Here is a 56,434-nt window from a genome sequence, read left to right on the forward strand (position 1 = left end):
GCGGCGGCCTCGACGGCCTCGGCGTACCGGGAGCGGGGGAGCAGGACTCTGGTGTGGGCGCCGCAGACCTGGCCTGACAGGTGCATGGCTCCGGCCACGAGGGCCGGGACGACCACGGCGATGTCGGCGTCGTCGAGGACGACGGCCGCGGACTTTCCGCCGAGTTCCAGCGAGACCCGTTTGACCTGCTCGCCGCAGAGGCTCATGATCCGCTTGCCCGCCGCCGTCGAGCCGGTGAAGGCGATCTTGTCGGTGCCGGGGTGGCGCACCAGGTGCTCGCCCGCCTCGCGGCCGCCCGGGAGCAGGTTGACCACGCCGTCCGGGACGCCCGCCTCGGCGAGGGCCTCGGCCAGGAGGTATCCGCTGAGGGGGGCCTCCGGCGGCGGCTTGACGACCACGCTGCATCCTGCGGCCAGCGCCGGGGCGGTCTTCCACGCGGCGAGGGTGACCGGGGCGTTCCACGGGACGATCACCGCGACCACCCCGACGGGTTCGCCGGTCACCAGTCCGGCGCGGTCGCCCGTGGCCACCTCGCGTTCGAACGGGTGGGTGCGGATCAGTCCGGCGTAGTAGTCGAAGAGGGGCGCGACCATCCCGGTCTGGGCGCGGGGCGCCTGGCTGATGGCGCAGCCCATCTCGTCGACGGTGATTCCGGCGATCTCGGCTTCGCGCTTGCGCAGGACGACCGCCGCCCGTGCCAGGACGTCGGCGCGCTCGTCCGGCGTCATGCGGGGCCAGGGGCCCTCGTCGAACGCCGTGCGCGCCGCGTCGACCGCGCGGTCGACGTCGGCCTCGAGGGCGACGGGGACCTCGCCGACGACCTCCTCGGTGGAGGGGGAGACCACCTCGAGGCGGTCTCTGCCCGAGGGCGCGGCCCAGGAGCCTCCGATGAAGAACTCCCGCCGGTACATGAGCCGGTCGTCCACATGCCCTCCCGCGATCAGGATCCGGAGCCTAGCTTGGTGAGTGAACGCCCGCTATTCTAAGACGAAAGTATGTGAGTATTCACTTGCTATCGGAGTGCTGATGGATCTGCTGCTGCGCGGGGCTTCACTGGTCGACGGCACGGGAGCTCCCGCCCGCCCCGCCGACGTCGCCGTCGAAGGAGACCGCATCACCGCGGTTCGCGATCCGGGAGAACTCGTCCCAGGGCTCGGCACCGAGGTCGTCGACCTGGACGGGCTCACCCTGGCGCCCGGCTTCATCGACGTCCACACGCACTACGACGCGCAGATCCTCTGGGACGCCGACCTCACCCCCTCCAGCTGGCACGGCGTGACCAGCGTCGTCATGGGCAACTGCGGTTTCGGCGTCGCCCCGACCCGTCCGGAGCACCGCGAGATCGTCGTCCGCACGCTGGAGAACGTCGAAGGCATGTCGATGGAGGCCCTCGACGCCGGCATCGACTGGTGCTTCGAGGACTTCCCCGAATACCTGGACGCCGTCGACCGGCGGCGCAAACGCCTCAACGTCGGCGCGTTCATCGGGCACACCCCGCTGCGGCTCTTCGTGACCGGAGGAGAGGAGCGCCCCGCCACCGCCGACGAGGTGGACGCCATGCGGCGCGTGGTGCGCGAGGCGCTGGAGGCCGGGGCCATCGGGTTCTCGACCTCGCGGCAGCCCGCCCACCAGGGGGCCTTCGGGCGTCCGGTGCCGAGCCGGTTCGCCGAGACCGACGAGGTGTACGCGATCGCGTCGGTGCTCGGCGAGCTCGGCAAGGGCGTCCTACAGGTGTCGATCGGGCCGGGGATGTTCGTCGAGCAGTTCTCCGAGATCGCCACCCGTTACGGCATCCCCGTCACCTGGACGGCGCTGATGGCGCGTGCGGACAAGCCCGGCGCGGCGCTGCGCACGGTCGAGCGCGGCGGCGCGCTCCCCGGCGAGGTCTACCCGCAGATCGCCTGCCGCCCGATCGTCATGCAGATCGGCATGGCCGACCCCGTCCCGCTCGCCGAGATCGACGAGTGGAAGGAGGCCCTGGCCCTGCCCCGCGCCGAGCGGGCCGGCCTCTACCGGGACGCGGAGTGGCGGGACCGCGCCCGCGAGACGACGCTCAAGGCCTGGAGCCACCGCTGGCCGAAGACCGCCGTGGAGGAAACTGACGTCCATCACGACGCCGTCGGCATCCCCCTCGACCGGCTGGCCGAGGAGCGAGGCACCACGCCCTTCGACCTGATGCTCGACCTGGCCCTCAGCGACGGCATGGCCACCCGCTTCCGGATCGTCCTGGACAACGACGGCGACGGCGAGATCGGCGGACTGCTCGCCGACCGGCGCACGCTGCTCGGCCTGTCGGACGCGGGCGCGCACGCCACCCAGCTGTGCGACGCCTGCTACTCCACCCACCTGCTCGGGCACTGGGTGCGCGAACGCGGGGCGATCACGTTGGAGGAGGCCGTCTGGCGGCTGACCGGCCACCCCCACCAGGCGTTCCGCATCAAGGAACGCGGCCTGGTGAAGGAGGGCTTCCACGCCGACCTCGTCGCCTTCGACCCGTGGACGGTCGGCACCACCCCCGTCGAACGCGTCCACGACCAGCCCGGCGGCGCCGACCGCCTCGTCGTGCGCAGCACCGGAGTCGAGCACATGTGGGTCAACGGCACCGCCACCCGCGCCGGCGGCGAGGAGATCGCCGGCGCCGCGCCCGGACGCCTCATCCGCAGCTGAGGCCCACGGCAGTCACCCCCGTTCTGAAGAGGAGCCCCTGATGGCGGACAGCACCGAGGCCTACTACGACCCGTACGACGTCGAGATAGACGCCGACCCCTACCCGGTGTTCCGGCGGCTGCGGGAGGAGTCGCCGCTCTACTACAACGAGCAGTACGACTTCTACGCGGTCAGCCGTTTCGACGACGTCGAGGCGGGCCTGGGCGACCACCGGACCTTCATCTCGGGCCGGGGCGCGATCCTCGAGCTGATCAAGGCGAACCTCGAGTACCCGCCCGGTGTTGTCATCTTCGAGGACCCGCCGCTGCACACCGTCCACCGCAAGCTGCTCTCGGGGATCTTCACCCCGCGCAAGGTGCTCGCCCTCGAACCGAAGATCAGGGACTTCTGCGCCCGCAGCCTCGACACGCTGCCCGATCCCGGGCGGTTCGACTTCGTCGCCGACCTCGGCGCGCAGGTGCCGATGCGCACGATCGGCATGCTGCTGGGCATCCCGGAGGCCGACCAGGAGGCGATCCGCGACCGGGTCGACGACAGCCTCCGCACCGAGGACGGCCGCCCCATGGAGCTGAATATGGAGTTCCTCGCCGGGGAGGCGTTCGGCGCCTACATCGACTGGCGCGCCGAGAACCCGTCCGACGACATCATGACCGACCTGCTCCAGGCCGAGTTCGAGGACGAGACCGGCACCCGCCGGAAGCTGACCCGCGAGGAGATCCTCACCTACGTGACCGTGGTCGCCGGAGCGGGCAACGAGACCACCAACCGCCTGATCGGCTGGGCGGGAAAGGTCCTGGGCGACCACCACGACCAGCGCCGCGAACTGGCGGAGAACCCCTCCCTCATCCCCGCCGCGATCGAGGAACTGCTGCGCTTCGAACCACCCGCCCACCACATGGCCCGATACGTGACGCGTGACGTGGAACTGCACGGCCGCACAGTGCCCGAGGGCAGCTCGATGCTCTTCCTGGTCGCCTCCGCCAACCGCGACGACCGCCGCTTCCCCGACGGCGACACCTTCGACATCCACCGCAAGCCCACCCAGTCGCTCACCTTCGGCAAGGGCGCCCACTTCTGCCTCGGCGCCGCCCTGGCCCGCCTGGAGGGCCGCATCGCCCTGGAGGAGATCCTGAAGCGCTTCCCCGAATGGGAGGTCGACGTCAGCGCCGCCAAACTGGCCCCGACCTCGACCGTCCGCGGCTGGGAGTCGCTGCCCGCCCGCGTCTCCTGAACCCCGGGCAGGAGGGGCGGGCCTTCGCGTAGGAGGCCCGCCCTCTTCGCGATCCGTCCTCGTCTCGTCCACGGAATCGCCTGATGTTCCTGCGATTCGTTCTCCAAGGACGGACATGTCAGGTAGTCGAGAGCTTCGGTGGAGACGCATGCCGCGACGCTTGCAGTCACGCGGTAGGTGGGTCAGGACTCGGTCGGGACGGGGTTCACGCGCCGTGAGCCCGTCCGCTTCCCGTTCAGCGTGACTTCAGGATGAGGAGGTCGGTCTTGGCGTTGGGCACGTCCTCCTGGCCGGCTCCCACCGCCCAGTACTGCCCGGTGCCGGGGATCTGGGTGAACGCGGTGAGGTAGTAGCCGGCGGGCGGGGTCGGCCGCAGCTCTTCGGGCGGTTCGGTCGGCTCGGGGTCGTAGGGGACCGGGGTGTGGCAGCAGTTCTCCGGTGGGGCCTGCGCCGGATCGTAGGTGAAGGTCGTGCCGTCCCAGTGGCCGAAGTGCCGGGACCCGGGCATGCCGGAACCCTTGATGACGTTGATCTGGACCCAGATGTCGTTCTCGGTGTCGACCCTGAGTTCGAGGAACATGTCGGTCGCGGCCGGGTCGATCTCCTTCACGTCGATGGCGAAGATCTCCTCCCAGGCGTTGTCCATGAACTTCGCGACGTAGCCCTGGGTGTCGTGCATGCCGGATCCGTTTGGGTCGTCCCTGCGGTGGAGGCCGAAGACGCCCTCGGGGAGGAACGCCGTCCGCCAGAGGTCCGGGACCACGGTCCAGGACGTGCCATTCCACGCGCAGTTGGCAGACTGGCCGTTCAGCACCCAGAAGGTGCCGTGCACGACTTCGTGGTGCCGAAACGGCACCTGTCTGGGAATGCCGGGAGCCTGGTGAGGGCGGTGCCGTTCCAGTGCGCGAAGACCGGAGTGCCGTCGACGCCGGTTCCCTGGAGGTAGACGTTGCCGGGACCCTTGGCGTGGATCTTGTGGACGCTGCCCATGCCGCCGAAGAAGTTCCACGGGTCGTAGCTGGTCCAGCGGGTGCCGTCCCAGCGTTGGGTGACCGGCTTGGGCGGGACCGGGCAGATGCGGTGGCGGACCTCGTACGGCGGGCCCGTGTCGGGGGTGTGGGTGGCGGTCTCGAAGTAGCAGAACTCGCCCTGGGTCCCGACGATCCAGACGTCGTTCGGCCCGGTGGCCTCGACGTCCAGCAGGGCGCCGCGCGGCCAGGTGAAGTTGGCGGTCGCCCGGTCCCAGGTGAGATCGGCGTGAGCGGGTGAGGCCAGGGTCAGGACGGACACCAGGGCGGCCGCCCCGGCGGCGGCCGAGCGGAGAAGGTTCATCGCGCTCCTCGGGGAAAAGTTTCCCGAAGGGCGGCACGTCGGTAATTCATCCGAGCTTGTCCATCCGGGAGAAAGCCCGCCCGTTTTTGGTGGGTTCCGACGGACCCGCGCTGGGCCGCACTCCCGTGGGCCGCCGCGAGCAGGGTCGAGGCGGCCCGTTCGGTAGGGGAACGCTGCTCTGTCAGCCTCGGACCGGGGGCTCCAGGTTGTAGAGCGCGGTCGCGGTGTGCTGGAGGACCTTGCCGATGGTCTCCTCGGGGAGGCCGCCGAGGGCGAGTTCCATGACGTCGCGGGGGCTGGGGGACTCCGAGGCGGGGCCGGGGGAGAGGCTGGTGGCGTGGGGGAAGTCGGTCTCGAACATGAGGTTGTCGCCGAGCTGGTCGATGACCGAGCGGACGGACTGGCGTTCGAACCAGAACATGCCGTAGATCTGGCGCTTCATGTACTCGCTGGGGAGGAGGCGGTCGGGGTAGTCCTTGTGGGCTCCGACGTTCAGCCACTGCCAGTCCATGGTCTCGCTGAAGAACGGGAGCCAGCCGGCGCCGTTCTCCACCGAGACGAACTTCAGGTCGGGGTAGCGGTGGCAGACGCCGCTCAGCACGACCTCGGCGATGTTCTGGGCGTTGCCTAGCAGGACGAGGGAGCTCTCGCGGGTGAAGTCCATCTTCTTGGACTGGTCGACGGCGCCCTTGAGGTCCTCGTCGGTGGCGAGGAAGCCGACGTGGAAGTTCATGCTGAGGCCCATCTCCTGGGCCAGGCCCAGCAGCGGCTCCCAGTAGTCGTCGATGAGGCGGGGGAGGCCGACCTTGTCGTAGCGGGCGGCGAATAGGACGCCCTTGTGGCCCATCGCGTGTGCGCGCTTCATCTCCGCGACGGACTCGTCGATGTCCCAGAACGGGAGCATCATCATGGGGATGAGGCGCTTGGGGTCGGCCGAGCAGAACTCGGTGACCCAGTCGTTGTAGGCCTTGACGCACAGGGTCGCCAGCTCGCGCGGCATCTGGTTGAGGAACCGGTGGCTGTGGAAGCCGACGATGTTCGGATACATCACCTGGTAGTAGACGCCCACCTGGTCGTTGTAGGCCAGGCGCTCCTTGGGGTCGATCGCGGCGGGCAGCGCCTCCGACAGGCGCTTGGGGTGCGACGGGGGGAACTCCGCCCAGCCCGCCTGGGCGAAGGCGCCCACGCCGTACAGCTTGCGGTCGCCGATGTACCAGACGTCCTCCTGCCGCCGCTCGTGGAACCTGACGTGCGGCACGAGGTCGCCCCATTTCGCCGTCGGGATGCGGGAGGTCCACAGGTCGGCGGGCTCGATGATGTGGGAGTCGACGTCGGCGACCGCGTAACGCTCGCACAGCGCGGTCTCGGGCGTTTCCTGGTCGGCCATGCGCGTGGGCTCCTTCTGCGTCGAGTAAGAGAGTGTGTACTCACTTACATTAGGCTCGGGGTCCCGGGCGCGCAACGGTTCAGGACTCCGGTTCGGGGACGCCGCGCAGACGCGGGGCCATCATCAGCGGGGTCACGCTGAGCACGCCGGAGTCCACCGGCAGGACGGCGCCCGTGATCCACCGGGCCTCGTCGCTCACCAGGAACGCCGCCGCCCAGCCGACGTCCCAGCCGTCGCCGGGTGTCCCCAGCAGGCCCGCCTCGCTGCGCATCGTGTTCATGAACTCCGCGCGCGGCCCCGGCGCGGAGACCGACATGACCATCGGCGTGGTGATGTGCCCGGGCGCGACGGCGTTGACCCGGATGCCCTGACGGCCGTGCGCGTACGCCATGTCGACGGTCATCGCGATCAGCCCGCCCTTGGCCGCCGAATAGGCGACCGTGCCGTCGCCGCGCAGGGCCGAGATGGACGAGATGTTCACGATCGAGCCGCCGCCCTGGGCGGCCATCACGGGGACCGCGTACTTCGACGCCAGGAACGCGGTGCGCAGGTTGATGTCGAAGGCCCTGTCCCAGTCCTCCTCCGTGGTGTCGACGACCGTCCCGAGGGCGGCGCGGCCGATGTTGTTGACCAGGATGTCGACCGTCCCGAACGCCTCGACGGCCGCGGCGACCATCTCCTCGCAGTCGGCCGCCAGAGAGACGTCGCCGGAGAAGACCTCGGCGCGGCCGCCCTCCTCCTCGATCAGCTTGCGTGTCTCCTCGGCCCGCTCGGCGTGCAGGTCGACGAGCAGGACACTCGCGCCCTCCCGCGCCAGCACGATCGCGGTCGCTTTCCCCGTGCCGATGCCGGGACCGGGCGTCGAGCCCGCTCCCGTGACGATCGCGGCCCTGCCTTCGACCCGGCCCCTGCGCTCCACCATGGGATCTCCTTCTCCGTCGTGCGAATGGTCGTGCTACCAGCGGGTCAGCAGCGCCGCGCCCGCCTCGATGCCCCCGACGTTGGTCACCGCGGCGACCTCGGCGCCCTCGACCTGACGGGCGCCCGCCTCGCCGCGCAGCTGCCGCACCGCCTCCGCGGTATGGCCGAAAGCGGCGTGCAGCCGGCCGCCGGACAGCTGGCCGCCCCAGGTGTTCAGCGGAAGTTCGCCGCCGAGGGCGATGCGCTTGCCGCCCTCCACGAACGCCCCGGCCTCCCCGGTCCCGCAGAAGCCCATGGCCTCCAGCCACCAGACGGCCTCGATGGTGAAACCGTCGTAGAGCTGGGCGGTGTCGACGTCGGCGGGACGCAGATCCGTCCGCGCCCACATCGCCCGTGCGGCGCCGTGCCCGACACGTCCCATGTCCTCCCACTGCTCCCAGGATGGACGACCTTCGACGACCCCGGCCATCGCCTCGATACCGACGGGCGCCCGCAGGTCGGGCGCGGTCTCGGCGGCGGAGACGACGATCGCTGTGGCCCCGTCGGCCGGGACGTCGCAGTCGTACAGGCACATCGGCGTCGAGATCATCCGCGAGTCCAGGTAGTCCTCGACGGTCAGCGGTGACCGGTAGACCGCGTCCGGGTTGAGGGCGGCGTGCGCCCGCTGTGTCACCGGGATCCACGCCAGCTGTTCGCGGGTGACGCCATACTCGTGCATGTAGCGGGTGGCGTAGGGGGCCACCTGGCAGACGGGCGACAACATGCCGACGGGCAGCAGCCAGGCCAGTGGCCCTTCGGCGACGGGTTTGGTCGACCCGTACGCCGGACGCCCTCCGGCTCCCCGGGCGGCGCTGCCCTCCTTCACGGTCCGCCAGATGACGACGTGGCGGGCCTGCCCGGTGGCCACCGCCTGGGCCGGCCCGTAGAAAGGCAGGGCCATGCCCTCGTTGATCCCCTGCCGCCAGGTGGTGGTGATCCGCAGTGCGTCCTGGACCTCGTAGAGGTTGCCGTTGGCGTAGCCGGGCAGGTTGGCCGCGCCGCCGCCGGGGAACATGGCCAGGCCGTCGATGTCGTCGACGGTCAGGCCCGCGTCCTCGACCGCGGCGAGGACGGCGTCGAGCGTGAGCTGGAATCCGGACCGGCCGACCTGGCGGCCGATCTCGGACTGGCCGACGCCGGAGATCACGGCCCGGCGTTCGAAGAGGTCGGTGCCCAAGAAGTCCTCCGTTCAGCGCACGGCCGTGAAGCTGGGGATGGCGAACCCGCCCGGGCCCGGTTCGAAGCCGACCTCGACGGCCATGCCGACGGACACCTCCTCGGGCGGACAGCCCCGCAGCCGCCCCGCGACCCGCACGCCGGGCCGCCCGGGAAACTCCACGAGGACGACGGCGTACGGCACTTCGAGGCCGGGAAGCCAGCGCTGATGGTTGACGGTGAGGCTGTAGACCTCGCCGCGTCCGGTGACCTCAGCGAACCCGGTCGGCCTGGCCCGGCACGAGCGGCAGATCCCGCGTGGAGGGAAGGACTCGGCGCCGCAGGCCGGGCAGTGCTCGACGAGCAGGCGGCCCTCCTTCGCGGCGGTCCAGAACGGCTCGGTCTCCTCGGTGACGGCGGGCGGTATCCCGGTCGTCGCGTCCATGGGCATTCGACCTCCGATGGGGGAGAATGTCATTCTCTTACTACTACATAAAAAAGTGAGCGTTTGCTATCTTCGCGGCAGTGCGGTCCGGGACAGACCGGACGCCGGGACGTGGAGGAGACGCGGTGCCAGGCGATCGCATCACCCTGGGAGCGGCGGCGATCCCCGAACCCGAACGGGACTGGCTGGCCGCGGTCGAACGGCTTCCGGTCGAGTCGGTCTGGCAGGGCGGCCACGTCCTGCCGCCGGGCGCCACCGGAGAGGCCGTCACCCGGCTCGCGCTGATGTCGGCCTGGACCGAGCGGGTGCGCGTGGGCAGCGCCGTCCTGGTGCTGCCCCTGTACCAGCCCGTGGTCGTGGCCAAGCAGCTGGCCGACCTCGACTCCCGCTCGGGCGGCAGGCTCACCGTCGGCGTGGGCGCGGGAGGGGAGTTCCGCCACGAGTTCGACGCCGTCGGAGTGCCGGTCGGCGAGCGCGGTCCCCGCACCGACGAGGCGATGGAGATCCTCCGCAAGCTCTGGAGCGGCGGCCCCGCCACCCACCGGGGCAGGTTCTTCGCGTTCGAGGACGTGGAGCTGCACCCGGTGAGGCCGCCGGGAGCCGCCGGCCCGGCGGGGCGGAAGGGCGGCCCGCCGCTCGTCGTCTCCGGCCGCAAGGCCCCCGCCATGCGCCGGGCCGCCCGCCTCGGCGACGGCTGGATGCCCTACCTGATGTCCCCCGGCGCCTACGCCCGCTCCGTGCAGACCGTCCAGGAGGAGGCCCGCACGATCGGCCGGGACCTGGCGGGCTTCGAATGGGCGATGTACCTCTACTGCTCGATCCGCCGCGACGGCGACCGCGCCCGCGACGACGTCGCGACCTTCCTCGGCTCCGCCTACGGCGACAAACCCGCCGCCATGCTCGACCGGATCGCACCCGCCGGCACCCCCGAAGAGGTCGCCGAGCGCTTCCAGGCGTACATCGACGCGGGAGTTCGGCATCTCATCATCTCCCCGGCGGCCCACGACGACACCCTCGAAGTCGTCAGGCTCGCCGCCGAGGAAGTGCTCCCGCGCCTGTCCCTCCCGGCGGAGGTGAGGTGACGCGATGAGCGGTTCCCTCTCCGCAGGGCCCTGCGCGGGGCTGTCCGTGGTCGAGGTCGTGGTCGGCACCAGTGAACTCGGCCTCGGGCTCGCCGGAGGAGTGCCGGGGATGCTGCTCGCCGGGCTCGGCGCCGAGGTGACCCGGGTGACGGGTACCGAGAGCGCGCCCATCGACGCGGACGTGCCGTGGGGGCGGGTCTGGCATCGGGACAAGCGGGTCGTCGCCATCGATGACCGGGACGAGGTCTTCGCGCTGCTCCGTGACGCGGACGTCGCGCTGGTCTACGGGCCGGAGGAGCTCGTGGAGCGGCGCGGGCTGGGGTACCGGGAGCCGGCGGCGGCGAACCCGTCGCTGGTCTACGCCCGGTGCCGTCCCAGCCGTACGGCCAAAGGTGCCGTCGCGGACCACGGACTGCTGGTGGAGGCCGCCGCCGGGTTCTGCACCCAGCTCGCCGGGCACCGGCCGGGGCCGATCTTCGCCGATGTGCGGGCGCCCGGCATCGGGACGGCGTCCCTGCTGACGGTGTCCGTGCTGGGGCTGCTGCGGCGCAGGGCGCTCACGGGGGAGGGCGGGTGGGCCGAGACCTCCCTGTACGACGGGATGCTCGCCACGCTCGGATGCATGATCGGCCGGTCGGAGCGCGCGGCGCCCGAGATCGAGGGGTACTGGGAGAAGGGGTCGACGTTCCCGAACTTCCTCTACCGGTGCGCCGACGGCGAGCTGATCCAGGTGTGGTTCGGCGGCAAGGGCATGTACGCCTCGCTGATCGGTGTGCTCGGGGACGAGCCGAGCGAGGAGGGCTACTACGCCGACCAGATGACCGGGCGGCTCGGAGTACGGGCCGAGCGGTGGGTGTCGCTGTTCGCGAAACGGCCGCGGGACGTCTGGATCCGGGAGTTGCGCGAGGCCGGGGTGGCCTGCGAGCCGGTGCTCGGTCCCGGCGAGGCGCTCGCCGACCCGCACTCGGCCGAGGTCGGGCTGGCCGTCACGCGGACCGAAGGCGGCCACCGCGACGTCGTCTTCGGCGCGCCGATCTCGGTGAGCCCGCTCGCGGCCGGCCTGATTTCGGATGCTCCGCTCGCGGACGCCCCGGCCGTGAACCGGCCGCCCGGCGGTGGGCGGGGGCTGCTCTCAGGGCTGCGGGTCGCGGACTTCTCGGCGTTCGTGGCGGGGCCGCTGGCCGCCGAGGTCCTCGCCGACCTGGGGGCGGACGTCGTCAAGGTGGAGCCGCCCGGGGGGGAGGCGATGCGGGCCGCCGCGTACGCCGTCGCGGCGTGCCAGCGGGGGAAGCGGAGCGTGGCGCTGGACATCGGCGCCCCGGAGGCGCGGGACGCCGTGGAGAGGCTGCTGGGCTGGGCCGACGTCGTGGTGCACAACTTCCGGGTCGGGGTCGCCGAGCGGCTGGGCATCGGGGCGGAGACCGTCGCCCGGCTGAACCCGGGCGCGGTGTACTGCCATGCCAGCGCCTTCGGCGACACCGGCCCCCGGGCGCGCTTCCCCGGCAACGATGCACTCATGCAGGCGGTCACCGGGTTCGAACGGGCCATCGGCGGCGAGGGCAACGAACCGATCGCCGCCACGTGGATCCCGATCGACATGGCCGGCGGGTGGGTGGCCGCGGCGGGCATCCTCGCAGGACTGTACGCGAGGGCGGTGGACGGCGGCGGCCGTCGTGTGGTGACGAGCCTGCTCGGAGCGGGGATGCTGGCGCACAGCGGCGTCTTCGAACGCGACGGCGAGCTCGTGCGCGGCCCCGGACTCGACGCGCGGCAGACGGGCTACGGGCCGGGCTACCGCATCTACGAGGGCGGTGACGGCGCCTGGTTCGCGCTGGTCGTCCCGGACGGCGAGGCGTGGCGGCGGCTGGCCTCGGAGGTCGCGTCGCTCTCCGAGACGTACGCGCCGTTGCGCGGGGGAGCCGCCGACGCCTCGGCCCGTGAGGCGGAGGGCGTCCTGGAGGCGGCCTTCGCGACCGAGCCCGCGTCCGTGTGGGTGGACCGGCTGCGCGGCCTGGACCTGCTCGTCGAGCCGATCGAGCCGCTGGACCGTGACGGTTTCCGCAGTGCCCTCCTCGACGACCCGGTGAACCGCCGGACGGGCCGGGTCGTGACGTACGAGACCGCCGACTGGGGCCGTTTCGAGCAGATCGGCCCGCTGCTGCGGTACGGGCAGGGGCCCGCCGACGGCCCTCCGCTGATGATCCCGCGCGTCGGTGAGCACACCACGGAGGTCCTCACCGAACTGGGCCTCTCTCCGGAGGAAGTGGACGGGCTCCTGGCGGCGAAGGTCGCCCGGCAACTGGACGAGGAGCGGGCATGAGCACGGAGGACACCGGAGCGACGGACGCGGCCGGGCTCGTACGCGAGATGGGGCGCCGCTTCACGGCGGGTGACTTCGACGGGGCGTTCGCGCTCCTTCATCCGGAGTTCCGCATCCAGCAGCCCGCGTCGTTCCCGCACGGCGGCTGGCATCACGGCCGCGACGGCATGGTCGGGATGGGCGCGGTCTTCGCCCGGTACTGGGATCGCGTGATCGGCGAACCGCACATCCTCGGCTGCGGTGGAGAGCGGGCCGTGCAGATCACCACCCAGACCTGGACGGCCAAGGCGACGGGCCGCTCCGCGACGGTCGACGTCGTCGAGCTGTTCACGGTCGCCGACGGCCTCATCAGGGAGATCAGGGTCTTCCAGCAGGACACGCACGCGCTGCTGGCCACCACGGACGGAGTGATTCCTTGACAGGCCGAAAGGGCGGGGGGAACATAGTAAATGGTTACTCACTTACTTAATTGGATCTTGGCGACCGACCGTCCGGAGGGTGCGCGGCGATGGAGTACCAGCTGATCGATGCCGACGGGCACTACTACGAGCCCGACGACTGCTTCACCCGGCACATCGAGTCGCGCTTCAAGGACGAGACGGTGCGCGTCAGGCGGGGCGCGGACGGCCTCGGCCGGGTCTTCCTCCGCGAGGGGCGCACGTTCATGAGCGTGATGCCGGGCGACTACGCCTCGGCGCCCGGAGCCCTGGAAGGACTGTTCGCGGGCGGCGTCTCCGACGGGTTCACGCACCGCGAGGTCATCAACGCCAGGGACTACCCGGAGTTCATCGAGCGGACCGCCCGGCTCGCCCTGATGGACGAGCAGGGGCTCGAGGCGACCATCATGCTCCCCACCATGGGCGTCGCCGTCGAGAACGACATGCGGGACGACGTCGAGCTGACGTACGCGAGCCTTCGCGCGTTCAACCGCTGGCTGGAGGAGGACTGGGGCTACGGGGACGACGGCCGGATCTTCGCCGTGCCGATGCTCTCGCTCCTGGACCTCGGCCATGCCATGACCGAGCTGCGCCGGGTGATGGACGCGGGCGCCCGGCTCGTCCACCTGTGCCCCGGGCCGACCGGGGGGAGGTCGCCCGCCGATCCGGTCTTCGACCCGTTCTGGGCGACCGTGGCCGAAGCCGGGATCCCGGTGGTGTTCCACGTCTCCAACAGCGGATACCAGCACTTCTACGGCAACCGGTGGTCCGAGGACCCCGCCAACCCCTCGCACCGACAGTCCCCGCTGCAGTGGGCGCTGTGCAACACCGAGCGGCCGCTCGTCGACACGCTCACCGCGCTGACGCTGCACAACCTCTTCGGCCGCCACCCCCAGGTGAGGATCCTCTCGATCGAGAACGGGTCGAGCTGGCTGAAGTCCCTGATGAAGACGGTCGACAAGGCGGCGGCGCTGGGCCGCCGCGGCCCCATGATCGGCGGAAGGCTCCCGGACCGCCCCAGCCTGGCGCTGGCCGAGCACCTGTGGGTCTGCCCGTTCCCGGAGGACGACGTGAACGAGCTCATCGGGGCCATCGGGGCCGACCACGTCCTGTTCGGCTCGGACTACCCGCACCCCGAAGGGCTCAGGGAACCCCGCGACTACATCCCCAGGCTCGCCGGATGCGACGCGGAGGTCACCCGCAAGGTGCTGCGCGGCAACACCGCCGGGCTGCTCGGCCTGCGCGACCACACCCCGGTGATGGGCTGACGCGGCCGTGAAAGTGGCCATCGCCTACGAGGCGGGCGCGGCGCCGGTCGTGGAGGACCTCCCCGTGCCGGCCGTCGGGCCCCGTGATGTCCTGGTGCGGATCGCCGCGAGCGGCATCTGCCACACCGACCTCAACGTGCTCGAAGGGCTGTCGGCGCTCCCGCTCCCGATCGCGCTCGGCCACGAGGGGTGCGGGACCGTCGAGGAGGTCGGCGCGGAGGCGCGCCGCGTCAGGCCGGGGGACCGCGTCCTGGCGTCGGTGGCGCCCGCGTGCGGGATCTGCTGGCAGTGCGTCAACGGGATGTCCAACCAGTGCGAGCTGAACCCGCTGGTGAAGGCGGCTCAGCGCTTCGAGCTCCCGGACGGAAGGCGGGTCGCCGCCGTCTGCGGCTGCGGGACGTTCGCGGAGGCCATGGTCGTCCACGAGGCGTCGGTCGTCCCCGTGCGGACCGACCTGGCCGACGAGGAGCTCGCCCTGCTCGGCTGCGGCGTCACCACCGGCCTCGGCGCCGTCCTCAACACGGCCGCCGTCACCCCCGGCTCCAGCGTCGCGGTGATCGGCTGCGGCGGCGTCGGCCAGTCGGTGGTCCAGGGCGCCCGCATCGCCGGGGCCGCGGTCATCATCGCCGTCGACCCGGTGCCCGGACGGCGGGAGGCGAGCGTCCGCGCCGGTGCCACCCACGCCGTCGACCCTGCGGCGGGCGACCCGGTCGCGCAGGTCAGGGAGCTGACCGGCGGAAGGGGAGCGGACTACGCCTTCGAGGCGGTCGGCCGCCCCGAGCTCATGGTCCAGGCCTTCGACATGGCGCGCGGCCACGGCACGGTGACCCTGGTCGGCATGCCGCCGGTCGGCTCCACCCTGACGCTCCCCGCCGTCCAGGCTGTGTTCTCGGGCAAGCGCCTGGCCGGCTCGGTCCTCGGCGGCGCCCAGATCCTGCGCGACTTCCCGAAGTTCATCCGCCTCGCCGAGTCGGGCAGGCTGGACCTCGGCTCGATGGTCTCCCAGCGGATCAAGCTCGACGAGATCGCCCACGGCATCGAACTCGTGGCCCGCGCCGAGGGCGTCCGCACCGTCATCGTCTGAGTCCGCCGGGTCTGAGCCGGGAGAACGCCGGTCCGGTCGCTCGGGGTCAGTAGGCGATCAGGCGGGGGCCCAGGAGATGGTGGAAGCCCTGGCCCAGAGCAGGGGCGGCGGGGCCGGTGGCGGTGTAGCGGACCTGGGTGCCGTCGGCGTGCCGGACGGTGATGGCGAGGGCGCCGGGGGACTGGTGGACCCACGCCTGATGGATGGTGTGCGCCGGGTGGTGCTTGTAGTCGGCCTGTCGGAGGGTCTGGGCGGCGCTGGTCAGGACGACGATCCTGGAGGCGACGAGCCAGAGCAGGGCGTAAGCGATGCCGACGATGCCGGGGGCGAAGATCAGGGTCTGGGCGGTGCTGGAGGCTCCCTGATCGCCGGCGAGGATGGCCAGGAAGCCGAACACGGCCGAGCCGATGAGCGCCGAGAAGACGTAGCGGGAACGGAAGACCCGTTCGTACCAGTTCTCCATTCGGGTTTCCATGTGGATTCCCTGCACCTCGTAGCCGTGGGGCACGAAGGTGATCGTGACGTCTCCGCCGGGTTCCGCCTGCACTCCGCTGATCCGCATGTTCACGCCTGCTTCGCCTTGGACCGGGGCTTCAGCCCCGTAAATGCGGTTTATTAGATCATGGGAAGAGCGGTTCGACGGGGCGCGGGCTCGGGGTCGCAGGTCGCGGGGCCGCATGGCGTGGTGCTGACGGCCATTGATGTTCGATGGGTGACAGGTATCGGTTCGTCGGCGCGGCGGCCCTGGTCAGCGGGCGGTCCAGCCGCCGTCGACGACGATGGTCTGCCCTGTGACGTAGCGTCCGGCGTCGGAGGCCAGCCAGAGGACGGCGCCGACGATGTCCTCGGCGGAGCCCTCCATCGGCAGGGGGGTGTTGCGGCGCAGGTACTCGGCGGCGCGCTCGCTCTCGTAGAGCACGCCGGTGATCTCGCTGCGGAAGAAGCCGGGAGCCACCGTGTTCACCCGGATGGAGTGCCGCGCCCACTGCACCGCGAGCTCGGCCGCCAGACCGGACAGGCCGGCCTTGCTCGCCGCGTAGGACGCCTGCGGGATGCCGGGGATGCCGACCCGGCCGCTGATGGACGAGATGTTGACGATCGAGCCCCGGCCGGCGGCGCGCATGTGGGGGAAGACGGCCTGCGCGAGCAGGAGCGGCGCCATCAGGTTGAGGCTCATGGTCTGCCGGACGGCGTCGAGCGGCTCGGACTCGGCGCGCTCGGTCGTGAACATGCTCCCCGCGGCGTTGACGAGGATCTCCGGCGGCCCGAGTTCCGCGGCGACGGCCGGCACGACGGAGCCGACCCCGTCCAGCTCGGACAGGTCGCAGGCGACGGCCATGCCGTCGATCTCCCCGGCGAGTCCCTCCAGCCGGTCGCGGCGGCGGGCCACCACGGCGACCCGCGCCCCGGCCGAGGCGAGCGTCCGCGCCACCGAGGCCCCGAGCCCCGACGAGGCGCCCGTCACGATCGCCACCCGTCCCTTGAGCTCGAACATCCGCGTGATGTCACCGTGGTCCGTAGGCACGGGCGTCTCCCTTCGGTCGCGGGACGCGTCGCGTGCGAAGCCTCGGCGGCCCGTCCGCATGGGCGCGTGCCCTGGAGCGCGCGACGGTGCTCGGGACCGCCGCAGGGCAACCCTACGCGTTCTCAATAAGGATGTTAATACTTATAAGGAAAGCGGGCCTGTGTCGGAACCACGGACTCGGGACGGTCGCTCAGCCGCGGCGGAAGCGCTTGCGGCTGCGGGGGGAGGCGGCGTCGATGACCCTGTCCTTGAGGGTGCGGTACACCCAGTCCTGGGTCGCGTTGAGGTGGGCGCGGGCGAGGCGCTCGGCCTCCTCGGCGTCGCCCTTGGCGATGCTCTCCACCAGGCGTTCGTGGGCGCGCTGCGCGGCGGCGCAGTCCTCGCGCGAGGGGTAGGCGCCGCGCGAGATCTGGGCGTCCGCCCAGGCCTCCTCCTGGACCGACCAGAGGGAGGTGAGGCTCTTGACGACGACCCGCAGCGTCGCGTTGGGGTCGAAGCCGACGAGGGCGTCGTGGAACTCGCGCGAGGCGCGGGTGAACGCCGCGCCGTCGTCGAGGCGGCCCTCGCTCACGGTGAGGAGCTCCCGCAGCCGCGGCACCACGGTCTCCAGGCGGTCGGGCCGCCGGGCGCAGTCGGCCGCGCAGATCGGCTCGAGGGTGGCGAGCGCGGCGCCGAGGTCGGGGACCTCGACCTGCATCGCCTGGAGTGTCAGGCCGAGGGCGTAGCCGGCGGTCCCGATGTTCGGGGCGTGCACCGTGGCGCCGCCGCGGTTGCCGCGCCGTACGGTGACGAAGCCCTCGGTCTCCAGGATCCGCAGCGCCTCGCGCACCGAGGGGTAGCTGACGCCGAACTGCGCGACGAGCTCGTCCTGCTTGGGGAGTGTCGACCCGTCGGCGAAGCCGCCCGCGAGGATCCGCTCGCGCAGCTCGGCGGCGATCAGCTCCGCCATGCGCAGCTGCCCGATCTTCTGGTGCTCGGCGTGCCCGGCCCCTGCGGCTTCCATGATTGCAAGGTTAGCAGTGATGGAGCCTGGTCCTCATGCCGTTCCGGACCGCCCCGGCGGCCCGAGGAGCTCGGCCAGCCGGGTGCGCTGCACCTTGCCCATGGCGTTCAGCGGCAGGGCGTCGACCTGGGACCAGATCTCCGGGACCTTGTACGCCGCGAGCTCCCGGCGGCAGTGCTCGGCGAGCGCGTCGAAGTCGAGCCGGGGGCCCGCGCTCTGGACCACGGCGGCCACCCGCTGGCCGAGCCGGTCGTCGGGCACGGGGCACACGGCCACCGCGGCGACGCCGGGGTACGCCGAGATCACCCGTTCCACCTCGAGCGGATAGACGTTCGCGCCGCCGCGGATGATGACCAGCTTCTTGCGGTCCAGCACTGTCAGCCATCCGTCGCCGTCGACGGTGCCGACGTCGCCGGTGGGGACCGGCCCGGGCTCCGGCGGCCGGACGCCGCCCTTCTCCCAGTAGCCGAGCATCGGCGTCCACGCGCCCGCCCACGGCCCGGCGGAGGCTCCGCTCAACCGCAGCTCACCGAGCTCACCGGCCGGGAGCCGGTTGCCGTCGTCGTCGTACGCCGCGACGTCGTAGTGGGGGAGCACCCGCCCGCTCGTGCCCGGCCGCCACTCCTCGCCGGCGGGGTCGATCGAGACGACGGTCGGCGCCTCGGTCAGGCCGTAGGTGACCCGGGGGAGGAGTCTGTGCGTCTCGGCGAATGCCCGGCGCAGGGCGTCCGGGGTGTCGCCGCCGCCGCTCCACACCTCTTGGAGCGGGCCGAGGTCGAGGTCCGGGCGCCGGGCGAGGTCGTGGAGCTGCGCGGGGGCGCCGTTCCACACCGTGACGCGCCGCGAGGAGATCCAGCCGGCGACGCCTTCGACGTCCCGCCGGTCCATCACGACGGAGCACCCGCCCGCCTGCGCGGTGAGCAGGGTGGACAGGACCATGAGGTTGAGGATCGTCAGCGGGAAGCTGTCGCCCTTGCGCAGGTCGGGCCCCCAGCCGCGGGTCGCGACGAGGACCGCGCCCGGCAGGAGCAGGTTGCGCTGGCTGTGCACGACCGCCTTGGGGTGCCCGGACGTGCCGCTGGTGAAGGAGATCCCGGCGGGCGCGTCGGGGTCCGTCTCGATCGGGGGCGCCGCCTCGCCGCGGGCCGTCAGCTCCGCCCACCGGCCGGGGTCGACGCGGCCCGGCGAATCCGGCAGGTAGCGTGCTCCGGCCAGTACGACCGCCGGTTCGCAGAGGTCGTGCAGCCCCTGCTGCTCGTTCGCCGAGAGCGCTTCGCCGATCCCCGCCCAGATCGCCCCGATCCGCTGCGCGCCGTGGAAGACCGCGACGATGTCCAGGTCGTTGGGCAGGCAGGCCGCGACGCGGTCGCCGGGGCGGACGCCCAGCGACCACAGCGCGCCGGCCGCCCGCCGCGCGCGGTCGTCGAGTTCGGCGTAGGACCACGCCCCGGACGCGGCCTCGATCGCGGTGGCGTGCGGGCGCGAGGCGAGCGTGGCGTCCAGGACCCGGGCGATCGTGCCGGGCCGGCCGCTGCCGTCGATGTCGCTCATGACAATCTTGCTATCACTATCCTTATAAGTATTCAATGTATGGCGACGGAACATCGGGCGGAAGGCGGGGCCACATGCCAGGCGGACGAGCACACCAGACCTTCCCCGAGCGCACGGGTCCTCTGGCCGGAGTCCGGGTCCTCGACCTGACGACGATGGTCATGGGCCCCTACAGCACGCAGATCATGGCCGACATGGGGGCCGACGTGATCAAGGTCGAGTCCCCGGCGGGAGACGACACGCGCTACATCTCGGTCGGCCCGGAGCCCGGCATGGGCGGCGTCTTCGTCAACGTGAACCGAGGCAAGCGCAGCGTGGTGCTGGATCTGCGCTCAGAGCACGGCAAGGACGCCCTGCGCGAGCTCATCGAACGCAGCGACGTGCTCATCCACTCGATGCGCGCGAAGGCGATCGCCAGGCTCGGATTCGGCTACGAGGAGGTGGCCGCGATCAACCCGTCGATCGTCTACACCAACTGCTACGGCTACGGACGCCGGGGCCCGGACGCCGACCTCACCGCCTACGACGACACCATCCAGGCGGAGTGCGGGCTGCCCTCCGTGCAGGAGCGGCTGACCGGCGAGGTCGGCTACGTCGGCACGATCCTGGCGGACAAGGTGGCCGGGCTGACCGCGCTGTACGCCACCGTGATGGCGCTGTTCCACCGCGAGCGGACCGGCGAGGGCCAGGAGGTCGAGGTCGCGATGTTCGAGACCATGGCCGCGTTCATGCTGGTCGAGCACGCCAACGGCGCGATGTTCAGCCCTCCGCTGGGCCCCGCCGCCTATCCCCGCGCCGTGACGCCCGACCGGCGGCCCTACCGGACCAAGGACGGCTACATCTCCGCGCTGGTCTACAACGACAAGCAGTGGGCGGCGTTCGTCGACGCGGTGAGACCGGCGTGGGCAGGTGAACACCTGGCCACGCTCGAGCAGAGGGCGCGCCGGATCGGCGAGGTCTACGCCCTGCTGGGGGAGACCTTCCTGGAGCGCACGACGCGGGACTGGCTCGACCTGCTCCGCTCCCGCGACATCCCGTCGGCCCCCGTCCGCACGCTCGACGAGCTCTTCGACAACCCGCACCTGAACGAGGCCGGGTTCTTCGAGACGGTCGACACCCCCAACGGGCCGGTGCGCTTCCCCGGCGTGCCGGCCTGGTTCTCGCGGACGCCGGGCCGCGTCGCGGGCCCCGCCCCCAGGCTCGGCGCCGACACCGAGGACGTCCTGGACGGACTCGGCCCGGCCTGACTCCCCGGACACCACCGCCCCCACCGGATGAAAAGGATCAGGATCGTGGACTTCTCCCTCACGGAGGACCAGCAGAGCATCCGCGACGCGGTTCTCGAGTACTGCACCCGGTTCCCCGACCAGTACTGGCTCGAACGCGACGACGACGGCGTCTTCCCGCACGACTTCCACAAGGCGATGGCCGAGGCGGGCTGGCTCGGCGTCGCCATGCCGGAGGACGTCGGCGGGGAGGGCCTCGGCATCACCGAGGCGGCCGTCATGATGCAGGCCGTCGCCGAGTCGGGCGGCGGGATGGCGGCCGCCTCCAGCATCCACGGCCCGGTCTTCAGCATGCAGCCCGTGGCCCTCTTCGGCACCGCCGAGCAGCGGCGGCGCATGATCCCGCCGGTGCTCGGCGGCGACAGCATGATCTGCTTCGCGGTGACCGAGCCGAACACCGGCCTCGACACCACGAAGCTCCGGACCCGCGCCGAGCGCCGGGACGGCGGCTACCTGGTCAACGGGGAGAAGATCTGGATCTCCGTCGCCCAGGAGGCGGACAAGATGATGCTGCTCGCCCGCACCACGCCCCTGGAGGAGGTGAAGCGCAAGACCGAGGGGTTGTCGCTGTTCTTCACCGACCTCGACCGCTCCCGGATCGAGATCCGCAAGATCCGGAAGATGGGCAGGCACGCCGTCGACTCCAACCTGCTCTTCATCTCCGACCTGTGGATCCCCGAGGAGGACCGCATCGGGGACGAGGGGGAGGGCTTCAAGATCATCCTTCACGGCCTGAACCCCGAGCGCATCCTGCTCGCCGCCGAGGCGGTCGGGCTGGGCCGCGCGGCGCTCAGGCACGCCGCCCGCTACGCCAGGGAGCGCGTCGTCTTCGACCGGCCCATCGGAATGAACCAGGGCATCCAGCACCCGCTGGCCAAGTGCTGGGCGCAACTGGAGGCCGCCAACCTGATGGTCATGAAGGCCGCCACGATGTTCGACCAGGGCCTGGAGTGCGGCGTCGAGGCGAACGCCGGGAAGTACCTGGCGGCCGAGGCCGGGTTCGAGGCGTGCCACACCGCGATGCTGACCCTGGGCGGCATGGGCTACGCGCAGGAGTACCACGTCGAGCGCTACCTGCGGGAGATCCTCATCCCGCGCACCGCGCCGGTGAGCCCCCACATGATCCTGAACTTCCTCGCCGAGAAGGTCCTCGGCCTGCCCAAGTCCTACTGAGACCGGAGAGACGATGATCGGCACCGGAGAGATCCTCAGCGCGCGTTCCTGGCTGTTCGCCCCGGGCGACAGCGAAAGGAAGATGGAGAAGGCCGCGGCCGGCGCGGCGGACATCGCGATCTTCGACCTGGAGGACGCGGTGGCCGAAGAGGGCAAGCCCCGGGCCCGGACGATGGTCTCGGACTTCCTCCGCTCCCGGCCCGAGGACGCCCGGGCGCGGTTGTGGGTGAGGATCAACCCCCTGGACGGCCCCCACGCGCTGGCCGACCTCGCGGCGGTGGTCCCCGCCCGGCCCGGAGGCGTCATGCTCCCCAAGGCTCGCAGCCGCCAGGACGTGGAGGTGCTGGACCACTATCTCTCGGCACTGGAGGTCTCCGCAGGCGTCGAGCAGGGCACGACGAAGGTCATCGTCCTCGTGACGGAGACGGCCGAGGGCATGTTCACCACCGGCACCTACAAGGGCGCTCCGAGGCTGGCCGCGATGACGTGGGGCGCCGAGGACCTCGCCGACGCTGTGGGCGCCAGCGAGAACCGCGACGCCGATGGAAGCTACGGGTTCACCTACGAGCTGGCCAGGAGCCTGTGCCTGCTGGGGGCGTCCGCCGCCGGTGTGGCGGCCGTCGACACCATCCAGGGTGACTTCCGCGACCTGAAGGGGCTGCGCGACCGGGCCGAGAAGGTACGCCGTGACGGCTTCCGCGGCATGCTCGCCATCCACCCCGCCCAGGTCGACGTCATCAATGAGGCCTTCACCCCCACCGAGGAGGAGCTGGCCGCCGCCCAGGAGATCGTCGACCTGTTCGCCGCCCATCCCGGCGCCGGCACGATCGCCCACCGGGGAGCCATGCTCGACCGCCCCCACCTCGCCCGGGCGCGGGCGCTGCTGGCGTCGGGAGGACGCGCGTGAAGACCGTCTCCGACGCGCGGAACCTGGACCTCGGCCTGTTTCTGCGTCCCGGCGACCGCATCGTCCTCGGCCAGGCCTGCGGTGAACCGACCACGCTCGTCGAAGCGCTGATCGAGCAGGGCCCCGGCATCGGAGGGCTCTCGGTCTTCATCGCGACCAGCTTCTCCGGCCTCCTCGGCCCGGAGACGGCGGGCTCCTTCTCCACCTCCAGCATGGGGGCGATCGGCGCGCTGCGCACGCTGGCGAAGGCGCACCGGCTCAGCGTGATCCCCTGCCACGTCAGCCAGGTCGGCCCGATGATCGAGGCCGGGATTCTCGGCTGCGACGCCGCCCTCGTCCAGGTCAGCCCGGCGGACGAGGACGGGAACCACAGCTTCGGCCTCATCAGCGACTACGTGCGGGCCGCCGTCGCGAAGGCGCGCGTCGTCATCGCGGAGGTGAACGACCAGGTCCCCTACACTCACGGCGAACTGCTGCCCGCCGCCGAGATCGACTGCGCCGTGCACATCTCACGGCCCCCGGTCGAGGTGCCGCCGGCGAGGATCGGCGAGACAGACCAGGCCATCGCGGAGTACGCCGCCGCCTACATCGAGGACGGCTCGGTCCTGCAGACCGGCGTCGGCGCGGTGCCGGACGCCATCCTCCGGCTGCTGCACGACCGCAGGGACCTCGGCGTGCACTCCGGCATGCTCGGCGACGGCCTGGTGGAACTCGTCGAGGCGGGCGTCGTCACCAACGCGCGCAAGAACATCGACAGGGGGATCTCGATCAACGGCGCCCTGATCGGCACCAGGCGCCTCTACGAGTTCGCCGACCGCAATCCGCAGGTCCGCATGTGCGCCACTTCCTACACCCACGACCCGGCCGTGCTCGCGCGGCTGGACAGGCTGGTGACCGTCAACTCGGCGATGGAGGTCGACCTGACCGGCCAGGTGAACGCCGAGCAGAGCGGCCCGTCCTACCTCGGCGGCACCGGCGGCCAGGTGGACTTCGTCCGTGCCGGCGCGCGCTCGCGGGGAGGCCACGCCATCATCGCCCTGCCCGCCACCGCCAAGGGCGGCACCATCAGCAGGATCACCGCGAGCCTGTCGGGCCCGGTCACCACCGCGCGCAGCGACGTGGACGTCATCGTCACCGAGTTCGGCGCCGCCGAACTCAAGGGCCGGACCCTCGCCGAACGCAGCCGCCGCCTGATCGCCGTCGCCCACCCCGACTTCCGGGAGGACCTGGAGCGGGAAGCCCACACCATCCAGCGGCGGGGGTTTTGAGGACGTCCACGTCGTCTTGACCACCCCGACCGTCCCCGACTTTCCGGAGTACCGATCTTCGCCACCCGCTGGACGCGGGACATGGCGTCGAAAAGGTCGGACAGCGGGCTTTGCGCGACGTGGCACATCGGTGACACTTGTTGGCTGTGACGGACCCTGATGGACGACCGGGTGCTCGCCCGGCGCGGTTTCTCCCAGCTGCGCTCGGGGACGGGCGAGGCCGGGACGCGACCTTGGCCGGGACAAGGTCTGGTGCCGCATGGCGATCCTGATTCGCGGAACCATCCTGTACCGCGTGAGGGATCTCGTCGCTGATCTCGGCGGGGACGGTGAGGCCGTGCTCCGGCGGTACGGCATCGATCCGGTCGCGACCGATGATTTCGCGCGCTACGTCTCCTATGTCGACGCTGCGGCGGTTCTGGGGCATGCCGCTCGTCAGCTCGACTGTCCCGAGTTCGGCTTGCGCCTCGGTCTGTTGCAGGGCGTGGAATCCCTGGGGCCGTTGGGCGTCAGCCTGCGCAATGCCGAGACGGTCGGTGCCGCGGTCGGCAACGTGTGCCGTTTCCTCGGCAACATCGCACCGGCTGACACCGCGGAGCTCATCGAAGCCCAGGGTCCGGCGATCTACTCGTACTCCACGATGCTGCACGATGAGTTCGACCGTCGGCAGATGGTCGAGAAGAATCTGACGCTGGCGCTGCTGGCTTTCCGGCTCGTGGCCGGCGAGGACTTCACGCCGATCAAGGTCACGTTTCAGCACGAGCGGTCGGCGCCGCGGGATCGATACCGTGACGTCTTCGGCTGCCAGGTCGCGTTCGGTCAGGAGCACAACGGCATTCACTTCCCGAAGGCCTACCTCGGGCGCGGCGTCCGTGCTCGCGACCAGGCGGCGCTCGAGCTCGCCGAGGAGTACCTCGGCCGTCTGCGCCCGAGTGTCGCGTTGGCCGAGCATGTACGTGAGGTCACGCGGCGGTTGCTTCTGGGGCACGAGGTGGGGCTGAGGCAGGTGGCGCAGGCGCTGTCCGTCCATGAGCGGACCCTCCAACGCGAGCTGGCGGCTTCTGGGACGACCTTCGAGAGGATCCTCGACGAGGTGCGAAAGGCGATGGCCTGGGAGCTCGCCGCGACCGGCGTGCAGGCCGCTCAGATCGCCAGAGCACTGGGGTACGCCGAGCAGAGCGGCTTCACGCGGGCGTGTCGCCGCTGGTTCGGTGAATCGCCCCGGACGCTCATCCGGCAGCGCGCAGGCGAGCCCCCGGAGCAACCGGTGGGACACGTCCGTCCTGCCGGCTGAATCGGCGCCCAAGCCAGTGGAAAGCGACTTCCGGGAATGGCCCACGCGCCACATGGTGTCGCGCAAAGGTAAGTATTTGTCGCCTAAGGGTAAGTCTGTGGCGGCGCTGCGCTGTGATGATCGTTGACGAGGTCGCACGGAATCACTCGCAGGGAGCTGACATGAACACCGACCCCGCATCCGGCGCCGATGAGGTGACGCGTTTCGCCGTCGCGACCGACGGGGTGAAGCTCGCCGTCCAGGAGCGGGGCGACGTCGCCCGGCAGACGGTCGTCCTCGTCCACGGGTTTCCCGACAACCGGTCCGTGTGGGCGCCGGTGGCCGAGCGGCTCGCCCGGGACTTCCACGTCGTCACCTACGACGTCCGTGGGACGGGCGATTCGGGTGCGCCGCGGAAACGCCGGGGGTACCGGATGGCGCAGCTCAGCGAGGATCTGGCGACGGTGATCGGACTGACGAGCCCGAACGCGCCGGTGCACCTCATGGCCCACGACTGGGGCTCGATCCAGACCTGGCACTCGGTGACGTCCCCGGCGTTCGCGGATCGAGTCCTGTCGTTCACCTCCGTCTCGGGACCGAGCCTGGACATGGCCGGTGTGTGGCTCAGGAAGGGGAGACGGTATCCGTCCGACTTCCTGCGGCAATGCGCCGACTCCTGGTACATCTTCGCCTTTCAGGTGCCGTTCCTTCCGGAGTTCCTCGTCCGGCGAGGCGTGGTCGACGCGCTCGTGGCGCGCTCCGAGCGCATCGGCGCCCCGGCGACGCGGCACATGCCCGCCGGGCGTCGACCACGCCGAGACCTGATCAACGGAATCAACCTCTATCGCGCGAACATCGGCTCCTTGATGTTCCCCAGGCCCCGGCGGGCGGTGTGCCCAGTGCAGATTCTCGCGCCGCTGGACGACGCGCACGTCACGGTGCCTCTCGCCCTCGGGGCACCACGGCCGTACGTCGACGACTTGCGGGTCGAGACGATCCCGGGCAACCACTGGGTCGTCGAGCAGGACCCGGCCCTGATCGCGGGTCGTTTCACGCAGTTCATCACCACCTCATGAAGCACGAGAACGGAGATCGCACGATGGCCACCGGTCACCTTCGCTCGAAGGAACCGAGCAAAGTCGCGCTCCACGCGCGCAACGTCAAGTTCGAATGGAGTGGTCTGCCGTTCGAATGGATCCCCGGCGAGCGGTTCGCCTCCCACTACATCAACGTCGTCCACCTCCTGCTCCCTGAGGGCGAGCGCTGGTTCGTGAAGGTCTTCAGCGAGATCCTGCCGCTCATCCACGACGATCAGCTGCACGAGGACGTCGTCGGCTTCATCGGCCAGGAAGGCGTCCACGCGGCCTCGCACCAGGGCGTCCAGGATTACTTCGCGGCCAACGGCCTCGACGTCAGGCCGTTCGTGTCCGAACTCGAGGCCACGTTCCGCAAGATCCTCGGAGACCGCGGTCTGGAGGGGCGCGCCAAGGAAGAGTGGTTGATCGAGCGTGTCGCCACGATCGCCGGCATCGAGCACTTGACGGCGGTGTTCGGGCACTGGGCCCTCAACTCCCCGAAGCTCGACCGGCTGGGGTCGAACGAGACGATGCTGGACCTGCTGCGCTGGCACGGCGCCGAAGAAGTCGAGCATCGCTGCGTCGCCTACGACGTTTTCACGCATGTCGACGGCCGCTACTGGCGCCGCGTCCGCACCTACGCCGTGGGAGCGACGCTCCTCTTCACGCTGTGGTGGCGCGGCACGAAGTACATGATGGCGAACGACCCGAGCATCACGATCAGCAGGCGTCCGCGGGCCGGTATGCTGCGGCTCCTTTCGGCGGAGGCGCGCCACCTGGTCCCCGGGCTGTTCACGCTGGGCTGGGCTTCGTGGAAGTACCTCCTTCCCAACTACCACCCGTCCAAAGAAGGGTCGACGTCCCAGGCGGTGGCCTTCCTCGCGAAGTCGCCCGCCGCCATGCGGGCCGACGCGCTCGCCGAGGCCGGATCCGCTGTGGAAAGCGCCAGATCGTGAACCGCTCGACCTCGTTCCCCGGTGAGGCCGAGGCGTCCAGCCGCCCTGCCCGCTTCAAACCCGGCACCGACATTCCCAGTGCGTTCGTCTACCGCTTCTTCGAGACGGTGGTCGACCGCTGGTGGATCAAGGCCGCGGACCGGGCCGCGCGCGACCGCGTCCCCGTGGCGCCTGTCGAGCGAGACCTGCGGGTCAGGGTCGAGCGCGTCGAACAGCTGACCGATGACGTCCGCGCACTGTCGTTCGTGCGGACCGACGGCGCCCCGCTGTCCGCGTGGGACCCGGGAGCGCACGTCGACCTGCTCCTCCCGAGCGGTCGCATGCGTCAGTACAGCCTCAACGGCGATCCCGACGACCTGGGCTCCTACCGCATCGCCGTACGCCGCATCGACGAGGGCCAGGGCGGTGGCGGGGGATCGGTCGAAGTCCACTCGCTTCAGGCCGGCCGGGAACTGACGCTCAAGGGGCCGCGCAACGCGTTCCCGTTCATCGCCTCGCCCAGCGGATACGTCTTCGTGGCCGGAGGAATCGGGATCACGCCGATCCTGCCGATGCTGCGCGACGCGGTGCGTCGTCGCGATCCGTACGTCCTCGTCTACACGGGCAGGACTCGCGAGTCGATGCCGTTCCTCGACGAGCTGCGATCGCTCACCGGCGGTCACGAGGTCCATGTGTGGCCGGACGACGAGCACGGCGTTCCGGACGCCGCGTCCATCATCGATCTCGCGCCACGGGGAGCGGCGCTCTACGCCTGCGGCCCGGCACCGATGATCGACGCGATCCGTGCCGCGATCCCGGATCCGCGGATCGACACGCTGCACTATGAGCGCTTCAGCCCGCCGCCGGTCGTCGGCGGCAAGCCGTTCACCGTTCGGCTGGCCAACAGGGACACCGAGGTCCGGGTGGAGTCGGACGAGTCCGCGCTGAGCGCCGTGCGGCGCGTCCTCCCAGGCCAGGCCTACTCGTGCCGGCAGGGATTCTGCGGTACCTGCAGGGTCCGGGTGCTCGCAGGCAGGGTCGAGCACCGCGATCACGTCCTGACCGAGTCAGAACGTGAGGAGCACATGATTCTGTGCGTCTCCCGCGCCGAGGGCACGGTCTCCGTCGAGGCATGATCGGATGCCGCGTTCGCGGTCAGTCTCGTGGAGGACGCCAGTCGGGGTTGAGGCGGACGCCCAGCTCCTCCAGCTCCACGCGGTGGCCGGAGTCGCTGCGCAGTTCGACGGTGACCGCCTCGCCGGTTTCGTGTTCGACATAGAGGAGCGGCGGGGTGTCGTCCTGGAAGTACTTGTCGCCCCATTGCATCAGGCCGAGAACGGCGGGGAGCAGGTCGCGGCCCATCTCGGTGATGCCGTACTCGTCACGGGTCCGGCCGCCCTCGTCGCGGTAGGGGCGCTTGGCGAGCAGGCCCGCCTCGGTGAGATGGCGCAGCTGCTGGGCGGCGATCCGTTCGGTGACGCCGATGCGGCGGGCGAAGGCGCTGAAGCGGGTGGTGCCGTAGTAGGCCTCGCGCAGGATCAGCAGAGCCGAGCGGGTGCCGACGATCTCGAGCGCCTTCACCAGCGAGCAGTGGTCCGGCTTCCAGGAGCCGAGATCGGCCAGCGGGCCTTCCATCACAGCGGACATGCCCCGACTCTACCGGCGATGACTTCACCCATGTATAGTCAGCGCTTCCTGACTATACAAAAGTATAGTCAGCCTGGAGGGGAGTGCCCGTGTCCTCGGAATCATCGGTGCCGACGAGGGAACGCGACCGGTCGGCCGCGATCGTGCTCGTGCTCTGCGCCGCGGCGTTCATGGCGATGCTCGACGTCTTCGTGGTCAACGTCGCCTTCACCGACCTCGCCGCGGACTTCTGCGGATCGTCGCTCGCCGATCTCAGCTGGGTGCTCAACGGCTACACCATCGTCTATGCCGCGCTGCTGATCCCGGCCGGACGCCTGGCCGACCGGCATGGCCGCAAGGCCGGATTCCTGGTCGGGCTCGCGGTGTTCACCCTGGCCAGCGCCGCCTGCGCCGCCGCGCCCTCGCTCTGGTGGCTGGTCGCGTTCCGGGTGCTCCAGGCCGCAGGAGCCGCGGCCCTCACCCCGACCAGCCTGGGACTGCTGCTCACCGCGCTGCCCGCCGAACGGCGCGCGGGGGCGGTGAAGGTCTGGGCGACCACGAGCTCCTTCGCCGGGGCGGTCGGTCCCGTGGTCGGCGGCGCGCTGGTCGGGCTGTCCTGGCGGTGGGTCTTCCTGATCAATCTGCCGGTCGGGATCGCGGCCTTCGTCTGGGCGCGGCGGCTGGTCCCCGACTCGCGGGACGCCTCCTCGCCGATGCCCGACCTGCTCGGCGCGGCGGTGCTCGCCCTCGCGATCGGCGGCGCCGCGCTCGGACTCGTGAAGGGCGGGGAGCGGGGCTGGGACGACGCCGCGACGCTGGGCGCCTTCGCCGTCGCGGCGGCCGGGACCGGCGTCTTCGTCCGGCGGAGCCTGCGGCATCCCGCTCCCGTCGTCGATCCCGCGCTGTTCCGGGTGCCGAGCTTCGTCTGGGCCAACACCACGGCACTGGTGTTCTGCACGGCGTTCGGCGCGTCCTTCCCCTGCGTCGTGCTGTGGCTCGAGAACGCGGGCGGGTTCAGCGCGATCGAGACCGGTCTGGCGATCGTGCCCGGACCTCTCATGGTCATGATCTTCGCGGCCGTCGGACAGCGGCCGGCGCGACGCGTCCCGACGGGCGTCCTGGTCGCCGCCGGGAACCTGCTGTTCTTCGCGGGCGCGGCGCTGCTGGCGCTCAGCACCTCCGCGGACGTGCGCTACGCGACGCAGATCCTGCCCGGCTGGATGATCATCGGCGTCGGGATCGGCCTGGCGCTGCCCAGCCTGCTCGCCGCGGCGACCACGGGGCTTCCTCCCGCACAGGCCGCGACCGGCAGCGCCGTGGTCAACACCAGCCGCCAGCTCGGCTATGTGCTGGGCGTCGCGATCCTCGTCGCGATTCTCGGCTCCCTCGACGCCGACGACGCGCACTCGGCCTTCCAGCACGGCTGGTGGTTCATCGCGGGGGCGGCCGCGCTCAGCGCCGTCACCGCCCTCGGCATCACCCCCCGGAAGGCCGGAGCATGAAGGAGTCCGATCTCGTGATCCGCCCCTACCGGGCAGACGACCTCGAAGGCGTCCGCGCCATGTCGGACCGGCTGTCGTCCGCCAGCCTCTACCAGCGCTTCTTCGTCGGCACGCCGCGGCTCCCCGACTCCTACCTGCGCTCGCTGTCCACCGTCGACCACCGCGGTCGAGTGGTGCTCCTCGCCGTGTCCGCGGCGGGCGTCCACGCGATCGCCGAGTACATCCGCGACGCCGCCGATCCGGCGACGTCCGAACTGGCCTTCCTCGTCACCGACCCATGGCAGCGGCGCGGCCTCTCCCGCCCCCTGCTCATGAGGCTCGCGACCATCGCGGCGTCGGCGGGCGTCACCCGGTTCAGGGCCGACGTCCTCCCGGAGAACAGCGCGGCCCGGGCCGCGATCCGGCGCTACCACCCCGGTTCCACGTTCACCCGCCTCCCCGACAGCCTCTACCGCTACGAGTTCCCTCCCCTTGACCATCGAGACCACGAAGACCCGCGCGGACGTGAGGCGGCACCGCAGGGTCGGACCCCAGGCCCTCGGCCATTCTGGCCAAAGACCACCGATCCCTTGACCTCAGGCCGCTGGTCTCGGGGAGGTCAGCTGTTCTTGAAGGGGTTGAAGGTGCGTCCTGCGAGGTAGCCCAGGCGGATGGGCAGGGGTTTCATGGCGGCGGCGGAGATCTTGTTGACGAGGCCGGGGATGCACACGGGTTTGCCGTTCTGGACGGCTTGCCAGCCTTCGGTCACGACGGCTTCGGGTTGCTGCCACAGGATGCGGGGGAGGCGGTTGGCTTTGTCGCGGGTGCCCATGACGTCGTGGAATTCGGTGTGGGTGAAGCCGGGGCACAGGGCGGTGACGTGGATGCCGTGCGGTTTGAGCTCCATGTCGAGGGCCTGGGAGGTGTTGAGAACGTAGGACTTGATGCCGGTGTAGAGGAGGCTCGCGGCGGGTGGTGCGAATGCGGCGACGGAGGACAGGTTGACGATGCGGCCCCAGCGGCGTTTCTTCATGCCGGGAATGACCAGATGGGCGAGTTCGGTCTGGGCGGTCACCATCAGCTGGATCTCCCCGGCCAGGGCGTCCCAGGGGGTGTCGGCGAACGCGGTCTTGCCCGACAGTCCGGCGTTGTTGATGAGGACGTCGATGTCCAAGCCCTGGGCGTTCGCGTAGTCCATGATCGCCTTGGGGGCGGCGGGGTCGGTGAGGTCGGCGGCGAACACCTCGTAGCGCCGCCCGCCGTGCCGCCGGGTCAGCTCCGCGGCCAGCTCCTGGAGGCGGTCGGTGCGGCGGGCGACCAGCAGGAGCTGGTAGCCGCGGGCGGCCAGGTGGCGGGCGAAGGTCGCGCCGATGCCTGCGGAGGCGCCGGTGATGAGCGCGGTGCGGGGGGTGGTGGTCATGTGGGGGTTCCTTCGGTCGGGTTGATGGTGAGGGGGCCGCTGCCGGGGAGCCGGGTGATGAGGTCGGCGCCGAACAGGGTCGCGGGTGTGTGCGCGCCGGGCCGGACGGCGGGGGCGGCGAGGAGCTCGGTGACGGCGGCGAGGGTGCCGTCGATGGTGAGGCGGTAGGGGTTGGCCGTGGTGATGCGGGCGGTGCGTCGGCCCAGAGGGATCGGGGTGATCCGGCCGTCGATGCGGGCGCGGCCTCCGGCGGCCATCCCGTCCAGGATCGTCTTGACCGTCCCCGGGGACAGCGCCAGCGGCAGGTCGAACCCGAGCCGCAGGTGGGTGGCCTCGGGCATGGCCTGGTGGAGGGCGGCGGCGAGGCAGTCGGTGGGGATGACGTCGAACCCGACTCCGGGACAGACCACGACACCGGCGGTGCGGGCCTGGGCGTCGATCTCGCGGGCGTAGGCGAAGACGTCCATCTCGCCGGTGATGTCGAGGTAGTGGGTGCGGGTGCGCACGCACGCGTCGATCATCGGGGCCGCCGTCACCGAGAACGGCCCGGCGCAGTGCAGCACCACGTCGATGTCGGACAGCTGCGCGTCGGCGTCGCGCAGGTCGAAGATCCGGTAGTCCAGGCCGAGGTCCTCGGCCAGCGGCTTGACGGCGGGAAGGTTCCGGCCGGCGAGGACCGGCGCCAGGCCCCTCTTGCGGGCCTCCCGGGCGATCAGCTCACCCGTATAGCCGTTGGCGCCGTGCAGCAGCCACCTCGTCACTGGACGGCTTCCTTTCGGCCGGGCAGTTCACGCGGGCCGGGGGTGAAGACGCGGCGTGCGGTGCCGATGTCACCGCGGTAGGCGCCGACGGGGCCGGTGAGCAGGAAGGGCAGCGGGATGCGGCGCTGGCGTGCGGTGAACCCCCACGTCCCGATGCCCAGGTAGACGCCGGGCGCGGCGCGGCGGACCTCGTCGACCATGTTGATCGCCCCGCACATCGAGCCGTAGGCGCGGTAGACCAGCGTGTAGGCGGGGCGGCCGTCATAGCGCGACGGCGCGATGAGCGTGTGCATCGCATAGCGCTGCCGGACGCGGCCGAACTGGCGGAAGGTGTTGTAGCCGCGCCCGGTCCGGCCGTCGACGGGCCGGAACGCCTTGCACAGCCAGGGCGCGAACGGGTTCGACACCGTCGCGCGCCCGGTCACCGAGGCGAACACGCCGGGCTGGGCCAGCAGCCGGGCGGTGTACTCCCCGTCCATCTCCTCGATCTCCGGGGCGGGCAGCGTGGCGAAGAACGCCAGCAGCTCGGTCGTGTTCCGCCCGAGCAGCTCGGCAGCCGCGGGGTCGGTCTCCATGGAGGGGTCCCACCTCACTTCTTGAATGGTCCTCAAGAAACTTAGCGTGTTCTTGAGGGGCGTTCAAGATAGGGTGTGGGGGTGCCCCGGAACCGACGTCCCCAGGATCGCGAGGAGAAACGCGAAGAGATCCTCGCCGCCGCCCAGCGGCTGTTCATCGACGACGGCTACGAGTCGGCGTCCATGGGCCAGATCGCCAAGAGCGCCGGCGTCACCGTCAACACGATCTACTGGTACTTCCGCGACAAGGACGACCTGCTCGTCGCCGTCCTGGACCGGCTGCTGGCCGAGGCCCTCGCCCAGTACGCGACCATCGCCGACCGGCCGCTCAACGACCGGCTCCTGTGGGCCGTCGACCAGCTCGAAAGGCTGCACGGCCTCGTCAACACCGTCCACACCCGCGCCCCGGCCTCACCCGCCGTCCACACCTGGCACACCGGCTTCCACGAACTCGCCGCCACCCTGGTCGTCGACGACCTCCGCAAAACAGGCGCCGCCGAAGCCGACCTACCCGCCATGACCGCGATCGGCACCTTCGTCATCGAGGGCCTCCTCACCCACCGGCACGACGACGCCGACAAACGAGCCGTGATCGACCTCCTCGTCCACAAGCTCACCACCGTGCCGACCCGAAGCTGACCGGAAGCCGTCCCGCCGCACCAAGCGGATCCGCATCGCGGCAGTGAACGGCGGCAACGCCTCAGCTCCCGGCGGGGGTGTGGGGAATCGTTCTTCGATTTACAACACCCTGCTCGAAGCCCTCTTCACGACCCGCCCACTCGGAGCGCACGTGTCGAGAAACATGTAGCCGGCCTCCTCGCTCACCAGGAACGCGCAGGCGGCACCGCCGAAATCAAGGGCCGCACCCTCGCCGAGCGCAGCCGCCGCCTGATCGCCGTCGTCCAGCCCGACTTCCGGAAAGATCTGGAGCGGGGGGCCCACACCATCCAGCGGCGGGGGTTCTAGAGCTTTTAACAGAGTGGGAGCGAGGTTCCGCGATACGGATTCTCATGTCGCGTCGGGCGAGAGAGCGAGTCGAAAGACGATCCGGTCGGCCGCCGGGCCGTTGTATCCGGGTACGGGACCCGCGACAGAGAATCCCATCGCGACGTGGAAGACGATGGAACCACGGTTCTGCGGCGAGGTGATCGCCTGGACTTCCGTCCGGTTCCCGGTCGCGGCGAGTTCGAAGAATCGCCGGTAGAGCCGACGTGCCACTCCAGTGCCGCGAATACGCGGTGCGACACCGGCGAAGTGGATGTAGCCCGTATCGGGCATCGAGGGCGACAGGAACCCGATGAGGAATCCCGCCAGTCCGTCACCGTCCTCGGCGACCAGGCTGGGGCGGTGAAAGTGGTCCAGGAACAGACGAGGAAGGACCGACCGAACCGGCCGTCCCCACCAGTGGTCCACCACGGCGATGATCTGATCGTAATCATCGGGCTCAGCAGCGCGCAGCCGCACTTCCCGGCTCACGATGATGCATCATTTCGGCGCCACTCCCCAGGGCCTACGGTCCATACTGCGGTAATCGGTTTGTTAGACCCTCTGAGGCCCTGGACGGGCGGTACGGGGTTCATCGGCTGTCGGGGAGGTACGGGACGAGGGCGGCCTCGGGCTGTACTCCGAAGGAGCTGAGCGCCATGGCCAGCAGCTCGTACGTGCCGACGGTGAAGACGACGTCCATGAGCTGCCGGTCGTCGAACTCCCGGGCCAGGATGCCCCAGGTCGCGCCTCCTACGGCCCCGTCGGAGAGCAGTTCGTCGGCTGCTCGCACCAGGGCCCGCTCGAGAGGGGGCCAGCCCGGTGCGTCCGGGCCCTCGGCGACCCGGGCGATCTCCTCGGGGGAGAGTCCGGCCTTCTCGGCGAGGATCGTGTGCTGGGCCCATTCGTAGCCGCAGTTCCGTAGTGCCGCGACCCGCAGGATGAGCAGTTCTCGTTGCCGGGCCGTCAGCGTCGAGCCGTACAGGAGGTGGCCGTTGAAGGTGAGGAAGGCCTTCGCCAGCTCCGGGTAGCGGGCGAAGGTGCCGAGCAGGTTGCTCCCGGACTGGCGGTCCTCGTCCGGCCCGTCGCCTTTGACGGCGGACCGGAATCCGCCGATGAACTCCGCCATCTCCGGTGACCACTCGGCCTTGGGCAGGGGAGGTATCCGGGCCGCCGTCTCCTCTCCGGACGCCGTCATGTGTTGCGTCCGCCGTTGACGCCGATGACCTGACCCGTGATGTAGCCGGCCTCCTCGCTCACCAGGAACGCGCAGGCGGCGGCGACGTCCTCGGGCCGCCCGATCCGGCCGACCGGGGTCTGCCTCGTCTGCTGCTCGAGGTCGACGAAGCCCCGCTCCACGGTGTCGCGGAGCATGGGCGAGTCGATGAATCCGGGCGGGATCGTGTTGACCGTGATGCCTTTCGGGGAGAACTCCAGCGCCAGGACCTTGGTGAGGCCCACGACCCCGGACTTCGCCGCCACATAGGCGGCCATCCTGGACGAGCCGCTGTGCACGCTCGACGACGAGATGTTGACGATGCGGCCCCAGCCCTCATCGAGCATGTCCGGGAGCACCGCCTGGCAGCAGGAGAACGTGCCCGTGAGGTTGACGGCCAGCAGCCGGTTCCAGTCCTCGGCGGTGACCTCGAGGGAGGGCTGGACGACGGCCAGCCCGGCGTTGTTCACCAGGATCGCCGGCCGTCCCAGCCGGGCCCGCACCTCCGCGACCCCGGCGTCGACGGCCGCGCGGTCGGTCACGTCGACGGCCAGCCCGACGGCTTTCCCGCCTTCCTTCTCGATCGAGGCCGCCGTGTCCCGGGCCGCCTCGCCGTTGAGGTCGAAGATCGCCACCAGGGCCCCGTCGGCGGCCAGCCGCCGGCTGACGGCCTCGCCGATCCCCGAGGCCCCGCCGGTGACGATGGCCGTACGCGCGCTCATTTGATCGACTCGTCTCCGAGGAGGGTCGTGCGGTGCATCCTGCGCGGTTCCGTCCGGTCGAAGGCGCAGGCCCGGTGGACCAGGCCCCGGTTGTCCCACATGACCATGTCGCCGACCGACCAGGAGTGGCGGAGCACCCGGTCGGGGGCGGTGGCCCGCCGTTCGAGGTCCGCCAGCAGGGCGCGGCCCTCCTCGACGTCCATTCCGGCGATGTGCGAGGCGGTCGCCCCGAACACCAGCGAGCGCCGCCCGGACCGGTGCTCCCACACCAGGGGAAGCTCCCGGACGGCCCGAGAGGCCCACTCCTCCAGCTGCTCCGGAGTCGGGTTCGGGTAGGTCAGGCGCTGGATCGCCTCGAAGGTGTGAACCACCCGCAGGCCGGCGTACCGCTCCTTCTCCTCGTCGGACAGGAGGTCGTAGGCGGCGTAGGTGCTGGCGAACTCCGTCTCGCCGCCCTCCCGGGCGGTGACGCGGGCGCTCAGCACCGAGGCCTTCGCCGGGATCTCGTCCAGGGCGCCGTCGATGTGCCAGTAGTCGTTGCTGGCGAAGTACTCGACGTTCGGGTTGCCGGGATCGAAGCTGATCTCCATGACGTTCGGGTTCGCGTACTTGGGGAACCGGGCCAGGTCGCCCAGCCTCCGGCAGAACTCCACCTGGGCGTGGTCGTCCACATGCAGCTCGCGGAACAGCAGCACACCGTACTCCTCGAGCGCCTCCATGCACGCCTCGGGGAACTCGTCGTCGTTCAGCAGGCGGTCGATACCGACGTCCAGGACCTCCGCCCCGACGTTCTCGCTCAACTTCCTCGTGGCGATGGCGGTCATGCGTCCTCCTCGTCGGGGGCGTAGCCGAGGATGCCCTTGGTCTCCAGGTACTCGTGGAAGCCGAACTCGCCCCACTCGCGGCCGTTGCCGCTCTTCTTGTAGCCGCCGAAGGGGCAGGCGAAGTCGAAACCGCCGTTGATCGCGACCCAGCCCGCGCGGATGCGGCGGGCGACGGCGCGGGCCTGTGCCAGGTCGGCGCCCGCCACGTAGCCGGCGAGGCCGTACTCGGTGTCGTTCGCGATCTCGACGGCGTGGTCCACGTCGTCGTAGCCGAGGATCGTGAGGACCGGGCCGAAGATCTCCTCGCGGGCGATGGTCATGTCGTTGGTGACGTCGGCGAAGACGGTGGGCTTCACGTAGAAGCCGCGCTCCAGCCCCTCGGGACGGCCGGGGCCGCCCGCCACCAGCGTGGCGCCCTCGTCGACGCCCTTCTGGATCAGCGCCTGGATCTTCTCGAACTGGGCTCCCGAGACCACCGGGCCGATCGTGAACTCGCCCTGGGGGTCGCCGACGGTGATCGCGGCGGCGGCCTCCCGGGCGATGCCGATGGCCTCCGCCATCCGCGCGGCGGGCACCAGCATGCGCGAGGGGGCGCTGCAGGTCTGCCCGGAGTTGCCCATCATGTCGCCGACGCCCTGCGCGACGTTCGAGGCGAAGGCCTCGTCGTCCAGGATGATGTTCGGGCCCTTGCCGCCCAGCTCCTGGGTCACCCGCTTGACGGTCGGCGCGGCGTTCCGCGCGACCTCCACGCCTGCCCGCGTCGAGCCGGTGAAGGAGACCATGTCGACGCCGGGGTGGCTGGAGAGCGGCACGCCGACGCCGAGGCCGTCGCCCTGCACGAGGTTGAACACCCCGGCGGGCACGCCCGCGGCGTGCAGGATCTCGGCGAAGATCTGCCCGGTGAACGGCGACTGCTCCGACGGCTTGAGCACCACGGTGCAGCCGGACGCCAGCGCGGGGAAGACCTTCACCGCGATCTGGTTCAGCGGCCAGTTCCACGGCGTGATCAGGCCGCAGACGCCGATCGGCTCCTTGACGACGAGCGTCGCGCCGCGCTGCTCCTCGAAGACGAAGCCCTTGAGCAGCTCGATCGCCGTGCCCAGGTGGCCGGCCCCGAGCCCGACCTGGAAGCCGCCGGCGAGCGCGGCCGGCGCGCCCATCTCCTCGGTCAGTGCCGAAGCGAGGTCGCCCGCGCGCTTTTGGTACTCCTCGAGGATGTTCTGGAGGACCTGGACCCGCTCCTCGCGGCTGGTCTCCGACCAGCTCGTGAAGGCGGACCTGGCGGCCGCGACGGCCCGGTCCACGTCGGCGGCCGAACCGGCCGCCACCTTGCCGCAGACCTCCTCGGTCGCGGGGTTCACCACGTCCATGGTCTGCGACTCGGCCGGGTCGACCCACTGCCCGCCGATGTAGAACTTCAGGTATTCACGCATGGCCTGCCCCTTCACTGGGTTCCTTCCGCGTACCAGGTGCGGAACTCGTCGTAACTCGGCATCTCCTCCGAGTTGGCCTTCGGGTCGACCGCCACGTGGATGACGGCGGTCCTGCCGCTGGCGTAGGCGCGCTTGATGGCGGGCGCGATGTCCTCGTCGCGTTCGACGTACTCGCCGTAGCAGCCGAAGCCCTCGGCGACCTTGTCCAGGCGCGTGTTCTTGCTCCAGTGCGTGCCCGTCTCCAGCGACCCCTGGCCGAAGGTGCGCTTGTAGACGCCCACCTCCAGGCCCCAGGCGTAGTCGACGGCGACGACGCAGACGAGCGGCAGGTTCAGGCGCGCCGCCGTCTCCAGCTCGGCGATGTGGAACTGGAAGGAGGAGTCCCCGGTGATGAGCATCATGGGCCGCCGGCCGCCGTCCGCGACTCCCGCGCCGACGGCGTAGGGGAGCCCCGTGCCCAGGTGGCCGAAGTTCTGGTTCCACATGACGTCGTGCGGCTTGGCCTGCGAGTAGGTCCAGCCGAAGATCGTGGTGGCGCCGCCGTCGCGCACCATGATGCCGTCCGGCGGGAAGACCTTGGTCGCCTCGACGATCAGGCGTGCCGGGTGCACGGGCGACATGCCGGAGGGGGCGGTCTCCGCCAGCTCCGCCAGCCGGGCCGCGTCCTGCCTGATCCAGCCTTCGAGTTCCGGCGACGCGGTGCGCGGCGTGTCCTTGAGCGCCTCGACGAGCTGCGGGACGACCGCCCGCAGGTCTCCCACCAGGGGGATGTCGATCGGGCGGTTCACGCCGATCGCCTCGGAGTCCTGCTCGACGAGGATCCAGGTGCGTTCGGCCTCGCCCGCGACCCAGTGGCGGCCGCGCCCGTAGTGGACCGGCTCGCCGAGTTCGGTGCCGAGGGCCAGGCACAGGTCCGACTGGACCACCGCGTCGATCGCCGAGGGCGAGAAGCCGTACGGGAAGGTGCGGTCCTCCAGGCCCTCGATGTAGGAGGTGCCGCCGGAGGTCTGGATGACCGGGCAGGCCATCAGGTCGGCGAGCGCCCTGACCGCCTCTCCGGTGCGCGAGGTGTGGACGCCGTGCCCGACGAGGAGGATCGGCTGCTTCGCGGCACGGATGGCCTCCGCTGCCTTGGCGACCAGGTCGGGACCGGCCTGCTGGCCGACCAGGCGGTAGGCCGAGGGCGGCAGCGCCGCCGGGACGTCCAGCTCCTCCTGGATCACGTGGGAGGGGTATTCGATGTAGACCGGGCCGGGCGTTCCCGACATGGCCCTGCGGATGCCCTCGCGGACGACCTCGTCGGTCTGGTCGGCGTACTCGAGGCTGGCGCTGTACTTCACCGAGGCCTCGAACAGCGGGGACTGCTGGACGAACTGGATCCGGCCGCGGCGGACCCGCTGCTCGGTGATGCGCGCGCGCTGCCCGCCCAGGAAGACGACCGGGGAGTTCTCCACCAGGGCGCACATCATGGCCGGGGCCAGGTTGGCCATGCCCGGGCCGAGCGTGCCGATGCACACCGCGGGCTTTCCGGTCATCCGCGACACGGCTTCGGCCATGAAGCCGCCCGACGCCTCGTGGTGGGGGGCGACCACGGTCCAGCCGCGCTCCTCGGCGAGGTGGAACATGTGCACGAAGTTCGGATCGGGGATGCCGAAGATCGTGTTGATGCCCTCGGCCTCGAAGAGGTCGAGGATGCGTTCGTAGACTTTGACCGGCATGCTCACTGCCCTTTCATGGCCATGGCGAAGCTGTCGCGGATGTGGTCGACGTGAGCCGAGGGGACGACCGGCAGGATCCAGGGGTCGCGGGTGTCGCGGATGTCGTCGATCCGCTCGCCGACCTGCTCGATCGACCAGGACGGCCGGTACACGCCAGGGGTCTCGGCGACGAAGGCCCTCGCCACCCGGCCGGCGATCGACACCAGCATCTCCCCGGTGATCGAGCAGGACTCGTGCGCGAGCCAGCCCACGACGGGGGCCACCAGTTCGGGTTCCATCGGCGGGTAGACGGAGGTGTCGATGCCCTCGGCCATCCTCGTCACGGCGCCGGGCACGATGATGTTGCACTTCACGCCCTCGGCGGCGCCTTCGAGCGCGACCACGTTGGACAGGCCGATCATGCCCGCCTTGGCCGCGCCGTAGCCGGCGACCCGGTGGTTGCCGTACAGGCCGCCGATCGAGGAGGTCAGCACGATGCGGCCGTAACCCGCCTCGCACATCAGGGGGAACGCGGCCCGCACGACATGGAAGGCACCCCGCAGGTGCACGTCCAGGACGGCGTCGAAGTCCTCGTACGTCATCTCCTTCAACGACGCCGAGCGGACGATTCCGGCGTTGTGGATGAGGACGTCGATCCGGCCGTAGTGGTCGAGCGCCGCCTGGACGATCGCCCGTCCGCCCTCGGCCGTCGCCACGGACTCGGTGCAGGCGACTGCCTCGCCCCCGGCCGCCGTGATCTCGTCGACGACCTCTTTGGCGGGACCGGAATCGGCGCCGTCGCCGGTCAGGCTGCCGCCGGGGTCGTTGACGACGACCTTGGCGCCCCGGGAGGCGAGCAGCAGGGCGTAGGCGCGCCCCAGCCCCCGCCCGGCGCCGGTGACCACGGCCACGCGGCCGTCGAATCCCGGCCCGGGCGATCCGGTCTCAGGCGACCCCGGCTCAGGCATGGGCCGCCCCTCCGTCCAGGGTGAGGCCTTCCAGGGCGCCCGACTCGCGCCAGGCCTGCAGCAGGTCCTCCATGGCGTAGAAGCCGGGCCAGTAGGGCTCGCCCAGGTGCGACCGGATGTTCCGCTCGCCCTCGTTGTTGTAGTAACCGGGCGTGCACTCCCGCTGGAAGTTGCTGTTGTCGACCGCGGTCTCCCTGACGGTCGCGCACCACTGCTCCTGGGCCTCCACGGTCGGCTCGACGGTCGAGGCGCCGCGTTCCGCGGCCTCCCGGATGACATAGGCGATGTGCCGGGCCTGCTGGTCGAACATCGCCGTCGTGCTCGCGGTCACGCCGCCCTGGATGAACCCCGTGAAGAACAGGTTGGGGAAGCCGGGGCTGGTGATGCCGTGCAGGGTGCGGTACCCGTCGGCCCAGTGGTCGTAGAGCGAAAGCCCGTCCCTGCCGGTGAACGGCTGGATGCCGAAGCGGCGGTCGAGGTCGGTGGTGATCTCGAAGCCGCTGGCGAAGATGATGCAGTCGACCTCGTGCTCGACGCCGTCCGCGACGATGCCCCCGGCCGTGATGCGCTCGACGCCCTTGGTGCCGGAGACGTCGACGAGGGTGACGTTCGGGCGGTTGAAGGTCGGCAGGTACTGGTCGTTGAAGCATGGCCGCTTGCACAGGAAGCGGTAGTAGGGCTTCAGCGCCTCGGCGGTCGCGGGGTCCTCGACGATGGCGTCGATGCGCTCGCGCAGCCGCTGCATCGCCCGGTAGTCCTGGAGCTCCCTGAGCTCCATGAACTTCGCCGGGTCCATCAGCGCGGCCCAGCCGTCGGTGGCGTCCAGGTGCGCGGCCAGGTTGCGGCTGACCTCGGTCCAGCCGTCGCAGACCAGGTCCGGCTGGCCGGGGGCGAACGCCTCGAACGCCGCGGTGTGGAAGTTGCGCTGCCGTTCCTTCTGCCAGCCCGGCTTCAGCGTCTTCACCCATTCGGGGTCGGTCGGCACGTCGCCGCGCTCGTCGATGTACGACGGCGTCCGCTGGAAGACGTACAGGTGCTCGGCGGAGCGCGCGACGTGCGGGATCACCTGGATGCCGCTCGCGCCCGTGCCGATCACGGCGACCCTCTTGCCGGCGAGCCCCTCCAGGCCGCCGGTCATGTCGCCGCCGGTGTAGGAGTAGTCCCAGCGGGCCGTGTGGAAGGTGTGGCCCTGGAAGTCGGTGATGCCGGGGATCCCGGGCAGCTTCGGCTTGTTGAACGGACCCTGGCACATCACGACATGGCGGGCGCGGATGTCGTCGCCCCGGTTGGTCCCGATCCGCCAGCGCTCGATGGAGGGGTCCCACTCCAGCGAGCGGGTCAGGGTGTGGAAGAGGGCCTTGTCGTAGAGGCCGAAGTGCTTGCCGATGCGCTGGCAGTGCTCGAAGGCCTCGTCCCCGAAGGCGTACTTCTGCTTCGGCATGTAGCCGACCTCTTCGAGCAGCGGGAGGTAGCAGTAGCTGTCGGTGTCGCACTGGATGCCGGGGTAGCGGTTCCAGTACCAGGCGCCGCCGAAGTCGCCCGCCAGGTCGATGATCCGGAAGTCGGTGACGCCGGCCTCCTTGAGCCGGGCCCCGGCGACGAGGCCGGCGAAGCCCGCCCCGAGCACCGCCACCTCGATCTCCTCGGTGATCGGAGAGCGGGGTTCGACCGGCATGTACGGGTCGGCCTCGTAGAAGTCCTCGAACTCGCCTTCGGCCACCAGGTACTGCTGCTGCCCCTCGGGGCGCAGGCGCTTGTCCCGCTCGGCCAGGTACTTCGCCCTGAGAGCCGCGTGGTCGATCTCAGGCGTCTGTGTGGGTTCGCAACTCTGCATGCGGGTTCCTCGGGCTCAGGGTCGTTCGTCGGGGGAGGGGGTGGGCATCGGCTGCGGGGCCGGGGATCAGTCCAGATCGCGGGGAGCGCCGGTGCCCATGTACTTGGCGAGGTTGTGGTGGAGGTTCGCGATGGCGCGCTCGCGGTAGGGGTTGGGCTTGGCGCCGGTGAAACCGCGCGCCTTCATGCCCTGCTGGACGGCGGCCATGTTGGAGAAGTCCTGGGGCAGGACGGTGCGCCAGTCCGGGTCGTCCGGCGGCGTGTGGAGCCACTCGGTCTCCGGCTCCTCGCCCGCGGGGAAGAGCTGGTAGACGGCGACCTCGAAGACGCACTTGCCGGGGTCGTAGCCGTGGGGGCGGGCGCTGTAGCACAGCATGTTGTTCTGGCCCTGCCCGATCTGGAAGTTGGGGAAGATCTGCCAGGCGGTGCCGCTCTCGGCGACGGTCTGGGGGTCGATGGTCGGCCAGACCACGCCGCGCTCGGCGTCCTCGCGCCGCGCCGTCTCCAGCCAGTACCTCGCCACCTCGGTGGGGGGAGTTCCCTCCGGCAGTTCGGCGACCAGCCGGTTCGCGACCTCCACCAGCGTCTCGGTGGTGTTGGTGTTGGCGTTCTCCCAGATGAAGTTCTGCATCACGGCCGTCGACACGCGGGCGTCGCCGCTGTCGCTGATCCGCAGCTTGCCCTGGTTCCCCTCCTGGCCCTTGGGCGCGTCGTAGCCGATGTTGCTGTGCCGGCCCTGGACCCTGGACCAGCCGAGGAAGGCGCCGAAGGGAATGAACTCCGGGTGGGTGTAGGGCACGTGGTAGGTCTCGTTGAACGCCTCGAGGGCGACCTTCCAGTTGCAGTCGAAGACCAGCCAGCGGCGCCACCGGTAGCGGAACCTCTCGAGCTGGAAGGGCTCCAGCAGGGTGGCGGCGGGACCCAGGTAGTCGAGCAGGGGCTCGCAGTCGGGATCCATGTTGATCCAGATCCAGCCGCCCCAGGTGTCGGTCTTGACCGCGCCCAGCCGGATCTTCTCGTCGGTCAGCCGGTCCTGCCAGTCCTCCCGCTCGGGTACGCGGGTGCACTGGCCGTCCAGGTTGTAGCTCCACCCGTGGAAGCCGCAGACGAACTGCCTGCCGCGGCCCCGGGCGTCCCGCGCGCCGGGCGGGGTGTCGACGAGCCGCCGGCCGCGGTGCGAGCAGACGTTGTAGTAGGCCTGGACGGTGTCCGGGGTCGTGCGCACGACGATGAACGAGTCGTCGAGGATCTCGTAGGTGAGGAAGTCCCCCACCTCGGGGATCTCCTCGACGCGGCCGACCTGCTGCCACACCTTGCTCCACAGCCTGTCGCGCTCGGCGCGGGCGTACTCCTCGGAGATGTACGCCTCCACGCCGATCGTGAGCGGCCGCGACAGCGCTTCCGCCGTGGTCGTCTCGGAGGCCGTTGCCTGGATGTCGCCGGTTTCGCTCATGACTTCCTCCAACCCGCGTCGGGGGTGGCCGCGGGTGCGGTTGCGATGACTTTCGGGGCTCTTGCCGGTACCGCGTGTGCGGTCAGAAACGCGTGATCTCGGCGCGGAACGCCTCGTCCTTGAGGAACAGGGAGGTGTTGTCGGCGGCCAGCCAGGTCCACTTGAGATTGAGGCCGCCGTCCACCAGCAGGGTCTGGCCCGTGACGTAGGACGACAGGTCGGACAGCAGGAAGAGGATCGCCCCCGCCTGCTCCTCCGGCCGGGCGCGCCGCCCCATGGCGATGGCGCGGCGGTCCCGTTCGGGGTCCTCCTCGACGTAGGTGCGCGAGGCGGGGGTCGCGGTCACGCCGGGCGCGATCGCGTTCACCCGGATCTCGTCCCCGGCGAGTTCGACGGCCATCGTGCGGGTCGCCGCGACCAGCGCCGCCTTGGCCGTGCCGTAGCCGATGTGGAAGGGCGCGGTGTTCATGCCGCTGATCGAGGAGACCGAGACGATCGAGCCGGGGCGGCCCCGCGACTTGAGCTCGGCGGCGACCGCCTGGCTCATGAAGAACATCGTCTCGAGGTTCTGGGTGAACAGCGACCGCCAGGACTCCCTGGTCACCCTGGTCGAGGGCTTCCAGTCCGAGGGGGCGGCGCCGCCGGCGACGTTGACGAGCCCGTACAGCTCGCCTTCCGTCCGCCCGGCCCGCTCCATCACCGTCGCGATGCCCTCATCGGTGGAGGCGTCGGCCGCGACGGGCACGACCGGCAGGCCCTCCTTCACCAGGGGCCCGATGTGGGTGTCGAGGTTGTCCTGGGAGCGGCTCACCGCGATCACGGTCGCCCCCGCGCGGGCGATCATCTCGGTGACCGTGGTGCCGATGCCTCCGCCGCCCGCGCCGGAGACGATGACGACGCGTCCGTCCATGCTGAGGAGAGTCTGGGAGTCATACCGCATGGCCGCTCACCCCGCCTTCCGGAGCGCCAGGACGCTGCCTTCGGCGTCGGCGGAGATGTACAGCGTGCCGTCCGGTCCTGCGGCGATGCCGGCGAAGAGTCCCTGGGGGCCGGAGAACGGCGGCAGGCCCTTGAGGGGCTTGGGGTCGACTCCGGGAGGGGCGCCCACCGGCAGGTCGCGGGCGATCACGGTCCGGGACTTGCTGTCGAGGTCGACCTCGATCAGGGCCTTGACACCGGCGTCCACGATCAGGAGCTTTCCGCCGCGGACGAGGATGCCCTGGGGCGTCTCCAGGCCGTCCACCACGGTGTCGACGCCGGAGCCGGTGATCGAGACGACGCGCCCGGCGCCGGACTCCGAGACCAGGCAGGCGCCGTCCGCGTCGAACGCCACGCCCATCGGCCGGTCCAGCCCGGAGGCCAGGGTCGTGCCCTCGCCGTTGCGCACGGACAGCACGCGTCCGGTGCCGAGCTCGGCGGCGACCACGGCGCCGTCGGGTGCTACCGCCACGCCGTAGAGCTGGTCGAGCGGCTCGGTCTCGCCGGCGAGCACGTCGTGCTCGCCGCTCGCGGGCCGCCACCGCGCGATCTGGCCGTTGGAGGTGGTGACGACGAACTCGCCCTCGCCGTCGGCGGTCACCCCGCGGATGTATCCCGGCCAGCCGGGGCTGAAGAGCATTCCCAGCATCCGCAGCTCGCCGCCGGGCGTGAGGACGTAGAAGTAGGTGCCGTCGGAGACGTACAGGGTGCCGTCGGCGCCCGTGGTGAGGTCCAGCGGCCAGGTCAGACCGCCCGGCAGTACCGCCCGGGTCGCGCCGCCGCCGAGGATCTCGGTGATCTGGCCGGTGAAGCTCGAGACGAACAGGCGGTTCCCCACGAACGTCAGGTTGTCCAGGCCGGGGGCGATGGTGGCCAGGACGGTGCGGTCGCCGCTGCGGGGGTCGATCCGCAGGACCTCGCCGGTGCCCACCTGGGTGGAGACGATGTGGCCCTCGGCGTCGAACTTCACCGCGTCCGGGACCCCCAGGTCTCCGGCCACCCGCTCGGGCTCGCCGCCGTCCGGGTCGATCCGCCAGATGTCGTTGGTGCCCAGCAGCGGGTAGTACAGCTTGCCGTCCGGCCCGAACTCCATGGCGTTGGGCATCGGCAGGTTCTCCAGCAGGACCCGGGGCGCGCCGCCGTTCGGGTCGAGCTCCAGCAGGCGCCCGCCGATGCGGCACTCGTCGATGAACAGCCGGCCCCGGTGGATGGTGATGCCGTTGGCGCCCGGCACGTCGTCGCGCAGCACCCGCGTGCGGCCGTCGGCGCCGCGCACGCTCACGCGCCCGTCGTAGTACTCCGTGGCGTAGAGGTCGCCCTGGGCGTCGAAGGCCACGTCGTCGGGCGCGACGATGTCGGCGCCCTGCGCGCTGACGGTCTCCAGCTCGCCGGTCTCGACGTCGAGCGCGCTGATCTGGCTGCCGGCCACCTGCGCCACGTAGATGCGGCCGTCCGGACCGGTGCGCAGACCGTTGGCGCCGAACAGGCGGCTCGGCGGCGTGAGCCGTTCCAGGCTCCATCCTTCGGCGAGGCCGATCGGTGTGGCGCCGGCGTGGCGCGACCCTTGCAAGAACATGGTGAAGGACTCCCAGGAACAACTCGTCTAGGTGGGTCGAGGTGGGTCGAGGTGGAATGTGTTCTCCGGCTTCGCGGCCTGTTTTAGAGTGCCATTTTAAAAACTGAAAACGCCACTCTCTTAATGCAAGAATAATAGTTCCACCGCCGATGTTCGGTGTCAAGACTCGATAGTGATCGCTGTTTTTGTAAGGTGCGGTTGACACTTTTTGATTTGTCAGGCGAGGTTGACACCCCGGATTCGGCGGCTGAGAATCGACCCATGGCTCTTCCGGACCTTGACGCACTGATCGCCGATGTCGAGCACGCCCGCGGCGAGGCCGGACCGGACGGGGGAGGGGAGCGGGGCGAGCGGATCGCCCTCCTGGGCAACGCGGTCTCCCTGGCGGAGCAGCTCCGCGGGCTGGCCGACGACCTCGTCGAGGGCTACGTCGAGCACTGCCGCCTGCAGGGCTGCTCCTGGACCGAGATCGGGACGGCGCTGGGCATCACCCGCCAGGCCGCCCAGCAGCGCTACCTCGCGCGCCGGTGGAAGTACGAGCCCGGCGAGTTCGAGGAGGAGGTCTGCGCGGCGGTGGCGCACATGAAGGAGGCCGCCGTGCAGCACCGCAACAGCTTCATCGGCACCGAGCACGTGCTCTACGGGCTGCTCACCGGGAACAACAGCGCGGTCCGCCACCTGGGGTCCCTCGGCATCCCGGCGGACTCCGTCCGGCAGCGGGTGCGGAGCTCGCTGACCATGGGGGCCTCGCAGGCGGCCAAGCGCATCGCCTGGACCCCCTACACCCGCAAGGCCGTGGTCGCCGCGCACGAGCTGGCGCTGGAGGAGGAGAGCCCGATCGGCTGCAGGCACCTCCTGCTGGGCCTGGCCTCGCTCGGGCGGGGGGCGGCGGCGTCCGTCCTGGCCGAGGCCTCCGGCGGACGCCCGATCGTCCCCGGGGTCAGGCCTCCAGCCGGGCGGTGACCAGCTCCCGGAGCTCACTCGACTTGATCTTCGCGCTGCCGGTGAGCGGAAGCTCCTCCCCGGTGAAGAACAGAACCCGGCGCGGCACCTTGTAGCTCGCCAGGCTCTCGCGCAGGAACGCGCGGAGCCCCTCGGCGCCGAGGTCCGCGCCGTCGTGCGGCACGACGCAGGAGACGACCTCCTCGCCGAGCGTCTCGTGCGGCACGCCGACCGTCTTGGCGACCTTGACCCCGGGATGGCCGGCCAGCGCCTCGTCCACCTCCAGGGGCGAGACGTTCGCGCCGCCCGTCTTGATGATGTCGGTGAGCCGGCCCTCCCAGTAGAGCCGCCCGTCGGCGTCGAGGTAGCCGCCGTCGCCGGTGTGGAAGAAGCCGCCCGCGTCGAGCGTCTCGTCGAGCGGCGTGCCGGCGTAGCCCAGCATGAGCGTGGGGCCCTTGACGCAGATCTCGCCGCGTTCGCCGCGCGGGACGACGGCGCCGGTGAGCGGGTCCACCACCTTGACCGTGACGCCCGGCAGCGGTTCGCCGCTGCTGCCCGCGTGCACCTCCGGCGGGGTGTTCGCCGGGAAGCAGGTCGTGATCGTGAAGGTCTCGGTGTTGCCGTAGGCGTGGCCCGGCTCGGTCCAGTCGGCCGTCACCGTGGGGTGGCGCGAGATCGGGGTGTTCCGGTCGGCGAACCGCATGGCGCTCAGGTCCGCGCCGCCCCATTCGGGCGCGCCCTCCAGCTGCGCCCACTGGTGCGGCCAGGCGACCGGGAAGTTCACCCGCTCGGCCTGCATGAGCTCGAGCGCCTCGGAGGGGGAGAAGACCCGCTGCAGCACGAGGCTGCCGCCGGCCGCCAGGGTGGCGCCGAGCGCCTGGCCGAAGTTCCCCGACCAGAAGAAGCCGTTGGCCGTCCAGCAGCGGACGCCGTCCTGCGGCTCGAACCCGAACATGCGCCGGAACCGCCACATCTGGATGGAGACGCCCCGGTGCGCGCTCAGGATGCCCTTCGGCCTGCTCGTCGAGCCCGAAGAGAAGAAGAGCACGGCCGTGTCGCTGGGGAGCACCGCGGCGGCCGTCGCCTCGACCAGCTCGCGCGGCACCCGGTCGCCGAGGGAGAGGAAGTCCTCCCAGCCGTCGATCCCCGAGACGGGGGTGTCCCCGACCGCCGCGAGACGGCGCAGGAACGGGTACCGCGTCGATCGCAGCGCACCGGGCGAGGTCTCGGCGATCTCCGGCTCCAGTTCGGCCAGCACGGCGGCGAAGTCGGTCTTCAGCACCGCCCGCTCCAGCAGCAGGACCGAGACCCCGGAGACCTGGAGCATGTGGTCGAGCTCGGACGGCGTCGAGAACGTGCTGAGCGTGACGGCCACGCCCCCGGCGAGCGACGTGCCGAACACCGAGGCGATCCACTCGGGGCGGTTGGTCATCAGGACGCCCACGCGGCCGCCCTTGTCCAGGCCGCAGGCGCGCAGCGAGCGGGCCACGGCGACCGCCCGCTCCCACAGCTCGGCGTACGTCCAGCGCGTGTCGCCCTCCTCCGAGCGGAGCACGACCGCCTCGCGCTCGCCGTACGCCTCCGTCACCTCGCGCAGGAAGCCGGGGAGCGTGAGCGTCCCGAGGCCGGGCTCGGAGTCGAGCGGCGGGCCCGACACGATGGAAAGTGCGGACTCCGCGGTCTGGGTACTCATCGCCCACCTGCCTGCTTCTGTGTCCTGGTCGGGTTAGAAGGGGAGTTCGATCTCGGCCGTGCAGTCCACCAGCACCCCGCCGTTCTGGTCGGTGAGCCGCAGCTTCACCTGGACGAGCGGCACGCCCCACGCGGACGACGCCTCCTTGCCGACGACCTCGGCGTCGAAGTAGGTCACGTCGCCCTCGAAGGCGGGGAGGCGGAAGTTCGCCTTGGAGTGGCGCACCATGCCGTCGTGGCCGGCCCAGTAGGCGAGGTAGTCGGTGCACCAGGCGCCCATCGTGGCGCCGTAGCCGTAGGCGCGCGCCATGCCGACCTCGCTCGCCTTGTCGCCGTCGATGTGGCCGCGCGAGGGGCCCACGTAGAGACCGTCGCGCTTGCGCGGGTCGATCCGGGCGCCCTCCTCGTCGAAGCCGAAGCCCGGGCCCCAGCCGGGGTCCTGGTTGATCCAGGGGTCCTCGAGGCCGGGCGGGGCGGTCCAGTGGAAGGTGCCCCAGATATTGAACAGGAAGGCGCGGTACTCGGTGGTGAAACTCGCGATGCTGTGCGGTCCGATGACCCTGCGGGGCAGCGTGTCGCCGACCTTCACCTCCTCGAAGCGCGGCGAGACGCCCAGCCGGTTCGACATGAGCCACTCGTGGCGGACCCTCCCGACCTCGGCCAGCTCGGTCTCGGTCCAGCGCTTCACCTCGCCGAGCTGGTTCTCGTACATGCCGCGCTTCCTGGCCTCCTCGAAGAGGTAGCGGATCGCGGTCGAGCGCTCGCGGGCCACCAGGACCCCGTGCTGGTTGGTGTGGGTGGTGTCCCCGCGGGAGAACATCGTGGGCCCGGCGAACTTCGTCTCGGCCACCTTGTAGTCGTGGAAGCGGCGCTCCTGGAACAGCTTGTCTCCCGGCCGCACAGGGCAGCCGTAGAACCACCACTCCTCGCCGCCGAAGATCAGGTGGCTGTCGGGGATGTGTCCCACGCAGGCGGGCTGCGCGCCGTGCCCGTAGTCGAGGCCCACGGCGATGGACTGCGGTGCGACGATCCCGCCGTACCGGGACTCGCGGGCGAACTCCTCGTCCCAGTGCAGCGGATTCGGGTAGTCCATGGCCATCGCCCAGCGGCGGATGTCCGACGAGCTGCATGGATCCCACAGCTGGCCGCCGCCGACCGGCTTGCCGACGCGGTGGTCGACGTCGGAGAGGTCGAGTTCGGGGGTCTTCTCGCTCATGTCGCTCCCTGCTATCGGTTGACGTCGACGACGATGCGGCCCCGGACCTCGCCCTTCATGAGCCGGTCCGCGGCGGAGATGACGTCGCCCAGCGCGATCTCCCGCGCGATCTCGTCGAGTGCGCCCGCGTCCAGATCCCGCGCCAGCCGGTCCCAGGCGGCGAGGCGCCGCGGCCTGGGCGCCATCACGCTGTCGATGCCGAGCAGGGAGACGCCGCGCAGGATGAACGGCGCGACGCTGGCGGGGAAGTCCATTCCCTGGGCCAGGCCGCACGCGGCGACCGCGCCGCCGTAACGCGTCTGGGCGCAGGCGTTCGCCAGGGTGTGGCTGCCGGCGGTGTCGACGACGGCCGCCCAGCGCTCCTTCTGCATGGGTCTTCCGGGTGCGGAGAGTTCGGCGCGGTCCAGCACCGTCGTGGCGCCGAGCCGCCGCAGGTACTCCTCCTCCGAGGGCTTCCCGGTGGAGGCCGCCACCTCGAAGCCGGCCTTCGCCAGGAGCGCGATCGCGATGCTGCCGACGCCGCCGGTGGCCCCGGTCACCAGGACTTCGCCCCGGTCCGGGACGACGCCGTGGGCCAGCAGGGCGTCGACGCACAGGCTCGCCGTGTAGCCGGCGGTGCCGATCGCCATCGCCTGGCGGCCGGTGAAGGCGGAGGGCAGCGGCACCAGCCAGTCCCCGTCGAGCCGGGCGCGCTGGGCCAGGCCGCCCCAGTGCGTCTCGCCCACGCCCCAGCCGTTGAGCACCACGCGGTCGCCCTTCTCCCACTCCGCGTGCGTGCTGTCGGTGACGACGCCCGCGAAGTCGATCCCGGGGACCATCGGGAACCTGCGGACGACGGGTGACGAACCGGTGATGGCCAAGCCGTCCTTGTAGTTCAGCGTGGAGTATTCGACCTCGACGGTGACGTCCCCTTCGGGGAGCCGCGCCTCGTCCAGGCCGGTGAGCGCGACGGTCTGCCCCGACTCATTCTTCTCGAGCAGAATTGCCGAGAACATGAAGTACCCGCCCCTCTGGTTATATCAATCTCAGGATTGAGAACGTTATTCTCATATGATTCGGGATTTTTACACGACGTGATCGGTGCGTCAACCCGTCCTCTGCTTCGAGGGGGCTGATAGATCACTTCGGATCGGTCGAAAGGAAGTGCGAAGGGATGGTCGGAGGAATTGCGTGGAGCCGGGCCGCCCGTCCGGCCCGGCCCTCCGGTGCCGGCGGACGCCGCGGCGCCCCGGGCGCGGGTCTCGGGACGCGGCCTTCGGGGGTACGGCGGATCGTAGCGTTCCCGGAAGACAAGCAGCAAGTATTGCAATCCTTATAAGGAAAATCTACGTTGCCCTCATGGACTTCACGATGGGCACGGCCGCCGCGGAGCTCCGGGACGAGCTGCGCGCCCTGGTGTCGGAGCACGTCCCGCCGGACTACCTCGGCGCCTTCACGGACGACCCGGCGGACCTGGAGACGGCGCAGAAGTTCTGCCGCCTGCTCGCCGAGCGCGGCCTCCTCTGCCTGGCCTGGCCGCAGGAGTACGGCGGGAGGGACGCCTCGGTGTGGGAGCAGACCGTCGTGCGCGAGGAGATGTGGGCCGGGCACGAGCCGCGCGGCGCCCAGTACATGGGCGTCAACTGGGTCGGACCGACGATCATGAGGCACGGCACCGCCGCGCAGCGGAGCAGGCACCTCCCGCCGATCGCGCGCGGCGAGGTGATCTGGTGCCAGGGCTTCAGCGAGCCCGACGCCGGCTCCGACCTGGCGTCGCTGCGCACCGCCGCCCGCCGGGACGGCGACGGCTGGCTCGTCTCGGGCCAGAAGGTCTGGACGTCCTACGCCACCATGGCGCAGTGGTGCTTCCTGCTGGCCCGCACCTCCAGGGGCGAGCGCAGGCAGGACGGGTTGACGATCTTCCTGGTGCCGATGGACGACCCCGCCATCGAGGTCCGGCCCATCGACTGCCTGATGGGCCCGCACCACCTCAACGAGGTCTTCTTCAACGACCTGCGGGTCACCGAGGCCGACGTCCTCGGCGAGGTCGACCAGGGCTGGAAGGTCGTCCAGGAGGTCCTGGCGTTCGAGCGCGTGGGCATCGCCCGGTACGCCCGCTGCGAGATGCTGCTCCAGGCCGCGCCCGGAGTGCTGGGCGACGCGTGGGACGACCTCCCCGCCGAGCTGCGGGTCCGGTGGGCGCGGATGCTGACGCACTGCCGCCGCGCCCGCCTGCTCGCCTACCGGGTGATCGCCCTGCAGAACGAGGGCCGGGTGAGGCCCGGCGACGCCGCGGCGTACCGGATCGCGGTCACCAGACTCGACCAGGAGAGCGCCGAGGTCCTCATGGACATCGCCGCCCTGACACCGCGCGAAGGGGAGGAGACCAGCCGCTTCCGCTCCGAGGTGCAGGACCACTGGCGCTACTCGCACGCCTCGACCGTCGCCTCGGGCAGCATCGACATCCAGCGCGTCCTGCTCGCCCGCGCCCTCCTGGAGGAGAAGTCATGAACATCGATCTGAGCGCGGAAGCCGCCGAGTACGGGCGGGAGGCGCTGCGGGCGATCGAGGCCGCGGGCGGGGACCGGCTCGTGCGGCTCGCGGAAGAGGAGCCCGGGCGGCGGGGGAGCCTCGTGGAGCCGGTGCTGGGCGAGCTCGGAGCGTGGGAGCTCGAGCCGCGCGGCGACGCCGACGACCTGGAGGCCGCGGCGGCGCTGTGCCGCAGCGCCGGGTACTGGGCCCTGGCCTATCCGGTGGCGGAGCGGCTCGCGCGTCCGGCCGACCTCGACGTCGACGGGCTGGTGGTCGTCGACGGCGTCGTTCCCGAAGGCGCGGTGGCGGGGCTCGGGCTCCGCTGGGCGGCGGTGACGCCGGACGGGCTGCGCAGCCAGGCGGTCAGCCGGGAGCCCGGCGCGCTGGCCCGGACCTCGGCGTTCGTCACGGAACTCGATCTCACGCCGATCGACGGAGCCGGAGCACGGGACGTGGCGCTGGGCCTGGTCCTGCCGTGCTGGACGCTCCTCGGGATGCTCGACCGGGCGATCGAGCTGGCCCGGTCGCACGTGCTCGTCCGCAGGCAGTTCGGCAAGCCGCTCGCCGAGCAGCAGGGCGTCCGGTTCCAGCTGACCGACGCCGAAGTGGAGCGCAGCGGGGTGGAGATGCTCGCCCGGTACGCGCTGTGGAGCGTCCAGGCGGGACTCGGCGAGGCGCTCGACGACGCGCTGGCGCTCCGGCTGGCGGCTCTGGAGGCCGCCGAGACCGTGTTCCGCACCGCGCACCTGCTGCACGGGGCCGTCGGGTTCTGCGACGAGACGGCCCTGTCGTGGGTGTCGCGCTACAGCCAGCCGATCCGGCGGCTGCCCCTGGGCCTGTCCGCGACCCGGGACCGGCTGACCCGGCAGATCGGCAGGCGCGGCCTGACCGGCCTGTTCCGCGACACGGAGGTGACGGCGTGAAGTACGACGACCTGCCCGAAGAGCTGTCCGTCGAGATCGACGGCCCCGTCCGCACGGTCGTCCTCAACCGGCCCGCGGAGCTCAACGCCGTCAACAAGCGCCTGCACTGGGCGCTCGCCAACGTCTGGCAGCGCCTCTCCCAGGACGCCGAGGCCCGGGTCGTGGTCCTGACGGGGGCGGGCCGGGCGTTCAGCGCGGGCGGCGACCTCGACTGGATCACCTCCTTCCTCGACGACCCCGTCGCCCGCGACGAGAGTCTGCGCGAGGGCGCGCAGATCATCGAGGAGCTGCTCCGCTTCCCCCTGCCGGTGGTCGCCGCCGTCAACGGCCCGGCGGTCGGTCTCGGCTGCAGCCTGGCCGTGCTCTGCGACATCGTGCTGATCTCGGAGTCCGCGCACCTGGCCGACCCGCACGTCAGCGTCGGCCTGGTCGCGGGCGACGGCGGCGCCGCATTCTGGCCGCTGCTCACCCCCATCCTGCGATCCCGCGAATACCTGTACACCGGCGCGCGCATCCCCGCCGCCACCGCCGTCGACCTGGGCCTCGCCACCCGCACCACCCCTCCCGACGACCTGCTCCCGCAGGCACGAGAACTCGCCCGCCGCCTCGCCGCCCAGCCGAAGGAGGCGCTCCAGGGCACGAAGCGAGTGACCAACATGCACCTGTCACAGGCCCTGAGCGGCGCGATGCAGGCCGGCTTCGCCGCCGAGGCCGTCACCATGCGCTCCGACGAGCACCGCGAGCGCCTGCTGACCCTGGCGAGAAAGGCCCGCCGATGACGAATACGGATCTCGACGGGTTCCGTGCGCATGTGCGGGACTGGTGCCGGGCGCACGTTCCGGGCGACTGGCGGGGGGCGCAGACGGGGGTGCCGGACGAGGAGTTCGTGGCCTTTCAGAAGGAGTGGTTCCAGGAGTTGCGGCGGGCGGGTTTCGCGGTGCCGCACTGGCCGGCGGAGTGGGGCGGCGGGATGTCCGTGGCCGAGCAGGTCGTGCTCTACCAGGAGCTCGCCGCGCATGACGCGCCGCGGCTGGTGCTGGCCTTCGTGTCGATCCACCACGCGGCGTCCACGCTGCTGGCGGCGGGCACCGACGAGCAGCGGAAGAAGCACCTTCCGGCGATCCTCGACGGGGAGATCTGGGTGCAGGGCTTCTCCGAGCCGGGGGCGGGGTCCGATCTCGCGGCGCTCAGTACGAGCGCTCGGAAGGAAGGCGACACCTACGTCGTCAACGGGCAGAAGCTGTGGGCGAGCGGCGCCGCGCACGCCGACTGGTGCCTGCTGCTGGCCCGTACCGATCCGGACGCTCCGAAGCGGCGCGGCATCTCCTACTTCCTGATGGACATGCGGACGCCCGGCGTCGACGTACGCTCCATCCGGCAGGCGACGGGGGAGCACCATTTCTGCGAGATCTTCCTGGACGACGTCGTCATCCCGGCCGAAAACCTCATCGGGCCGGAGAACGACGGCTGGCGGGTGGCACAGGAGACGCTGGGCGCCGAACGCGGCATGACCATGCTGGAACTGGCCGAACGGTTGGGCAACGGGGGGTTCCGGTGGCTCGTGGAGCTGTGCGCGCGGCCGGGGCCCGAAGGGGCGCGCCCGATCGACGATCCGCTGGTGCGGGACCGGCTGGCGGAGCTCGAGACCGAGCTCACCGGGCTGCGGGCCCTCTGCTCGGAACTCGTCGCCAACGACAGTCCGGGCCCGGCGGACGCCTCGATCGTGAAGTTGTACTACAGCGAGCTGCTGCAGAGGATGACGGACTTCGGCGCCGAGACCGCGGGGCTCGCCGCCCACACCGTGCTGCGCAAACCTCTGTCGAGCGGGTGGGAGTCGGGGGCCTGGGTCCTGGACTTCGTCGGCTCGTGGGAATGGACGATCCCGGGCGGGAGCAGCGAGATCCAGCGCTCCATCATCGGCGAGCGCGGTCTCGGCCTGCCCCGCGAACCGAAGGGGAACCGATGACCGCACAGGAATCCGAGCTCGCCGAGCTCCACGGCGAGCTGCGCGCGGTCGCCCGCGACCTGCTCGGCAAGGCCGGAGCCGGGGCCGCCGCCGACTGGCGGTCGGTCGCCGAAGCCGGATGGCTCGGCCTCGAGGCGCCGGACGAGCTGGACGGCGCTGACGCGACCTTCGCCGAGGTGGCCGTCATCCTCCGGGAGACGGGCCGCGCGGCGGCATCCGGCCCGTACCCGACGGCGGCCGTCCTCGGCGTGGGGACGCTCAACCTGCTGGAG

The 56,434-nt window shown here is 71.0% G+C and carries 53 protein-coding genes (1 of these 53 cut by a window edge); 24 read left to right on the forward strand and 29 right to left on the reverse strand.

Going from position 1 to position 56,434, the window contains the following annotated elements; all coding sequences use genetic code 11:
* Positions 1–926 (reverse strand): aldehyde dehydrogenase family protein (locus ABD327_RS28150; protein ID WP_344454595.1); only part of this gene is annotated, 926 nt, incomplete at its 3' end.
* A 100-nt stretch (positions 927–1,026) separates the two neighbouring features.
* On the opposite strand from ABD327_RS28150, the gene ABD327_RS28155 reads away from it, so the two are divergent.
* The gene (locus ABD327_RS28155; protein ID WP_344454597.1) at positions 1,027–2,667 is read left to right on the forward strand and encodes an N-acyl-D-amino-acid deacylase family protein; all 1,641 of its coding nucleotides are present in this window, start codon (positions 1,027–1,029) and stop codon (positions 2,665–2,667) included.
* 40 nt (positions 2,668–2,707) lie between these two features.
* On the forward strand, positions 2,708–3,898 hold the full coding sequence (locus tag ABD327_RS28160) for a cytochrome P450 (protein WP_344454599.1): 1,191 nt from the start codon (positions 2,708–2,710) through the stop codon (positions 3,896–3,898).
* A gap of 235 nt (positions 3,899–4,133) precedes the next feature.
* Here ABD327_RS28160 and ABD327_RS28165 read toward each other — a convergent pair whose 3' ends face one another.
* The 6 genes from ABD327_RS28165 to ABD327_RS28190 all read right to left on the reverse strand — a co-directional run bounded on the left by ABD327_RS28165 (position 4,134) and on the right by ABD327_RS28190 (position 9,177).
* Entirely contained in the window at positions 4,134–4,730 is a 597-nt protein-coding gene (locus ABD327_RS28165) for a hypothetical protein (RefSeq protein ID WP_344454601.1), read from the reverse strand.
* On the reverse strand, positions 4,706–5,230 hold the full coding sequence (locus tag ABD327_RS28170) for a hypothetical protein (RefSeq protein ID WP_344454603.1): 525 nt from the start codon (positions 5,228–5,230) through the stop codon (positions 4,706–4,708). Before ABD327_RS28170 ends, ABD327_RS28165 begins: the two co-directional genes overlap by 25 nt.
* 181 nt (positions 5,231–5,411) lie before the next feature.
* The gene (locus tag ABD327_RS28175; RefSeq protein ID WP_344454605.1) at positions 5,412–6,617 is read right to left on the reverse strand and encodes an amidohydrolase family protein; all 1,206 of its coding nucleotides are present in this window, start codon (positions 6,615–6,617) and stop codon (positions 5,412–5,414) included.
* A 79-nt stretch (positions 6,618–6,696) separates the two neighbouring features.
* Positions 6,697–7,539, reverse strand: coding sequence for an SDR family NAD(P)-dependent oxidoreductase (locus tag ABD327_RS28180; RefSeq protein ID WP_344454607.1), 843 nt, complete (start codon positions 7,537–7,539; stop codon positions 6,697–6,699).
* Between the two features lie 33 nt (positions 7,540–7,572).
* The gene (locus ABD327_RS28185) at positions 7,573–8,754 is read right to left on the reverse strand and encodes a thiolase C-terminal domain-containing protein (protein WP_344454609.1); all 1,182 of its coding nucleotides are present in this window, start codon (positions 8,752–8,754) and stop codon (positions 7,573–7,575) included.
* Between the two features lie 12 nt (positions 8,755–8,766).
* On the reverse strand, positions 8,767–9,177 hold the full coding sequence (locus tag ABD327_RS28190) for a Zn-ribbon domain-containing OB-fold protein (protein WP_344454611.1): 411 nt from the start codon (positions 9,175–9,177) through the stop codon (positions 8,767–8,769).
* 125 nt (positions 9,178–9,302) lie between these two features.
* Between ABD327_RS28190 and ABD327_RS28195 the strand changes: the two genes are divergently transcribed.
* The 5 genes from ABD327_RS28195 to ABD327_RS28215 all read left to right on the forward strand — a co-directional run bounded on the left by ABD327_RS28195 (position 9,303) and on the right by ABD327_RS28215 (position 15,368).
* Positions 9,303–10,259 (forward strand): LLM class flavin-dependent oxidoreductase, encoded by a 957-nt coding sequence (locus tag ABD327_RS28195; RefSeq protein WP_344454613.1) that lies wholly within the window; start codon positions 9,303–9,305, stop codon positions 10,257–10,259.
* 4 nt (positions 10,260–10,263) lie between these two features.
* Entirely contained in the window at positions 10,264–12,579 is a 2,316-nt protein-coding gene (locus ABD327_RS28200; RefSeq protein ID WP_344454616.1) for a CaiB/BaiF CoA-transferase family protein, read from the forward strand.
* A complete protein-coding gene (locus tag ABD327_RS28205) occupies positions 12,576–12,998 on the forward strand; it encodes a nuclear transport factor 2 family protein (RefSeq protein ID WP_344454618.1) in 423 nt (140 codons plus the stop codon). The genes ABD327_RS28200 and ABD327_RS28205 overlap by 4 nt, the downstream gene beginning before the upstream one ends.
* An 89-nt stretch (positions 12,999–13,087) precedes the next feature.
* Positions 13,088–14,284 carry an amidohydrolase family protein gene (locus ABD327_RS28210; RefSeq protein WP_344454620.1) on the forward strand — a complete coding sequence of 399 codons (1,197 nt, stop codon included), beginning with the start codon at positions 13,088–13,090 and terminating at the stop codon, positions 14,282–14,284.
* Between the two features lie 7 nt (positions 14,285–14,291).
* Entirely contained in the window at positions 14,292–15,368 is a 1,077-nt protein-coding gene (locus tag ABD327_RS28215) for a Zn-dependent alcohol dehydrogenase (protein WP_344454622.1), read from the forward strand.
* Between the two features lie 46 nt (positions 15,369–15,414).
* Here the strand turns inward: ABD327_RS28215 and ABD327_RS28220 are convergent, their stop codons facing one another.
* From ABD327_RS28220 to ABD327_RS28235, 4 genes are all read right to left on the reverse strand, one after another.
* Positions 15,415–15,936 carry a hypothetical protein gene (locus ABD327_RS28220; RefSeq protein ID WP_344454624.1) on the reverse strand — a complete coding sequence of 174 codons (522 nt, stop codon included), beginning with the start codon at positions 15,934–15,936 and terminating at the stop codon, positions 15,415–15,417.
* A 180-nt stretch (positions 15,937–16,116) separates the two neighbouring features.
* The gene (locus tag ABD327_RS28225; protein ID WP_344454626.1) at positions 16,117–16,893 is read right to left on the reverse strand and encodes an SDR family NAD(P)-dependent oxidoreductase; all 777 of its coding nucleotides are present in this window, start codon (positions 16,891–16,893) and stop codon (positions 16,117–16,119) included.
* 190 nt (positions 16,894–17,083) lie between these two features.
* A complete protein-coding gene (locus ABD327_RS28230; protein WP_344454628.1) occupies positions 17,084–17,896 on the reverse strand; it encodes a FadR/GntR family transcriptional regulator in 813 nt (270 codons plus the stop codon).
* 33 nt (positions 17,897–17,929) lie between these two features.
* On the reverse strand, positions 17,930–19,447 hold the full coding sequence (locus ABD327_RS28235) for a class I adenylate-forming enzyme family protein (protein WP_344454631.1): 1,518 nt from the start codon (positions 19,445–19,447) through the stop codon (positions 17,930–17,932).
* Positions 19,448–19,521: 74 nt separating this feature from the next.
* On the opposite strand from ABD327_RS28235, the gene ABD327_RS28240 reads away from it, so the two are divergent.
* From ABD327_RS28240 to ABD327_RS28275, 8 genes are all read left to right on the forward strand, one after another.
* Positions 19,522–20,694 carry a CaiB/BaiF CoA transferase family protein gene (locus ABD327_RS28240; protein ID WP_344454633.1) on the forward strand — a complete coding sequence of 391 codons (1,173 nt, stop codon included), beginning with the start codon at positions 19,522–19,524 and terminating at the stop codon, positions 20,692–20,694.
* Positions 20,695–20,739: 45 nt separating this feature from the next.
* Positions 20,740–21,906 carry an acyl-CoA dehydrogenase family protein gene (locus ABD327_RS28245; protein ID WP_344454635.1) on the forward strand — a complete coding sequence of 389 codons (1,167 nt, stop codon included), beginning with the start codon at positions 20,740–20,742 and terminating at the stop codon, positions 21,904–21,906.
* Positions 21,907–21,919: 13 nt separating this feature from the next.
* Positions 21,920–22,813: an HpcH/HpaI aldolase/citrate lyase family protein gene (locus ABD327_RS28250; RefSeq protein WP_344454637.1), complete on the forward strand. Its 894-nt coding sequence runs from the start codon at positions 21,920–21,922 to the stop codon at positions 22,811–22,813.
* A complete protein-coding gene (locus ABD327_RS28255; protein WP_344454639.1) occupies positions 22,810–24,081 on the forward strand; it encodes an acetyl-CoA hydrolase/transferase family protein in 1,272 nt (423 codons plus the stop codon). The genes ABD327_RS28250 and ABD327_RS28255 overlap by 4 nt, the downstream gene beginning before the upstream one ends.
* A gap of 259 nt (positions 24,082–24,340) precedes the next feature.
* Positions 24,341–25,375 (forward strand): AraC family transcriptional regulator, encoded by a 1,035-nt coding sequence (locus ABD327_RS28260; RefSeq protein ID WP_344454641.1) that lies wholly within the window; start codon positions 24,341–24,343, stop codon positions 25,373–25,375.
* 161 nt (positions 25,376–25,536) lie between these two features.
* Complete coding sequence (locus ABD327_RS28265; RefSeq protein ID WP_344454643.1) at positions 25,537–26,430, forward strand: alpha/beta fold hydrolase; 894 nt, start codon at positions 25,537–25,539, stop codon at positions 26,428–26,430.
* Complete coding sequence (locus ABD327_RS28270) at positions 26,427–27,386, forward strand: metal-dependent hydrolase (RefSeq protein ID WP_344454645.1); 960 nt, start codon at positions 26,427–26,429, stop codon at positions 27,384–27,386. Before ABD327_RS28265 ends, ABD327_RS28270 begins: the two co-directional genes overlap by 4 nt.
* Positions 27,383–28,501: a PDR/VanB family oxidoreductase gene (locus ABD327_RS28275; RefSeq protein ID WP_344454647.1), complete on the forward strand. Its 1,119-nt coding sequence runs from the start codon at positions 27,383–27,385 to the stop codon at positions 28,499–28,501. Before ABD327_RS28270 ends, ABD327_RS28275 begins: the two co-directional genes overlap by 4 nt.
* A 19-nt stretch (positions 28,502–28,520) precedes the next feature.
* Here ABD327_RS28275 and ABD327_RS28280 read toward each other — a convergent pair whose 3' ends face one another.
* The gene (locus ABD327_RS28280; RefSeq protein WP_344454649.1) at positions 28,521–29,012 is read right to left on the reverse strand and encodes a winged helix-turn-helix transcriptional regulator; all 492 of its coding nucleotides are present in this window, start codon (positions 29,010–29,012) and stop codon (positions 28,521–28,523) included.
* 89 nt (positions 29,013–29,101) lie between these two features.
* On the opposite strand from ABD327_RS28280, the gene ABD327_RS28285 reads away from it, so the two are divergent.
* Complete coding sequence (locus ABD327_RS28285; RefSeq protein WP_344454651.1) at positions 29,102–30,493, forward strand: DHA2 family efflux MFS transporter permease subunit; 1,392 nt, start codon at positions 29,102–29,104, stop codon at positions 30,491–30,493.
* Positions 30,490–31,134 carry a GNAT family N-acetyltransferase gene (locus tag ABD327_RS28290; protein ID WP_344454654.1) on the forward strand — a complete coding sequence of 215 codons (645 nt, stop codon included), beginning with the start codon at positions 30,490–30,492 and terminating at the stop codon, positions 31,132–31,134. The genes ABD327_RS28285 and ABD327_RS28290 overlap by 4 nt, the downstream gene beginning before the upstream one ends.
* Here ABD327_RS28290 and ABD327_RS28295 read toward each other — a convergent pair.
* From ABD327_RS28295 to ABD327_RS28305, 3 genes are read right to left on the reverse strand one after another with little or no spacing between them, the layout of a single operon-like run.
* On the reverse strand, positions 31,092–31,892 hold the full coding sequence (locus ABD327_RS28295; protein WP_344454656.1) for an SDR family NAD(P)-dependent oxidoreductase: 801 nt from the start codon (positions 31,890–31,892) through the stop codon (positions 31,092–31,094). The two genes, ABD327_RS28290 and ABD327_RS28295, sit on opposite strands and share 43 nt — an antisense overlap.
* The gene (locus ABD327_RS28300; protein WP_344454659.1) at positions 31,889–32,653 is read right to left on the reverse strand and encodes a saccharopine dehydrogenase family protein; all 765 of its coding nucleotides are present in this window, start codon (positions 32,651–32,653) and stop codon (positions 31,889–31,891) included. Before ABD327_RS28300 ends, ABD327_RS28295 begins: the two co-directional genes overlap by 4 nt.
* On the reverse strand, positions 32,650–33,228 hold the full coding sequence (locus ABD327_RS28305) for a hypothetical protein (protein ID WP_344454661.1): 579 nt from the start codon (positions 33,226–33,228) through the stop codon (positions 32,650–32,652). The genes ABD327_RS28300 and ABD327_RS28305 overlap by 4 nt, the downstream gene beginning before the upstream one ends.
* Positions 33,229–33,309: 81 nt before the next feature.
* Between ABD327_RS28305 and ABD327_RS28310 the strand changes: the two genes are divergently transcribed.
* Complete coding sequence (locus ABD327_RS28310; protein ID WP_344454664.1) at positions 33,310–33,867, forward strand: TetR/AcrR family transcriptional regulator; 558 nt, start codon at positions 33,310–33,312, stop codon at positions 33,865–33,867.
* Between the two features lie 369 nt (positions 33,868–34,236).
* Here the strand turns inward: ABD327_RS28310 and ABD327_RS28315 are convergent, their stop codons facing one another.
* The 11 genes from ABD327_RS28315 to ABD327_RS28365 all read right to left on the reverse strand — a co-directional run bounded on the left by ABD327_RS28315 (position 34,237) and on the right by ABD327_RS28365 (position 46,912).
* A complete protein-coding gene (locus ABD327_RS28315) occupies positions 34,237–34,704 on the reverse strand; it encodes a GNAT family N-acetyltransferase (RefSeq protein ID WP_344454666.1) in 468 nt (155 codons plus the stop codon).
* 100 nt (positions 34,705–34,804) lie between these two features.
* Positions 34,805–35,410 (reverse strand): carboxymuconolactone decarboxylase family protein, encoded by a 606-nt coding sequence (locus ABD327_RS28320; RefSeq protein WP_344454668.1) that lies wholly within the window; start codon positions 35,408–35,410, stop codon positions 34,805–34,807.
* The gene (locus ABD327_RS28325; protein WP_344454671.1) at positions 35,407–36,150 is read right to left on the reverse strand and encodes an SDR family NAD(P)-dependent oxidoreductase; all 744 of its coding nucleotides are present in this window, start codon (positions 36,148–36,150) and stop codon (positions 35,407–35,409) included. The genes ABD327_RS28320 and ABD327_RS28325 overlap by 4 nt, the downstream gene beginning before the upstream one ends.
* Positions 36,147–36,974, reverse strand: a complete 828-nt coding sequence (locus ABD327_RS28330; RefSeq protein WP_344454673.1) for a TauD/TfdA dioxygenase family protein — start codon at positions 36,972–36,974, stop codon at positions 36,147–36,149. The genes ABD327_RS28325 and ABD327_RS28330 overlap by 4 nt, the downstream gene beginning before the upstream one ends.
* A complete protein-coding gene (locus ABD327_RS28335; RefSeq protein WP_344454676.1) occupies positions 36,971–38,407 on the reverse strand; it encodes an aldehyde dehydrogenase family protein in 1,437 nt (478 codons plus the stop codon). The genes ABD327_RS28330 and ABD327_RS28335 overlap by 4 nt, the downstream gene beginning before the upstream one ends.
* A gap of 11 nt (positions 38,408–38,418) precedes the next feature.
* Entirely contained in the window at positions 38,419–40,125 is a 1,707-nt protein-coding gene (locus ABD327_RS28340) for a thiamine pyrophosphate-binding protein (RefSeq protein ID WP_344454679.1), read from the reverse strand.
* Positions 40,126–40,127: 2 nt separating this feature from the next.
* A complete protein-coding gene (locus ABD327_RS28345) occupies positions 40,128–41,072 on the reverse strand; it encodes an SDR family NAD(P)-dependent oxidoreductase (RefSeq protein ID WP_344454681.1) in 945 nt (314 codons plus the stop codon).
* Entirely contained in the window at positions 41,065–42,906 is a 1,842-nt protein-coding gene (locus ABD327_RS28350; protein ID WP_344454683.1) for a flavin-containing monooxygenase, read from the reverse strand. Before ABD327_RS28350 ends, ABD327_RS28345 begins: the two co-directional genes overlap by 8 nt.
* 66 nt (positions 42,907–42,972) lie before the next feature.
* Positions 42,973–44,358, reverse strand: coding sequence for an aromatic ring-hydroxylating oxygenase subunit alpha (locus tag ABD327_RS28355; RefSeq protein ID WP_344454685.1), 1,386 nt, complete (start codon positions 44,356–44,358; stop codon positions 42,973–42,975).
* 82 nt (positions 44,359–44,440) lie between these two features.
* On the reverse strand, positions 44,441–45,268 hold the full coding sequence (locus tag ABD327_RS28360; protein WP_344454687.1) for an SDR family NAD(P)-dependent oxidoreductase: 828 nt from the start codon (positions 45,266–45,268) through the stop codon (positions 44,441–44,443).
* A gap of 36 nt (positions 45,269–45,304) precedes the next feature.
* A complete protein-coding gene (locus ABD327_RS28365; protein WP_344454689.1) occupies positions 45,305–46,912 on the reverse strand; it encodes an SMP-30/gluconolactonase/LRE family protein in 1,608 nt (535 codons plus the stop codon).
* Positions 46,913–47,173: 261 nt separating this feature from the next.
* Here ABD327_RS28365 and ABD327_RS28370 point away from each other — a divergent pair, with 261 nt between their 5' ends.
* The gene (locus tag ABD327_RS28370; protein WP_344454691.1) at positions 47,174–47,875 is read left to right on the forward strand and encodes a Clp protease N-terminal domain-containing protein; all 702 of its coding nucleotides are present in this window, start codon (positions 47,174–47,176) and stop codon (positions 47,873–47,875) included.
* Here ABD327_RS28370 and ABD327_RS28375 read toward each other — a convergent pair.
* From ABD327_RS28375 to acuI, 3 genes are read right to left on the reverse strand one after another with little or no spacing between them, the layout of a single operon-like run.
* Positions 47,853–49,547, reverse strand: a complete 1,695-nt coding sequence (locus tag ABD327_RS28375; protein WP_344454693.1) for a class I adenylate-forming enzyme family protein — start codon at positions 49,545–49,547, stop codon at positions 47,853–47,855. The genes ABD327_RS28370 and ABD327_RS28375 overlap by 23 nt on opposite strands.
* 33 nt (positions 49,548–49,580) lie before the next feature.
* Positions 49,581–50,762 carry an FAS1-like dehydratase domain-containing protein gene (locus ABD327_RS28380; RefSeq protein WP_344454695.1) on the reverse strand — a complete coding sequence of 394 codons (1,182 nt, stop codon included), beginning with the start codon at positions 50,760–50,762 and terminating at the stop codon, positions 49,581–49,583.
* Positions 50,763–50,773: 11 nt separating this feature from the next.
* Positions 50,774–51,757, reverse strand: a complete 984-nt coding sequence (gene acuI, locus ABD327_RS28385) for an acrylyl-CoA reductase (NADPH) (protein ID WP_344454697.1) — start codon at positions 51,755–51,757, stop codon at positions 50,774–50,776.
* 343 nt (positions 51,758–52,100) lie between these two features.
* Here acuI and ABD327_RS28390 point away from each other — a divergent pair, with 343 nt between their 5' ends.
* The 5 genes in view from ABD327_RS28390 to ABD327_RS28410 are tightly spaced (each overlapping or abutting the next) and all read left to right on the forward strand, a layout consistent with a single transcriptional unit that may run on beyond the window.
* Complete coding sequence (locus ABD327_RS28390) at positions 52,101–53,252, forward strand: acyl-CoA dehydrogenase family protein (RefSeq protein ID WP_344454700.1); 1,152 nt, start codon at positions 52,101–52,103, stop codon at positions 53,250–53,252.
* A complete protein-coding gene (locus ABD327_RS28395; protein WP_344454703.1) occupies positions 53,249–54,196 on the forward strand; it encodes an acyl-CoA dehydrogenase family protein in 948 nt (315 codons plus the stop codon). Before ABD327_RS28390 ends, ABD327_RS28395 begins: the two co-directional genes overlap by 4 nt.
* Positions 54,193–54,975, forward strand: a complete 783-nt coding sequence (locus ABD327_RS28400; RefSeq protein ID WP_344454705.1) for an enoyl-CoA hydratase/isomerase family protein — start codon at positions 54,193–54,195, stop codon at positions 54,973–54,975. The genes ABD327_RS28395 and ABD327_RS28400 overlap by 4 nt, the downstream gene beginning before the upstream one ends.
* The gene (locus tag ABD327_RS28405; RefSeq protein ID WP_344454708.1) at positions 54,972–56,162 is read left to right on the forward strand and encodes an acyl-CoA dehydrogenase family protein; all 1,191 of its coding nucleotides are present in this window, start codon (positions 54,972–54,974) and stop codon (positions 56,160–56,162) included. The genes ABD327_RS28400 and ABD327_RS28405 overlap by 4 nt, the downstream gene beginning before the upstream one ends.
* A protein-coding gene (locus ABD327_RS28410) for an acyl-CoA dehydrogenase family protein (protein WP_344454710.1) crosses the window boundary here: on the forward strand, positions 56,159–56,434 show its 5' end (the start). Its footprint extends 831 nt past the window's final position; 276 of the gene's 1,107 nt are visible here — the first part of the coding sequence; the start codon lies at positions 56,159–56,161; its stop codon lies off the right edge, out of view. The genes ABD327_RS28405 and ABD327_RS28410 overlap by 4 nt, the downstream gene beginning before the upstream one ends.

It is taken from the genome of Actinocorallia aurantiaca (assembly GCF_039533685.1).
Classification (GTDB): domain Bacteria; phylum Actinomycetota; class Actinomycetes; order Streptosporangiales; family Streptosporangiaceae; genus Actinocorallia; species Actinocorallia aurantiaca.

Coding starts and splice junctions, on each gene's coding strand:
- ABD327_RS28155 (WP_344454597.1), top strand. CDS start 1,027: ATGGATCTGCTGCTGCGCGGGGCTTCACTGGTCGACGGCACGGGAGCT.
- ABD327_RS28160 (WP_344454599.1), top strand. CDS start 2,708: ATGGCGGACAGCACCGAGGCCTACTACGACCCGTACGACGTCGAGATA.
- ABD327_RS28170 (WP_344454603.1), bottom strand. CDS start 5,230: ATGAACCTTCTCCGCTCGGCCGCCGCCGGGGCGGCCGCCCTGGTGTCC.
- ABD327_RS28175 (WP_344454605.1), bottom strand. CDS start 6,617: ATGGCCGACCAGGAAACGCCCGAGACCGCGCTGTGCGAGCGTTACGCG.
- ABD327_RS28180 (WP_344454607.1), bottom strand. CDS start 7,539: ATGGTGGAGCGCAGGGGCCGGGTCGAAGGCAGGGCCGCGATCGTCACG.
- ABD327_RS28190 (WP_344454611.1), bottom strand. CDS start 9,177: ATGGACGCGACGACCGGGATACCGCCCGCCGTCACCGAGGAGACCGAG.
- ABD327_RS28200 (WP_344454616.1), top strand. CDS start 10,264: ATGAGCGGTTCCCTCTCCGCAGGGCCCTGCGCGGGGCTGTCCGTGGTC.
- ABD327_RS28205 (WP_344454618.1), top strand. CDS start 12,576: ATGAGCACGGAGGACACCGGAGCGACGGACGCGGCCGGGCTCGTACGC.
- ABD327_RS28210 (WP_344454620.1), top strand. CDS start 13,088: ATGGAGTACCAGCTGATCGATGCCGACGGGCACTACTACGAGCCCGAC.
- ABD327_RS28230 (WP_344454628.1), bottom strand. CDS start 17,896: ATGGAAGCCGCAGGGGCCGGGCACGCCGAGCACCAGAAGATCGGGCAG.
- ABD327_RS28235 (WP_344454631.1), bottom strand. CDS start 19,447: ATGAGCGACATCGACGGCAGCGGCCGGCCCGGCACGATCGCCCGGGTC.
- ABD327_RS28240 (WP_344454633.1), top strand. CDS start 19,522: ATGCCAGGCGGACGAGCACACCAGACCTTCCCCGAGCGCACGGGTCCT.
- ABD327_RS28250 (WP_344454637.1), top strand. CDS start 21,920: ATGATCGGCACCGGAGAGATCCTCAGCGCGCGTTCCTGGCTGTTCGCC.
- ABD327_RS28260 (WP_344454641.1), top strand. CDS start 24,341: ATGGCGATCCTGATTCGCGGAACCATCCTGTACCGCGTGAGGGATCTC.
- ABD327_RS28265 (WP_344454643.1), top strand. CDS start 25,537: ATGAACACCGACCCCGCATCCGGCGCCGATGAGGTGACGCGTTTCGCC.
- ABD327_RS28270 (WP_344454645.1), top strand. CDS start 26,427: ATGAAGCACGAGAACGGAGATCGCACGATGGCCACCGGTCACCTTCGC.
- ABD327_RS28280 (WP_344454649.1), bottom strand. CDS start 29,012: ATGTCCGCTGTGATGGAAGGCCCGCTGGCCGATCTCGGCTCCTGGAAG.
- ABD327_RS28290 (WP_344454654.1), top strand. CDS start 30,490: ATGAAGGAGTCCGATCTCGTGATCCGCCCCTACCGGGCAGACGACCTC.
- ABD327_RS28295 (WP_344454656.1), bottom strand. CDS start 31,892: ATGACCACCACCCCCCGCACCGCGCTCATCACCGGCGCCTCCGCAGGC.
- ABD327_RS28305 (WP_344454661.1), bottom strand. CDS start 33,228: ATGGAGACCGACCCCGCGGCTGCCGAGCTGCTCGGGCGGAACACGACC.
- ABD327_RS28320 (WP_344454668.1), bottom strand. CDS start 35,410: ATGACGGCGTCCGGAGAGGAGACGGCGGCCCGGATACCTCCCCTGCCC.
- ABD327_RS28325 (WP_344454671.1), bottom strand. CDS start 36,150: ATGAGCGCGCGTACGGCCATCGTCACCGGCGGGGCCTCGGGGATCGGC.
- ABD327_RS28330 (WP_344454673.1), bottom strand. CDS start 36,974: ATGACCGCCATCGCCACGAGGAAGTTGAGCGAGAACGTCGGGGCGGAG.
- ABD327_RS28335 (WP_344454676.1), bottom strand. CDS start 38,407: ATGCGTGAATACCTGAAGTTCTACATCGGCGGGCAGTGGGTCGACCCG.
- ABD327_RS28340 (WP_344454679.1), bottom strand. CDS start 40,125: ATGCCGGTCAAAGTCTACGAACGCATCCTCGACCTCTTCGAGGCCGAG.
- ABD327_RS28345 (WP_344454681.1), bottom strand. CDS start 41,072: ATGCCTGAGCCGGGGTCGCCTGAGACCGGATCGCCCGGGCCGGGATTC.
- ABD327_RS28350 (WP_344454683.1), bottom strand. CDS start 42,906: ATGCAGAGTTGCGAACCCACACAGACGCCTGAGATCGACCACGCGGCT.
- ABD327_RS28355 (WP_344454685.1), bottom strand. CDS start 44,358: ATGAGCGAAACCGGCGACATCCAGGCAACGGCCTCCGAGACGACCACG.
- ABD327_RS28360 (WP_344454687.1), bottom strand. CDS start 45,268: ATGGACGGACGCGTCGTCATCGTCTCCGGCGCGGGCGGCGGAGGCATC.
- ABD327_RS28365 (WP_344454689.1), bottom strand. CDS start 46,912: ATGTTCTTGCAAGGGTCGCGCCACGCCGGCGCCACACCGATCGGCCTC.
- ABD327_RS28370 (WP_344454691.1), top strand. CDS start 47,174: ATGGCTCTTCCGGACCTTGACGCACTGATCGCCGATGTCGAGCACGCC.
- ABD327_RS28375 (WP_344454693.1), bottom strand. CDS start 49,547: ATGAGTACCCAGACCGCGGAGTCCGCACTTTCCATCGTGTCGGGCCCG.
- ABD327_RS28380 (WP_344454695.1), bottom strand. CDS start 50,762: ATGAGCGAGAAGACCCCCGAACTCGACCTCTCCGACGTCGACCACCGC.
- acuI (WP_344454697.1), bottom strand. CDS start 51,757: ATGTTCTCGGCAATTCTGCTCGAGAAGAATGAGTCGGGGCAGACCGTC.
- ABD327_RS28390 (WP_344454700.1), top strand. CDS start 52,101: ATGGACTTCACGATGGGCACGGCCGCCGCGGAGCTCCGGGACGAGCTG.
- ABD327_RS28395 (WP_344454703.1), top strand. CDS start 53,249: ATGAACATCGATCTGAGCGCGGAAGCCGCCGAGTACGGGCGGGAGGCG.
- ABD327_RS28405 (WP_344454708.1), top strand. CDS start 54,972: ATGACGAATACGGATCTCGACGGGTTCCGTGCGCATGTGCGGGACTGG.